Genomic DNA, 55874 nt, shown 5'->3' with positions numbered 1-55874 from the left:
CTTGGATGGCTTTGAAGTGCACGAACAGGTCATCGCCCGACTGAGGGGTGATGAAGCCGTAGCCTTTCTCATCGTTGAACCACTTAACAACACCGGATTGACGGTTGGACATTTTTCTGTCTCCTTGGACAATTTGATAACGGTCAGGAAAAACCCTGCCCGGGACTGAGCGCAAAGAGAGCAGAAAATTCAGCGATGGGCCGATCAGGATCGTGCATCAAACTAGAGATTCTCGGTGTCACGTGCAGCACAGTGGCAACACCTTACCCCACTTTCCGCAACCTGCCAATGGTCAGAAGACGCTTTAGGCAAATTCGGATCGGCGGCGGCTGCAGCCCCCACCCGGCGCGGGATGTGGGATGGAACTTTAACCTGGGCGCCGGGACCGGTAATATGCGCGTCACGATTTTCACCTCGCAACTCTTCAGGACACCCCGCCATGAGCATCAAATCGGACAAGTGGATTCGCCGCATGGCGCAGGAACACGGCATGATCGAGCCGTTCGTCGAGCGCCAGGTGCGCGGCGAGCAGGACAACCGCGTGATCTCCTTCGGCGTCTCCAGCTATGGATACGACGTACGCTGCGCCGACGAATTCAAGGTGTTCACCAACATCAACTCGGCCACCGTCGACCCGAAAAATTTCGATGCTGGCAGCTTCGTCGATATCAAGAGCGACGTGTGCATCATCCCGCCAAACTCTTTCGCCCTGGCGCGTACTGTCGAATATTTCCGCATTCCCCGTGACGTGCTGACCATTTGCCTGGGCAAGAGCACCTACGCCCGGTGCGGCATCATCGTCAACGTCACGCCGCTCGAGCCCGAGTGGGAAGGCCACGTGACGTTGGAGTTCTCCAACACCACCACGCTGCCGGCGAAGATCTACGCCAACGAAGGCGTGGCGCAGATGCTGTTCTTGCAGTCCGACGAAGAGTGCGAAGTGTCGTACAAGGACCGTGGCGGCAAATACCAGGGCCAGCGCGGCGTCACGCTGCCGCGTACCTGAGCCGACAAGCGCGGGGAATTACCCGCGCCTTTGGCACTCCAACGAAGTAACGCCGGTGTGCATGATGTACATCGGCTTTCGTCAGGAGCAGCCAATGAAACTCCATCCCGCAATCAGTGCCAAGCTGGCAGGCCTGCAGCCCAATCACGTAGGGTTGTTGCCCTGGTCACTGCTGGCGCACCCGCTGCCCATGCAAGCGGGGGGCGTGCCCCATCAACCTGACCCCGATACCCCGCAACCGCCGGAACCCGGTGAGACGCCTCCCATGGAGCCGGGTGAACCGACCTTGCCGGACGAGCCGCCTCCCGCCCCTGTCGCTTAAGCGTCGCTAAAGCGGCCAGACGCGGTCAGCGCCAGCCAGGTACAGCCGGCTGGCGCTGGCGGGGGTGATTTCCCACCCTCCGGTGAACTCACCGAATGCAGGTAGCAGGCTGACTTGCTCATCGATCACGAAGCAAGGCAGGCGCAAGCGCTGACGGGCCTTGCCGCGCAGGACGAAGACGGGGTGTACGTGGCCCGCCAGTACCGGGTGTGTGCGGTGGGGCTGCGGCTCGTGCTGCATGGCAAAGGGCTCCAGAACCCAAGGCTCGTCCACGACCTGAATATCGAGCGAGGCGGGTGGATCGCCGGCGTTGCGGTCATGATTGCCGCGTATCAGCACTATTTTCAGTTCTTTGTGCCGCTTGCGCCAATCATCCACTTTGGCCAGCGTTGCCGGTGCACGGGCCGTGCGGGCATGCAGAAAGTCGCCCAGGATGATCAGTTGCTCACAGTCCTGTGCGGCCAGCAGGCGATCGAGCCTGGCGAGTGTCGCCTCAGTCGTTCCACGTGGCACCGGTTGATGCAGGGCGCGGTAGCTGGCGGCCTTTCCGATGTGCACGTCGGCCACCAGCAAGGCGCGGCGGGCGGGCCAGTAGATGGCTTTGTCGGCAAGCAGCCAGAGCGCCTGCCCCCGGTGTTCGATGGGTTGGTAATTCATCCCGCGTCCGCCGCTTGTTCCAGTTCCGCCACCATCCGCGCAATGCGGTCTGCCAGCTTCTCGGTGCTCAATGTCTCGCGCATGCCTTCCACCAACAAGGCAAACGCCAGGGGCCCTGGCCGCTTCAACGCCCGCAGGTCCAGTTGCAACTCACTCATTTTCAGCAGTTGCCGATGCAGCCGTTCGATTTCCAGCTCTTCGCTCAATACTTCATCCCGCGCCTGGCCAAGCAGCAAATTCCCCGCGTCGTGCTTGCGAAACACCTCATAGAACAGCCCGCTGGAGGCCTGGATTTGCCGCGTGCTCTTCTGCGCGGCGGGATAGCCACCAAACACCAGGCCGGCAATCTGGGCAATTTCACGAAAGCGCCGCAGTGCCATTTCCCCGGCATTCAGGCTGGCCAGCACATCTTCCAGCAGGTCCGTGGTGCCGAGCGCTTGTGGCAAGTGCCTGGCCCAGTCCACCTGGGCAGGGCTGAGGAGTTCGAATCCGTAGTCATTGACGGCAATCGATACCGACAGTGGTTGTGCGCGGCTAACCCGCCAGGCAATCAGATTGGCCAAGCCCAGGTTGGCCATGCGCCCCGCAAAGGGATACAGGAACAGGTGCCAGCCCTGGCGGGATTTGAAGGTCTCGGCCAGCAGTGTGCCTGTGGTGGGTAAGGCTGACCACTGCGCCTGAAGCGCAAGCAGCGGGCGTACTGCCCGCATTTCCGGCCCGTCAAAGCGTTCATGGGCGGCAGCATCGAGCTGCTCGACCAGCGCCTCGGCCAGTTCGCTCGAGAGCGGCATGCGCCCGCCGTTCCAGCGCGCTACCGCAGCCTTTCGCGCCGTGCTGCGACGCACATAGGCCGTCATGTTTTCCACGCGCACCAGCTCCAGTACCCGCCCGGCAAATACCAGCGTATCGCCGGGGCGCAGGCGGGCGATGAACGCTTCTTCAACACTGCCCAGCGTTTTCCCGCCGCCGCCCTTGCTCCAGTATTTCAGTTGCAGGTTGGCATCGCTGACGATAGTGCCGATGCCCATGCGGTGGCGCCGTGCCAAGCGTTCGCTGGTAACCCGATAAACACCGTCGGCCTGGCGCTCGACGCGCTGGTAGTCCGGGTAGGCGGTCAGTGAGCTGCCGCCGTGGCAGACGAAGTCCAGCGCCCATTGCCATTGGCTGTCGCGCAACTGGCGAAAGGCCCAGGTGCTTCGCACTTCGGCGAGCAGTTGCTCAGGGCGAAAACCGCTGCCCAAGGCCATGCTGACCAGATGCTGTACCAGCACGTCCATGCACAGGCGCGGTGAAAAGCGGGCTTCGATGTGGCCGGCTATCAGCGCCTGCCGGGCCGCCGCCGCTTCCACCAGTTCCAGGCTATGGGTGGGCACCAGGGTGACCCTGGAGCGCCGCCCAGGCGCGTGTCCTGAGCGACCCGCCCGCTGCATCAGGCGGGCGATGCCCTTGGCCGAGCCGATTTGCAGCACCCGTTCCACGGGCAGAAAGTCCACGCCCAGGTCCAGGCTGGAGGTGCAGATCACCGCCTTGAGGCTGCCTTGCTTGAGGCTGCGCTCGACCCAGTCGCGGGTATCGCGGGCCAGCGAGGCGTGGTGCAGGGCGATCAGCCCGGCCCAGTCCGGGCGGGCCTCAAGCAGGGCCTGATACCAGATTTCTGCCTGGGCGCGGGTGTTGGTGAACACCAGGCTACTGGCACTGGCATCGATCTCGTGACAGACCTGGTCGAGCATCTTCAGGCCCATGTGTCCAGCCCAAGGGAAGCGCTCGATCGCTGTTGGCAGCAGGGTGTCGACTTGCAGCGCCTTGTCTTGCCGGCCTCGCACCAGCAGGCCGCCCTGGGGCAGCAAGACATCCCGTGCGTGTTGCAGATTGCCGAGCGTTGCCGACAAGCCCCAGGTCGGTAGGCCTGGGTGCCAATGCCGCAGGCGCGCCAAGGCCAGCTGCAGTTGTACCCCGCGCTTGTTGCCAAGCAGCTCGTGCCATTCATCCACTACCACCAGTTGCAGCGTGGCGAAATCCTCATGTGCCTGTGCCCGGGTCAGCAGCAGGGTCAGGCTTTCGGGGGTGGTGATCAGCACACTGGGTAGCCGCCGGGCCTGTCGGGCGCGCTCGGCACTGTGGGTGTCGCCGCTGCGCACCCCTACGCTCCAAGGCAGCTGGAGTTCATCAAGCGGCGCTTGCAACGCACGTGCGGTGTCGGCGGCCAGGGCACGCATGGGCGTCACCCACACCACCTGTATGGGGGCCAAGTGGCGGCCCTGGGGCCTGGGCTTGAACGCACGTAGTGCAGCGAGCCAGACCGCATAGGTCTTGCCGGCACCGGTACTGGCATGCAGCAAACCGGACTCGCCCCGTTCGACGGCAGCCCATACGCGCCGTTGGAAAGCGAAGGGCTTCCAGCCGCGCTTGGCAAACCAGGCATTGGCGAGGTCGGTAGCAGCAGGCATGAGGCAGATGGCCCTCCGAAGGCTGTGCTTCTACAGACCACTTGCCGGCTGCAATGGTTTTACCGGATCAATTGGCCAACAGGTAGCCGCTGCGGCATACCTGTTCGCCGGCCACATGGGCGATGACCATGCCAGCCGTGGCCATGCGCCGTACGCTACGCGCATACAGCAGGCCTGGCTGGCTGTTGCGCAGGGCGGTGACTCGGTCACTGAGTGGGTCGATGACTTCGGCAATCAGTTGGCCGGCCTCCAGGTGCTGGCCCGGTTTGGCGTGGTAAACCAGCAACCCACCCAGTGGCGTTGCCACGGGTTCCACCGCGGCCAACGGCGTGGCGTGGCGTAACAGCGCGGGCAGAGCGGCGCTGGTGCCTTCGATGACACCTGCATGGGTCAGGAAGTCGAGGATCGCCTGGCAGTCCTTGCTGGCCAGATCATGGCTGACATCCGCCTGGCCACGCAGCTCGACGGTGACCGAGCAGCAGCCCAGCGGAATCGGGAAGCGTTTGCCGAAACGTTGCTGCAATTGCCACCAGACCAGGCTGAAACATTCATCGAACGACTGCCCGCCCGAGTCCGTTGCCAGCAGGCTGGCCTGGGCGCCCAGGTAACGGGCCAAGGGTTCGATCTGGGGCCAGGCATCGGGGGTGGTGTACAGGTGCTCGACTGCTTCGAAGTCGCAGTGCAGGTCCAGCACCATATCGGCATCGCAGGCCAGGCGCTGCAGTATCAGGCGCTGGGCCTGCAGGGGTGTGCGAGCCGGGTGTGCGTCCAGGCCGCGGCGCAGGTATTCGCGGATCAGTGCAAGGTTGTGCGTCGGGTCCTGGGTGAGGTGTTCTTCGATCAGGTCGCCGATGCTGTCCGACAGGTCGACGAAGTTGCGATTGAAGTTCTCGCCGCTTTGCAGTTCAAAACGCCCCAATGGCGCATCCAGCAGCACTTGCTCCAGGCCCACCGGGTTGGCCACCGGCACCAGAATGATCTCGCGCTGCAGTCGGCCTTGCTGTTCCAGCTCGACCAGACGGCGCTTGAGGTGCCAGGCTACCAGCATGCCCGGTAGCTCGTCGGCGTGCAGTGAGGCCTGTATATAGACTTTGCCACCACTGCGAGGGCCGAAGTGGAAACTGTGCAGTTGGCGGGTGATGCCCGGTACGGGGGAGAGCAGGTCATGGGTTGAATGGTGCATGTTGGTCCTGGCTGCGTGGCGAAAACGGTCTGCGACACGGGTCGGCTCAAAAATAGAAGCATAGTTTCAGCGAATGCGCCTCATCCTGCAGCAGTCGGGCATCGCAAACTTTTTCAGGCCAGTAGCGCCTGCAAGGTGGCCAGGTCATCTGCCTCCTCCACCGGCTTGTCCAGCCGCCAGCGCAGCATGCGCGGAAAGCGCACGGCGATACCGCTTTTGTGGCGCCGGGACAGGGCGATGCCTTCGAAGCCCAGCTCGAACACCAACGTTGGGGTCACACTGCGCACCGGCCCGAACGTTTCCACCGTGGTCTTGCGGATGATGGCGTCGACCTTGCGCATTTCTTCGTCACTGAGCCCTGAATAGGCCTTGGCAAAGGGCACCAACGCCCGACCAGGGGTACCTGCCGGTGCATCCCATACGGCAAAGGTGTAGTCGCTGTACAGACTGGCCCTGCGGCCGTGGCCGCGTTGGGCATAGATCAGCACCGCATCGACGCTGAACGGGTCGATCTTCCACTTCCACCAAATGCCCATGTCCTTGGTGCGCCCCACGCCGTACAGGGCCTCGCGCTGCTTCAGCATCAGCCCTTCCACGCCCAGGCTGCGTGACTGTTCGCGCTGGCGGGCAAGGTCGGCCCAGTCCGGGCCTTGCAGCAAAGGCGACAACAGCACGGGGGCAAGTGGGTGTTCATCCACCAGGCGTTCCAGCTGGCTTCGGCGTTCGTGCTGCGGTCGGCTGCGCCAGTCATCGCCCTGCCACTCCAACAGGTCGTAGGCCTGCAACACCACCGGCGCATCGTTCAGCAGCTTTTTGCCCAGCGTTTTGCGACCGATGCGCTGTTGCAGCAAGGCGAAAGGCTGCACGGCCAGTTCCGTCTCGGTTTCACCGGGTTTCCAGACCAGGATCTCGCCATCGAGCACCACGCCATCAGGCAACGTCTGTGCCAGGCCATGCAGTTCGGGGAAACGCTCGGTAACCAGTTCTTCGCCGCGTGACCACACCCACAGCTGGCCATCGCGCTTCACCACTTGCGCCCGAATGCCGTCCCACTTCCATTCGATTTGCCAATCGCTTGGTGGCCCGAGCAGGGTATCGAATTGATCGCTGGACACTTGCAGCGGATGGGCCAGGAAGAAGGGGTAGGGCTGGCCGCCACGCTGGTTGTGTTCATCGGCGGACTCCGGGGCGATCAGCCTCTGGTAACTGGCTGCAGTGGGGCGATGGCCTATATCGGTGTAGCCGACCAGGCGCTGGGCCACGCGTTTGGCGTCCAGCCCGGCCAGTTGCGCCAGGGCGCGGGTGACCAACAGCTTTGACACGCCCACGCGAAAGCTGCCAGTGATCAGTTTCAGGCATAGCATCAGGCTGGCGCGGTCCAACCGGGCCCAGAGCGGCGGCAGGCGCTGGCGGACTTGCTCAGGCGGCAGCCCGCGCAGGGGCAGCAAGTGCTGTTCCACCCAGGTGGCCAGGCCTTCATCGTTGCCATCGGCGTGCAGCGGCAGCAGCAGCGAAATGGTCTCGGCCAGGTCGCCCACGGCCTGATAGCTTTCTTCGAAAAGCCAGTCCGGCAGGCCAGCCAGTGCCGTTGCCAGTTCGCGTAGAAGGCGGGTGGGCACCAGTTGGCGTGGGCGCCCGCCGGCCAGGAAATACACCGCCCAGGCAGCATCGTCGGCGGGCGCCATGTCAAAGTAGTCGCGCAGTGCCTCGAGCTTGGCATTGCTGGAGGTGGTCGCGTCCAGGCGCAGGAACAGCGTAGCGAAGGCTTTCATGGCGAGGGGGCGGTGTTGGGCACATCGTCTTCGTCGCCATACTCGGTGACAAAGGCGCGGGCATCCAGGCCTTGTTCGGTGAGGTAGCGCACCAGTACCTCGACCGAGCCGTGAGTGACCATCACCCGTTGGGCACCGGTCTGGCCAATGGCCCAGAGCAGGCCGGGCCAGTCGGCGTGGTCGGACAGCACAAAGCCTCGGTCCACGCCGCGCCGTCGGCGGGCGCCGCGTAGCAGCATCCAGCCGCTGGCGAAGGCATCACTGTAATCGCCAAAACGGCGCATCCAGCTACTCCCGCCGGCCGATGGGGGCGCCAGGACCAGTGCCTGGCGCAGCAGAGGATCGTTGCGCGGTATATCGCCTGCGTAGCGGGTTTCCGGCAGGCGGATACCGGCATCCCGATACACCCGGTTGAGCGGCTCCATGGCGCCATGCACGAGGATCGGGCCGATGCTGGCATCCAGCCCATGCAGAATCCGCTGGGCCTTTCCGAAGGCATAGCAGAACAGCACGCTGGCCTTGCCCTGTTCACGGTTGGCCCGCCACCAGGCATTGATGCTGGCGAAGATCTCGCTTTGACTTGGCCAGCGGTAGATCGGCAGGCCGAAGGTCGACTCGGTGATGAAGGTGTGGCACGCCACCGGTTCGAAGGGCGTACAGGTGCCATCGGGTTCTACCTTGTAGTCACCGGATGCAACCCAGACTTCACCTCGATACTCCAGGCGCACCTGTGCCGAACCCAGCACGTGCCCGGCTGGGTGCAGGCTCAACGTCACGCCTTGGTGCAGCAGGCGCTCACCGTAGGGCAGGGTCTGCAAATGGATGTCCTGGCCCAGGCGGCTGCGCAGAATGCCGGCACCGGGGCTGGCGGTCAGATAATGGCCATTGCCGGTGCGTGCGTGGTCGCCGTGGCCGTGGGTAATGACAGCCCGGTCCACGGGCCGCCAGGGGTCGATGTAGAAATCTCCGGGCGGGCAGTACAGGCCTTCGGGGCGGGCGATGACAAGGTCCATGGCACGGGCACTGGTTCTGGGGTTATCCGTTAAGAGGCATGGTGCCAGACGTTAGTTCGGATGGATTTGGGAGGGCGCTGCTGAAAACTTCATCAAGCCCCCTCATGCCCCCTGAAGAATGCCGTTACCGCCCCGGTACCAATGTAAGCCGCTGGTTGCCATACGCCCTGCCGAAATTCTGCTGTTGCAGTGGCAGGCTCATGAAGCGCCCTTTGAACCAGGCATCCAGCCCGTCGCGGTAATGCGCGCTGGCCGGGTTGCCGGACTGGCCGCTGCTGGTCAGTATCTGCAACGGTTCGGCCTGGCCGAAGTCGACGATCATCCGTGCCGAGGCTGGCAGATGCGTGTCGAAGTCGCTGCCCCAGGCGAATGGTGTGAGGGCCAGGGTAGTGAAGTCGCCGCCTGCGGCAAGCGGCGCACGGCTGATCGCATCCCCCAGGCCATGGTAGGCCGGTGCCGGCCAGCGGTACTGGTGCAGCTGGCCCCACTGCCAGGTGCGTCGGTCGGCACCCAGCTGCGCGATCCCGGCCTCCATTGCGCCCGCCAGGCTGCGGGCGAGGATGGCGGGCTTGTCTTCTTTTTGCGGCGTGTTGCGGTCATCCCAGAAGGGGCTGTCATCGCGGCCCAGCAGATGATCGGCCTGCGCCGAGAACGACAAACGTGCATTGCTGACGAATGCCTGCCACGCGGGGCCGGCCTCCGGGCCCAGGTCATCGAGGAAGGTCTGGCGAGCGACCTCCTGCAAGAACAACTCGTACAGCGCGGCATCGGCCGACACCGGGCTCAGGCGGCCATCGAAGGCCTTGAGACGGGCCAGCGTGTCGCGGGCCTTGTCGCGCTGCCCGGCGGGGAGGGCGTCGATCGCCTGCTTCAGTGGCTGGGCCATGCCGGGTGCGTTGAACATCTGCTTGAGCTTGTTGGCCAGCAGGGTCACTTGGTCGTTCTGCAGGGCCATCAGGCTGCGACTGTCGTGGCGACCGTTGCCGGCCAGTTCTGCCAGGCGTTCGGCACGTTCGGGGTAGTACCAGGTGCTGGACAGCTGCATGCCATAGCCGCGCGGCAGGCTGCGCTGGTTGGCGTGGCCGATCCAGCCTGCGGGCGGGTCCTGGTCGTACGGGTGCAGCATCGGGTCGGCATAGCCGTCCCAGTCGTAACGCCCGTCCCAGCCCGGCGAGGGCAGCAGGCCCTGGCCTTCGCGGCGATTGGGGTAGCGGCCACTGACTTGCCAGCCGATGTGCTCAGGCTCGGCGAAAACGAAGTTGACGGCAGCAGCCGTCACTTCACGTGTGCTGTCGAAGGCCCGCTCCACGTTCTTGGCCCGCGTCAGGTCGAACAGAGCATCCAGGCTGCGATCACCTTTGAATTGGGGCAGGTTCAGCGCCAGGCCCAGGCTGGCGTTTTCTGGCTGGGCCAGCAGGGTGCCGTGGCGGGTGTCGTACACCACTTCGCGCACGGGTCGCTGGCCACGTACAAAGTAGGTTTCGCTGCGGGCGCGGGCCGGCAGCCATTTACCATCGGCCAGGTAGCTCAGCTGATTGCCTTGGCGGCGCAGCTGCTCGAGGAACAGGTCCTGATTGTCGGCCATGACCGCGCTGCTGCTCCAGGCCAGCTTGCCATTGTAGCCGGCCAGCACAATTGGCAGGCCCGGCAAGGACAGGCCGGCAACCTGGTACTTGCTGGTATTGATTTGTACCGGGCTCAAGGCCCAGGCGGCGCGGCTGTCGCTGGCCAGCAGGCTCTTGCCGCTGCGGCTGCGCTGCGGGCCCAGGGCCAGGTTGGCCGACCCCGGGCTACCGAGCAGGTCGAGGTCGGCGAGCTTCTGGCTGGCAGCTGCCAGGGCTGGCAGCCCCGGCAACTGGCTGGCCAGGTTCAGGCCCTTGAGCTTGTCCACTTCCATTTCGGCCAGCGGCTCGTCCGGGGCCCCGGGCAGCAACCAGGCCAGCTTGTCGCTACCGGCTTTCTGCGCCAGGGTCAGGGCGCTGAGTTCCTCTTGCAGGTTGACCGACTGGCTGAACGCGTACAGGCAGAAGATCAGCGCCGAGTCTTCAGGCTTCCAGTATTCGGGGCGATAGCCACTACTGGCCAGGCCTGCTGGCAGCTTGTCGCGGTAGCGGAACAGGTAGGCGTTGACCCCGCGCGCGTACACTTCGAAGAAGCGCTTGAGCCGTGGCGATGCGTCGGCGTATTGCTGGGCGGCACTTTGCTTGAGGTTGGCGGCGCGCATGAGGCGGTCGATATCCAGCGCCTCGCTGCCGGCCAGTTCGGCCAGACGGCCTTGGGCGAGCAGGCGCATGGCGACCATCTGTTCGATGCGGTCGCCGGCGTGCACATAGCCCAGGCTGAACAGCGCATCATGGAAGCTGCTGCTTTCGATCAGCGGCGCGCCCATGGCATTGCGCCGTACCGAAACATTCTGTGCCAGGCCTTTGAGCGGCTGCACGCCGCTGGTCGGTGGCACGCTATCCTGGTAGCCGCCCGTCTGGCAGCCGGCCAGCCCGAGCATGCCGAGCAGGGTGGCAGCGGTTGCAAACCGCAGGCGGAAGGGAGGAAAGGCGGGGGCGGCCATGGCAAGGGCTCCTGCAAGGCGAGGCTGGTTTGGAAAGGCGCTAAGGTAGTAAGCGCGCAGGCGCCATGCAAGGTCCCAGGTCGGTTTATTTGATCGCGTCGGGTCAAACCTCGAAGTGCTCGGCCAAGGCGTCGGAAAAATGCGTGCAATTGATGCGCGTGTAGCGTTGGTAGTCACGGCTCACCGCGAATGCAGAGCCCGGCATCAGCAGGATCTTGTGCTGCTCCAGTTTACGCATGAAAGGTTGCAGGTCGGGCAGGTCCGGGTGGTAGACCCAAAGGAACATACCCCCTTGCGGCGCAATATCGAACTGCCAGCCGCGCTCAAGCAGCAAGCGTTGGGTTTGCACTTGCTGGCGGATCAGGCGCTGCTGCACGTCTTTCATGTGCCGGGCATACGTGCCATCCGACAATATGGTGTTGACGAAGCGTTCGCAAAACGCGGGGACGGCGACGCAGGTCAGCAGTTTAAGGCGTGTGAGCGGTTCGATCAGGTCTTGCGAGCAGGCAATGAACCCCACGCGCAGCGATGCCGACAGGCATTTGGAGAAGCTGCCGATGTAGATAACCCGGTCAAGGTTGTCCAGCTCGGCAAAGGTCTGGCGCACAGCAGGGCTGAAGTCCCCATAGACATCGTCCTCGACCACGAAGAACTCGTGTTCCACCGCCAGGCGCAGGACGCTGAAGGCGTTGTGCGGGCTGATGTTGCTGCCGGTCGGGTTGTGGAAGGTGCTGTTGCAGAAAAACGCCTTGACCTTGTGCCTGGCCAGGTGGCTTCTCATTTCTTCCACATCTGGCCCGTCCTGGGTCCGCCGAATGCCGACGACGTGCCCGCCAGCCAGTTGGATCAGCTTGATCAGGTTGCCGTTGCCCGGCTCGTCGACGAAAACGTGGTCGCCCGGTTTGATCAGCAACCGTGCAACCAGGTCCAGGCCTTGCGTGGCACCCAGTGTGGTCAGCAGCTGGTTGGGCCGGGCTTCGACACGGGTCAGCCGTTTCATGTGCACGCACAGCTGTTTGCGCATGGGCAGGTACCCCTGGATGTCGCCGTACTCTGCCAGCGAGCTCTGCTCCAGCCGCGCTGTGCGACGAATTGCCTTGGCCAGCAGTTCGGTGTCGCGCCACGCTGGAGGCAGCCAGCCGCTGCCCAGCTTGGTGAAGTGCTGGCCGCCCTGCAGCAGCCGGAACAGGGGGTCGCCGGCCATGCATTCGGGTTCGTGGATCACGCTGGTCTGCCTGGCGCGGTTTGCCACGAAGTAGCCTCGCCCAGGTGATGCCGTCAATACCCCTTCGCTGACCAGCTGGGCATAGGCCGACACGACGTCGTGGTAACTGAAGTCCACTGCAGCGGTCAGCTTGCGGATGGAGGGCATGCGTTGCCCGGGCAACCACTCGCCTGCATCCAGGCGTTGTTTCAAAAGGTGATGAAGGCTGCAGGGGATCATGGCAGGTCCGAAACCGTTAGAAAAAAAAGCCTAACAGTTAACGGAAATGCTTGTCGACTGTTCGTTTGCAAATGGCCAGCACATGCCAATATCCCCGTGTCGGAACTTTCGGCTGCCAACAAAGGCGGCACTTTTAGCGTCTGTGCAGACCAGACAACTGGATATCAAGCCCATGCACCCTATGGACATGCAATCAGCCGTCATTGCCAGGCTTCCTGTCCCTGACGAACTGGAGTCATTCAAAGTTGTAAAGAATCTTGTGACCTCGGCGTTATTGGAGTGTTGTTCAATCGTCGAGTTCGAAGCACTGAAAGAAACACCGGTCATTGAACGTGTGACTGAACAGGCACATGCCGATTTACAGGCATTTGCCATGAAAGATCCGGCTGCCGGCCGCGACCTGGTCTTCATTGCAAAAACCTACACCTCTTATTCTGCGGTTTTGCATTATCGGCTGGCCCATTGGATCTACAACAATAGCGCCGCGACCTACGGCGCCGGCGGTCAATGCCTGGCCGCCATGATCTCCAGGCGCGGAAAAATGCTTTCGGGGGCGGAGATCCATTTCCGCAGCCGCATTGGTGCGCGCTTCATCATCGATCACGGCATGGGCACCGTCATTGGTGAAACGTCGACCATTGGTGACGATTGCTACGTGCTTGGCGGCGTAACCCTGGGCGCCCGCGGTATCAGTGACAACCCCTCGAGCCCCAGGCACCCGACGTTGGGTAACCGGGTGCAGATCGGCGCTTTCGCCAGTGTGCTGGGCGCAATTCATGTCGGTGACGGTGCGTTTATCGGGCCGGGCTGCATTGTGACCAAAGACGTCCCAGCCGCTGCCCGGGTACAGGTTAAAACATCATTGCAGGTGGTATTGGAATCATGAACGCTCTGAACTATGAAGTTTTAAGAAATACCGAAAAACTGTATTACAAAGACCAGTACCTGGCGGGCGCGAATACGCAAGTAGCGCGGGTGCACAGTGACGGCATCGAGTTGCTGAGTACGGTGGCCTATCCAGAAGGGGGCGGCCAGGAAGCGGACTTCGGCACCATTGAATTACCGGTGGGTACCGTGCGATTCGTCTGGGTTAAAAAACTCTACGGTAGCCCTATTCGCCTGGACGGTTTCAAAGGCGGAAAACTGGGCGGCATTATTATTCACAGCCTGCACCCGGATGATTTACACCTGTTGGATGAAGTCACCGTGGGCATGCCGGCCCGCGTCACTATCGATATTGAACGGCGCGAACGGCTGACGTTGTCTCACAGTGCCAGCCACTTCCTGTATGCCGCCGCCATCGGGCTGCGTGAAGAACTGAAGCAATGGACTATCGGCTGCCATATCAAGGAGGACACGGCACGTTTCGACTTCCTGGTCGAGGACGCGTTCACGGCTGAAGACGTGCTTGAAATTGAACGACGGGCGAATGAACTGATTGGCTGCGATGCGCCGATCGAGCACTACGCGGTTCAAGGCCTGGAAGACGCGCGTTTGTGGACCTACGACGGCATCGAAATCCCGTGCGGTGGTACGCACCTCGATTCGCCTCGGCGCATCGGGCGTCTTAGCGTCAAGCGCAAACGCCTGGGTAAAGGCAAGGAACGGCTGATCTGCGTGTTCCCCGAGGCCGAAATCGACTTGTCCACTTATCACGAGCACGCACTATGAACAGCACGTTACCGCGGCGCACGTACCTGTACTTCACGGCACAGTCGATCAACCTGACGACTGCCGTGATGTCGGTGACGATGGCCGCCATTGTCGGGGCTGCGCTGGCGCCTGATGCCGCATGGTCCACGGTGCCGTACGGGTTCCAGTTTCTGTGCCTGATGTTGGCAACTTATCCGGTCTCCAAGCTGATGAGCCGCATCGGCCGTAAAAAGGCGTTCATGCTGGGCGCGATTCCCCTGGCGCTGTCTGGCGTCAGCGGCTTTCTGGCGGTGGAGCACCAGCATTTTTCAACGCTGGTCCTCAGCCACTCTGCATTGGGTGTGTACATCGCGTTCGCCAATTTCAACCGGTTCGCGGCAACCGACAATCTTTCCCAGGCCTTGAAGCCCAAGGCACTTTCGCTGGTCGTGGCGGGCGGGGTCATTGCTGCTGTCGTCGGGCCGACGCTTACCGAGTGGCTGCGTGACGTGGGTGGTTACCCCCTGTTTTCGCTGTGTTATGCCGCGTTTGTCGGCCTGGCGTTGCTTTCATTGTTGATTGCGCTGTGCCTGCCCAACGATGCCGGTAAGGCCAGCGCGGTCAACAGCGCAGCAAAGCCGGCCAGTGTCCGTGCCGAGCCGGCAGGCCCGAGCGTGGTTGTGGCAATGGCTGTCGCTGCGCTGGGCTACGGGATCATGAACCTGCTGATGATCCAGGCCTCGATGCACATGAAACACATGCACGAGGACTTCACTGACGTCCGCCTGGCGATCCAGTGGCATGTGATTGCCATGTTTGCCCCGTCGTTCTTCACCGGCGCCATCATCCAGCGGCTGGGTATCAAGACCACCATTTGCGCGGGCCTGGCCCTGTTGATCGGTTGCTCGGCGATGAATATCTGGTCGCACAGCTACGCCATGATGACCCTGGCACTGATTGCCCTCGGGCTGGGCTGGAACCTCACTTACGTAGGCGGAGGTGCCTTGCTGGCCCAGTCACTGCAGAACAGCCCGGCAGCGATGCAGATGCAGGGCAAGAACGACCTGGCCATTGCCATTTTTGCCACCCTCGGCGCATTCAGCCCCTCGTTGTTGCTGAGCTCGGTTGGCTGGGACGGTACCAACGCCATCTGCATGGTCCTCTGCCTGGGGCTGCTGGTTGCCACTGCCGGCCTGCTGCAGAACAAGGTCGGCCTGCAAACGTCAATGGAAGGTAGCCGCAAATGAGCGAGCTCATTAGTGTCAGCGATCGTATCTACACCAAGCTGGAAATGAACAACCCGGGCGGTAGCCACAAATACCGGGCGGCGCGGCGGATCGTCGAACATGCCGTGCGCAAGGGTGAGATCATTCCCGGGGTGACGACCGTCATCGAAAAAACCGGTGGCAGCTTCGGCTTTGGCTTGCTGGCGGCCTGCCACAAGTACCAGGTCGCCGTAGAGCTGGCGGTCGGGCTGAGCTTCAGCCAGACCAAGCGGGATCTGCTGGAGTGTTTCGGTGCTCGGCTGATCGGCAAGGAAATGCTGATGGCCGGTGCCTCACCCAAGGACGTGGTGATGCATCACCTGGATAACCAGGCCGCGTTGGGTAAGTCATACTTCTACACCGACCAGTTCAACAACCCGGTGGGCATCGAGGCCCATCGTTATCAGACCGCCAGTGAACTGGCCCTGCAACTGACCAACGCCGGGGCAGGGCGGCAGATCCTGTTCGTGGGCTGTGCGGGTACTGGCGCCAGTTTCACGGGTATCACCCTGGGGCTGAAAGACCATGGCTTCGACGTGTCGACGGTGCTGGTCGACCCCAATGGCTGTGATTCGAGGGCTGGCGTGTTCGCCGATCATCGTTTTGAAGGCATGGCCGTGGGCGTTTGCCCGCCGTTCATGGACTGGTCGCTGGTGGACGAGCGGGCTCAGGTGCAACATGCAGAAATGCTCGCCGCACAGCGCTGGTTCTACATGCAGAGTGGCATTTTTGTCGGTAATACAGCCGCTGCCTGCCTGGCGGTTGCCCAGCGCATGGCCCAGCACCCGCGGTATGTCGAGACCACTCTGGTGACCATCGCCTATGATGCCGGCCTCTGGTATCAGGATCTGCTGGGGGCTAACCGGCGAAAGGCCGCGTAGCCACCTGTGTCAGGCCCATGGTCCAGAGGCTGGCACGCTACCTGGGGAGCGGGCAAGCACGCGAAGCATGCGACGCGGTGTATGGCACGGGCTTCGCCCGTGTTCGCGGGCGCGCCCGCTCCCACAGTGATCGCGCAATCGCTCAGATGTTGAATCGCGTCAGTCGATCAGGCGCCGTGGCACTTCTTGTACTTCTTCTCGCTACCGCACGGGCACGGGTCGTTGCGGCCAACGTCCTTCAGGGCGTTGCGCACCGGTTCTTGGGTGCCGTGGTTGCAGTGCGGGCCGTGTACATGGCCGTGGTCGTGGTGGTGATCATGGTCATGGTTGCAGTCAGGGCCATGAACGTGGGGTTGTTGGGACATTGCAGGGTTACTCCGGTATGTGATCGCCGGGGATTATCTCACCACTGCGCGAGATGTGCAGGTCCCGATGGATGAGCAACCCGGTCGCCAGTTCGCCCTGCAGGGTGTAATGCAGCGGCTGCTTGCTTCTGAGCAGCTTGGCCAGTGGCTTCAGGTGCTGCCACAGGTTGGTTCGTGCGGTGATCTTGAAAGTGCGCCGTGCATGCCCGCCCACGCTGCGCCATACGCTGGCTTCATCCTGCACCAGTAGCAGGTCATTGAGGCGTATTGCATACGACACGTTGCGAATGAACAGGCGGCTGTCATTGGGGTTGTCGACCCGCAGGTGCAGCACGAACTCCTGTTCCAGCAACCTGGCCTTGACCGTTTCGACCTCGACCAGATGCACTTCGGGCTCGCGCCAGTCCTCACCCCAACTGGCACAGCCCGTCAGCCATGCCAGTAGCGCACCGAGCAGTAGCAGACGGGTGCGCTTGATCATGTTCAGTTCCCTACGTAGCTGGCGCAGCATTTCTTGAATTTGTGCCCGCTGGCGCAGGGGCAGGGGTCGTTGCGCCCGGCCTTCAACCCGACCGTTGGGTCGATGAAGTACCAGCGGCCGGCATGCTGGACGAACGCCGAGCGTTCGCGGTGCTGATGATCGCCGTCTTGGTCGTGCCAGCGTGCGGTGAAGGTGACGAAGCTGTGCTCGGGTTGGCCGCCCAGCACTTCTGCGCTTTCCACTTCCAGGCCCAGCCAGGTGCTCTGTGCACTCCAGTCGGCCATGGCAGCACGGTCCAGGCCGGCTTGCTGGGCCGGTAGGGTGGTGGCTACCAGGTAGTCGACAAGGCCCAGCACGTAGGCACTGTAGCGTGAGCGCATCAGGGCCTGGGCATCCGGTGCCGGGGTACCGGCATGGTAATGCCCGCAGCAGGCGTCAAGCAGGTTGCCACTGCCACAAGGGCAGACCGAGACACTCATCATCACCACCAGTACTTGCCGAAGTTTTCAGGGTTGGCCCAGAACCTGGCATTGAGCCAGTCCGGGACCTGCTTATAGTCATGTAGATCATAGGTGAACAGGCTCAAAACCTGTTGCTCACGGCAGAATTTCTCGCTGGCCGACATGGCCAGGGCAAAAAAGTCGGTGTCCTGCCAGCCGCAGGCAGCCAGGTCGGCCAGCACTGCAACCCGGCTGGCATTGAGGTTGCGAATACCGCCGAGCAGCTCCAGGCCGGTGCGCTTGGGCAAGTGTTCCAGGCAGTCCACCAGTACCGCCAGGTCAAAGCGCTTGGCGGCCAGTTCGGCCGGCAGCGGGCCAGGGGCGGCGGTGTCGATGGTCACCTGGGGGTGCGCCTGGGCGAAGGCGTCCAGCGCTGGAAAGCGCGTACCCACCAGCAGCAGCCGTTGTGGAGTGAAGCGCTCGAGCAGGGCTGCCAGGGCCTGTTGCGGGGTGCGTGTGGAGAAACCTTCGGTCATTGCCATTCCTCGTTCAAGTCATCCAAGACTAGCGGGCCGCGGCGTGCGGGCAAAGGGGCATGTGACCGTGTCGTAGCTTATTGCTGGCAGGGTTGGAATGCGCGGTCTTTACTCCCAGAGATCGGCCTTATGCCGATTCCCCCTAGGAGAAGCAATGAAATGAGCATAGTACGCACAGCGTTACCCCTGGTACTGCTCACCAGTGTGTTGACTGGTTGTGCAGGTTTGCAAAAAACCGACTGGCCGAAATGTGCCGCCGTCGGGGGTGTAGGCGGCGCCGCCCTGGGCGCCATCGAAAGCTCCAGCTGGGCTGGCTGGGGCGCGTTGCTGGGCGGTGGCCTGGCGGCGGGCTATTGCTGGGCCCATGGCGATGGCGACGAGGATGGCGACGGCGTGCCTGACAGCCGTGACAAGTGCCCTGGCACCCCGCGTGGTGTACAGGTCGATGCCAACGGATGCCCGCCTGAGCCGGTTGCGGTGGTCGAAGAAGTGGTGGTGCAGAAGGAAGAAGTCATTGTCATCCGCGATGTGCACTTCGAGTTCGATTCTGCGCGCCTGACGGCCAGTGACAAAGAGCGCCTCAATACCATTGCCACGCGCCTGAAACAGGAAGCGCCCTCTGCCCGCCTTAGCGTCAGCGGCCATACCGACAGCGTCGGTTCCGACAGCTACAACCAGAAACTGTCCGAGCGACGTGCCCATTCGGTGACCGATTACCTGGTCGAGAGCGGTGTACCGCGCAGCAGCTTCGTTTCGGTGGTCGGCGCGGGTGAAACCCAGCCGGTGGCAGACAACGCCACGGCCGAAGGGCGTGCCATGAACCGTCGTACCGAGATCAAGATCCAGCGGTAAGACGGCGGGCGCCCGTGCCTCGAGCAGTGGCACGGGCGCGTCTTCATGCCGGCCAGCCGTTTGTGGCCAATGACACAGGAGCATTCAGCATGAGTGTGACGTCGAAGGCGGCACTGCCGCTGTTGGTGGCTGCCAGCCTGCTCGCGGGCTGCGCTACGCACAGCGATGGCAGCGCGCCCCTCAATCAAAGGACCTGGCCCATCTGTAGCCTGCTGGGCGGCTTGGTCGGTGGTGGCCTTGGGGCCATCGAGAGTTCTTCCTGGGCTGCCGGTGGCGGCGCCTTGGGTGCCATCGCCGGCGGGCTGATTTGTTACGCCCAGGACGGTGACGAAGATGGTGACGGCATTTTCGACCGGCGCGATCACTGCCCCGAGACCCCTGCCAACACGGCGGTCGACCACATGGGTTGCCCACTGAAGCAGTACCCGGCCGCGCCACCTGCCAGTGCACCCGAACCCTCGCCAGAGGTGATCACCCTCGATGACAACGGCGCGGTGATGTTCGCCTTCGACTCCGCCGAACTGACGCTGGCGGCCCAGCAACGCCTGCAAGGCCTGGTGGCGAAACTCAATTCACCGACGGTGACCAAGGTCCGTGTGATCGGGCACACCGACGGTGTGGGCTCCGACAGCTACAACCAGGCACTTTCCGAACGCCGCGCCAGCAGCGTTGCCGAGTACCTGATCGGCCAGGGCCTGGAGATGGGCAAGGTCACCAGCCAGGGCCGTGGGGAAAGCGAGCCGGTTACCGACAACGAAACCGAGGAGGGCCGCGCGCGCAACCGACGGGTGGAGCTGCACCTCAACTGAGTGGTGCTGGCGCCTGTCTTGGCCTTGCCGTTAATGTTGTTCGCACGGTTTGCTCGATCAGGCCACCTCGACATGACAACTCTCTATAGGGGCGTGGTATGAAGTTCATCCTGGGCCTGGGCAAGGTCCTGACGGTCGCTTTCTGGGGGGTGGTGCTGTTCAATCAGCTGATGCCACAACCCTTGCCCTTCAATCTGCTGATCAATGCCGCAGGCATCGTCTTGTTTGGCCTGCACCTGCTTGAAGTGCTGTTTTTCAATCGCAGCCTGCGCGGGCGCAGTCACCGCTGGTTTGACCGTTTGCAAATCCTGTTGACGGGTATCTTCCATGTCATGTCCATTCCCCGTCCGCGGGAGGCGCCGCGGGTGAACTGATCTTGCAGCGCCTCTGATGCTCACTGCGATCCCTTGCCAGGAGCGGGCTTGCCCACGAGCACCGGCAACGCCGGCGCCATGCACCGTGGCACCGGCTTCGCTGCAGGTTTCACGCAGCGCCTGTCAGATGACCAGTCGCGAACTGGCCACCGCCACCACTGCCAGCCCCAGCAGCAGATTGACACCCACCATCCGCCGAATGCGCCCCAGTACCGCCGCACCCGCCGGCCAGTCCTCGGCCTGCACCGCTGCCTTCAATTCCGGCAGCAGCAACGCCTGAATGCGCATGAACAAGGCAAACATGGCGATCCCGCCACCGATCATCACGTGCACGTACCGGGGCGCTGTCTCGAAACCGCTGAAGCGCATGTGCAACATGCCGATACCACTTATCGCCAAAATCGCCACCGCCAGCCAGACCCAGCCGAAGAAGCGTCGGAAAACTTCCACCCACAAGCGCAGGCGGGCAGGCCCTTCAAGGGCTGCAACCGTTGCCGGGCGCAGCACCAGCCAGGCGAAGAACATGCCGCCGACCCATACGAGTGCGGCCAGAACATGCAGGGTGTAGGGCAGGGCAAAGGCGAGCATTCGGATCTCCATGCGGCAGAAAGGGCAATAGCGGGGTATGATAGCCGCCCCATGCGAAACACTGAAAATATATCCAGCCCTCCGGGCGCCTGCAGACCATGATCAGCAACGAACTCAAAGCCACTATCCAGGGCGCCTATTCGCGTTTTCTCGAAGCCAAGAGCCTCAAGCCGCGCTATGGGCAGCGCCTGATGATCGCCGAAGTGGCCAAAGTGCTTGGCGACATTGCCTGCGACGATGAAGGCCGCCGCGCTGGCGAGCCTGCCGTGGTGGCCGTGGAGGCGGGCACCGGTACCGGCAAGACGGTAGCCTACAGCCTGGCGGCCATCCCGGCTGCCAAGGCCGCCGGCAAACGCCTGGTGATCGCCACGGCCACCGTGGCCCTGCAGGAACAGATCGTCTTCAAGGACCTGCCCGACCTGATGCGCAGCAGCGGCCTCAACTTCAGTTTCGCCCTGGCCAAGGGCCGTGGCCGCTATCTGTGCCTGTCCAAGCTCGACATCCTGTTGCAGGAAGGCCACGCCCAGTCAGCCACGGCTCAGTTGTTCGAGGAAGAAGGCTTCCGCATCGAAGTCGACGAGCGCAGCCAGAAGCTGTTCAACAGCATGATCGAGAAGCTTGCCGGCAACCGCTGGGACGGTGACCGTGACAGCTGGCCAGAGGCCCTGGAAGACCAGGACTGGGCACGGCTGACCACCGACCACAGCCAGTGCACCGGCCGCCACTGCCCCAACTTCCAGCAGTGCGTGTTTTACAAGGCCCGCGAAGGCATGGGCAAGGTCGATGTGATCGTCACCAACCACGACATGGTCCTGGCCGACCTGGCCCTGGGTGGCGGAGCGGTGTTACCCGACCCGCGCGATACCATGTACGTGTTCGACGAAGGCCATCATCTGCCAGACAAGGCCATCGGCCATTTCGCCCATTATTCGCGGCTGCGTTCCACCGCCGACTGGCTGGAACAGACCGCCAAGAACCTGACCAAATTGCTGGCCCAGCATCCGCTGCCCGGCGACCTGGGCAAGTACATCGAGCAGGTGCCGGAGCTGGCGCGAGAAGTACGCACCCAGCAGCAGTTCATGTTCACCCTTTGTGAACAGGTGGCTGACTTCCGTCCCAGCGAGGACACCGAAGGCCGTGAGCGCCCGCGTTACCGTTTCGAGGGTGGGGTGGTGCCGGAGCAGATTCGTGAAGTGGGCATCGAACTGAAAAAGGGCTTTGCCCGCCTCAACGATCTGTTCACCCGCCTGGCTGACCTGCTCAAGGAAGGCATGGACGGCGAGGTCAATATCGGCATCGCCAGCCACCAGGCCGAAGAGTGGTATCCGCTGTTCGGCAGCCTGGTCACCCGTGCCCAGGGTAACTGGGAGCTGTGGACGGCCTTCACCGCCGAAGACCCGGAAGACAGCCCGCCCATGGCGCGCTGGCTGACGTTGGCCGAAAGTGGCGCGCTGTTCGACATCGAAGTCAACGCCAGCCCCATCCTCGCCGCCGATATGCTGCGGCGCAGCCTGTGGAGCGTGGCCCACGGCGCGCTGGTGACCTCGGCGACATTGACCGCGCTGGGCAAGTTCGACCGTTTCCGCATGCGTTCGGGGTTGCCGCGCGACGCAGTCACCTGCGTGGTGCCCAGCCCGTTCGTGCATGGCGATGCCGGCCTGTTGCGGGTCCCCGACCTGCAGGCCGACCCACGCGATGCAGCAGCGCACACCGCGGCGATCATCCGCGAGCTGCCGAACATCGTCGAGGATGCCCGTGGCGCGCTGGTGTTGTTCTCGTCACGCAAGCAGATGCAGGATGTGTTTGATGGTCTGGACCGTGACTGGCGCAAGCTGGTGCTCATCCAGGGTAACCTTTCAAAGCAGGAAACCCTGAACAAGCACAAGGCGCGGGTCGACGATGGCCAGCACAGCGTGCTGTTTGGCCTGGCCAGCTTTGCCGAAGGTGTCGACCTGCCGGGTGCGTATTGCGAGCACGTGGTCATCGCCAAGATTCCCTTTGCTGTGCCCGACGACCCGGTCGAAGCTGCGCTGGCCGAGTGGATCGAGGCACGTGGCGGCAACCCGTTCATGGAAATTGCCGTGCCTGACGCCTCGTTGAAGCTGATCCAGGCCTGCGGCCGCCTTCTGCGTACCGAGCAGGATCGCGGCGTTATCACCTTGCTTGACCGGCGCTTGGTCACGCAGCGCTACGGCAAGGCTATTCTCAATGCGCTGCCGCCGTTCCGGCGGGAAATTTCCTGACCGCCGGAGCACTTGCGCCGGCGCATTGTCCATCACCCGTCTTGGGCCCATCAGGGTCCTGAAGGAGAGCCCCAGCCTTATGATCCGCCGCACCCTGCCCGCCGTATTCGCCTTGTTGTGCAGTTCGCCCTTGCTGGCCGGGCAGCAGACGCTGTTCAGCTTCGTGCGCCCGGCTTCGGTGGTCAATGTGGCGACGGTGGATGCCGGCATGCCGCAGTACAACGCGGAACAAACGGCCGAGGGCGAGGTGTTGCGGCGTGTGGTGTTCAACCCGGCCCAGCAGCCGACCCTGCGCCTGAGCCCGCAGAGCGGGGTGTGGGACTGGTCCGCCGGGCAGTTCCTGACCTTGCGCCTGCAAAGTGCCATGGATTGGGCATTGACCGTGGATGTCACCGTGCAAGGCAGCGATGGCCGCACCTTGACCAGCCGTATCGACCTGCCCGCGGGTCCCGCACAAACCGTGCTGGTGCCCCTGACGGCCAGTTCGCCGTTGGACCAGGGCATGCGCGCCGGCCCACCGATGCCCTGGAACCATGGTGGTCAGCGCCTTCTTTTGACCAGCAGTGCCGGTGCAATCGACCTCAAACAGGTGACCTCGGTCAGCTTGAGCATCCCCAGCCCCAAGGTGGCGCAGAGCCTGCTGATCGAGCGTGTCGGTATCCAGGATGACAACCAGGCGTACAGGGCGGCTTACCACGAGCTGATTGATGCTTATGGCCAGTCGACTCGCGGTAACTGGCCCGAGAAGGTATCCAGTGACGAGCAGCTCAAGGCGGCCGATACCCGTGAACAGCAACAGCTCAAGGGCTGGTTGGCAGAGCGTGGCAAGCAGCGATTGGACGCTTACGGTGGCCTGGTGGGCGGGCCGGCCTTTGCAGCCAAGGGCTTCTTTCGCACTGAAAAGCGTGATGGCCGCTGGTACCTGGTAACGCCGGATGGGCACCCGTTCTATTCTCTGGGGGTGAACGCCGTGGCGGCAGACGGCGGGCGTACGTATGTCGCCGGGCGCGAAGGCATGTTCAAGGCCTTGCCCGCTGAGGGCGATGCATTGGCGGCGTTCTATGGCGAAAGCAACAACGACGATGGCAATGCCTCGTCGCAAGGGCGCAATTTCAAGCAGGGGCGCTGGTTCGACTTCTACGCCGCCAACCTGCAGCGTACTTATGGCAAACCCTGCCCGCCCGCAGTGGAGGGCCAGCCAGCCGATTGCGCGCCGCCGTTGCTGGATGCCGACCGCTGGCAGGCGCATGCGCTTGATCGCCTTCAGGCCTGGGGGTTCAACACCGTTGGCAACTGGAGCGAGCCGGCGCTTGGTCAAGCCAGACGCATGCCGTATACCTTGCCGCTGTCGATCGTAGGCGACTACGCCAGCATCAGCACTGGCATGGACTGGTGGGGCCGCATGCCCGACCCGTTCGACCCGCGTTTTGCCATGGCCACCGAGCGTGCCGTGGCCATCGCCGCGCGTGATCACCGTGACGACCCTTGGCTCATCGGTTACTTCGCAGATAACGAACTGGCCTGGGCAGCCCCTGGAAGCGACCCCAAGAGCCGCTATGGCCTGGCCTACGGCACCTTGCGCCTGACCACCGACGTGCCAGCCAAACGCGCATTCCTCAAGCAGTTGCGCGACAAGTATCGCAACCAGGAAGGGTTGTCCAAGGCCTGGGGCATCGAACTGACCGCCTGGGAACTCATGGAAGATCCTGGCTTCGAGGCGCCGTTGCCTGACCCGGAGCACCCGGAAATCGAACGGGACTACCAGCACTTCCAGCGGGTATTTGCCGAGACCTACTTCAAGACCATTTCCGATTCGTTGAAGTGGCATGCGCCCAATCACATGCTCCTGGGTGGCCGCTATGCGGTCAGCACACCGGAGGCGGTCAAGGCCTGCGCCGAGTTCTGCGATGTTCTGAGCTTCAACTTCTATACCCTCAAGCCACAGGACGGCTACGACTTTGTCCGCCTGGCGGAGCTGGACAAGCCGGTGCTGGTCTCCGAGTTCCAGTTCGGCTCGCGTGATCGCGGGCCGTTCTGGCCGGGGCCATTGGAGCTGGCGCGGGAAGAGGATCGCGGCCCGGCCTATGCAAACTTCCTCAAGGCAGCCATGGCGCAGCCGATGATCGTTGGCGCGCACTGGTTCCAGTACCTCGACCAACCGGCCAGCGGTCGCCTGCTCGATGGTGAGAACGGCCACCTTGGGCTGGTGGCGATTACCGATAGGCCCTATCCAGGGTTTGTCGATGCCGTGCGCAAAAGCAATCTGCAAACCATGAACCAACTGCGTGCCGAGCTGGAAAAACCGGCCCCCTGAGATCAGGCTGATGCCGTCAACTCAAGTGAGAGCGGCCTTGTGTCGCGACCACTTGGCCCAAGCCTGTTTGCAAAACACCCAACTACTGAAACAATGCACACCTTTTTGGATATGGTCGTACGGAGAGCAGCGGGTGCAGATCCAGGGTCACTATGAGCTGAAGTTCGAAGCTGTGCGTGAAGCTTTTGCCGCGCTGTTCGATGATCCCCAGGAGCGTGGCGCCGCGCTGTGCATCCAGGTGGGTGGCGAAACCGTCGTTGACCTGTGGGCTGGCAGTGCCGACAAGGACGGCCAGCAGGCCTGGCACAGCGATACCATCGCCAACCTGTTCTCCTGCACCAAGACTTTCGCGGCTGTTACCGCCCTGCAGCTGGTCGGCGAGGGCAAGCTGGCCCTCGATGCTCCGGTTGCCAACTACTGGCCCGAGTTTGCCCAGGCGGGTAAGCAGTCGATCACCTTGCGTCAGCTACTCAGCCACCGTGCCGGCTTACCGGCCATACGCAAGCTGTTGCCGGCTGAAGCCTTGTATGACTGGCAGTTCATGGTCGATGCCCTGGCAGCCGAGACACCGTGGTGGACGCCAGGCACAGAACACGGCTATGCCGCCATCACCTATGGCTGGCTGATCGGCGAGCTGATTCGCCGTGCCGACGGCCGTGGCCCTGGCGACTCGATCGTGGCCCGCACCGCCCGCCCATTGGGGCTGGATTTCCATGTTGGCCTGGCCGACGAAGAGTTCCACCGCGTGGCGCATATCGCCCGTGGCAAGGGCAATGCTGGAGACAGTGCAGCGCAACGCTTGCTGCAGGTGACCATGCGCGAGCCTGAGGCACTGTCGACCCGTGCCTTTACCAATCCGCCCGCGATACTGACCAGCACCAACAAACCGGAATGGCGGCGCATGCAGCAGCCAGCGGCCAATGGCCATGGCAACGCACGCAGCCTGGCGGGGTTCTATGCCGGGCTGCTGGACGGCAGCCTGCTTGAATCCGAACTGCTCGATGAGCTGACCCGCGAGCATAGCCTTGGCCAGGACCGTACCTTGCTCACCCAGACCCGTTTCGGCCTGGGCTGCATGCTCGACCAGCCCGATGTGGCCAATGCCACCTTTGGTCTCGGCGCCCGCGCCTTTGGCCACCCCGGTGCCGGTGGTTCGGTCGGTTTTGCCGACCCGGAGTACGATGTGGCCTTCGGTTTTGTGGTCAATACCCTCGGCCCTTACGTGCTGATGGACCCACGCGCCCAGAAACTGGTACGCGTCCTTGCCAGTTGCCTTTGATCGGGTAATGCGGGTATTGCCACACCCCTTTGACTATCCTCAATGCCAACGCCTGAAGTTCGTAGGCAAAATATCTTTCTATTTCATGGTGTATCGCTGATGTCTTCACATAAAACCTTAGCACTCGCCCTGTGCCTGACCGCCGTTACCGGCTGCGCCAGTCACTCCCCGGACGGCTCCAAGGAAGGTGGCTCCAGCTGGTGGCCTTTCGGTTCGGACAAGGTTGCCGAGCAGGAAGTGAAGTCAGCCGTCACTGAAAACGTGGCCAAAGCCGATGCCAAATCCGAAAGCTCCAGCCGCTGGTGGTGGCCGTTTGGCGGTGACGACAAGCAAGCCAAGGGGCCGGTGGTGCCAAAGATCGATCAGAAGGCCACTCAGGCCTGGCTGGACGAATACGAGCCCAAGCTGCGCGAAGCGATCAAGGACAGCAAGCTGGAGCTGGAGCGTCGTGACAATGTGCTGGCGGTAACCCTGCCGGTGGACAGCTCGTACAATCCCGATCGCCCGAACATGTTGCTGCCCATGTCCCTGGGCCCGATCACCCGCGTCGCCAAGACAGTCGAAGGCGACCCCAAGACTGCCGTACTGGTACTGGGCCATGCCGACAGCAGCGGTGCCGCCGTTGCCAACCAGAAGCTCAGCCTGGAGCGCGCCGCTTCGGTATCGGCCATCTTCCGCCTCAGCGGCCTGCAGCGTGACCGCCTGACCCTCAAGGGTATGGGTTCGGTGATGCCGCGCGCTGCCAACGACAGCGCCGAGGGGCGCGCCCTGAACCGCCGCGTGGAAATGTTGCTGACCCCGCAAAACACCATGGTCGCGCTGCTGGCCAAATACCAGCAGGCCGCCCCGGCACCCGCCCCGGCCTCGATGGTGGCGGTGCAGGATGCTAAGGCACCCGCCGCCAAGGCCGCTGGCAGCAAACCGGCCGTCAAGGCTGCGGTGAAGAAACCTGTAGCCAAGGCCAAAACGCCTGCGAAGACTGCAGCCAAGAAAAAAGCTGCGCCGGCCAAGCCTGCCGCCAAGAAAGCTGCCGTTGACAAGAAAGTAGCTGCCAACAGCCCTGCGAAGACCAACTGATCGTCAAGGAACCGCAGTAATGACCCAATCCCTGGCCGATATGCGCCGCGACTACACCCGTGATGGCCTGGCCGAAGCCCAGGCACCAGGGGAGCCGTTCGCCCTGTTCCACCAGTGGTTCGCCGATGCGGTGAAAACCGAGCAGGTACCGGTAGAAGCCAACGCCATGACCTTGGCCACGGTGGACGGCGAAGGTCGCCCGCATTGCCGTGTTTTGCTGTTGAAGGGGCTCGACGAGCAGGGTTTCACCTTCTTCACCAACTATGACAGCGCCAAGGGCCAGCAACTGCAAGCCAACCCCTTTGCGGCAATGACCTTCTTCTGGCCGGCCCTGGAGCGTCAGGTGCGCATTGAGGGCCGGGTGCAGAAGGTCACGGCGCAGGAGTCGGATGCCTACTACCAGGTACGCCCGCTGGGCAGTCGCCTAGGGGCTTGGGCTTCGCCACAGAGCCGCGTGATTGCCGGGCGTGAAGAGCTGGAGGGCCTGGTTAAGGCCACCGAAGCGCGTTTCTCCGACACCCAGCCGCACTGCCCTGAGCATTGGGGGGGATACCGTTTGTTGCCCGAGCGCATCGAGTTCTGGCAGGGGCGGGCAAGCCGCCTGCATGATCGTTTGAACTATCGGCTGGTGGATGGGCAGTGGCTGCGAGAGCGGCTGGCGCCCTGAGCAACTGGGGCCGCCAAGCGGCCCCAGCCATTGATCAAGCTACCCCGGATAACCTGCCGCCTCGCGCTCCAACCACCCCGCCAGTTGCTTACGCCCCACCTTCTCCTGGCGCGCCTGCGCCAACCTTTCCAGCATGAACGCGCGTTTTTCAGGATCGGCCCCTGCCAGCGACAACGCCAGGTCGCGGTCCATCCAGCGGCGCATGCGCACATACAACCACCAGTGGAAATACAGTCCCGCAACGGTGGTGACCACGACGATGAAGTAATCCATGGCTATTCTTGGTCTCACTTGAAAGGCCTTCGACACAGCCCGGCAGGCTGTACCCCGGCTGAATGAAAACAATTTTATTACGTTTGTACCGTGACAGCCGTCAATGTGCAGCGTCTAATGAGCACCTGACTTATGGAGACTTTACCCATGCGTAAATCCGCTTTGCTGGTGGCGACCTTTACCACCATGTCGCTGCTGCTGGGGGGCTGTGCCTCGAGCCTGACCGGTGACAGCTACTCTCGTGACGAAGCCCGCCGCGTGCAAACCGTGCGTATGGGTACCATCGAATCCCTGCGCCCGGTCAAGATCGAGGGCACCAAGACCCCGATTGGCGGCGGTGCCGGTGCCATCGTGGGTGGTGTAGCCGGCAGCGCCGTGGGCGGTGGCCGTGGCAGCATCGTGGCTGCCGTGATCGGTGCCGTGGCCGGTGGCTTGGCGGGTTCCGCAGCAGAAGAAGGCCTGACCCGTACCCAAGGTGTCGAAATTACCGTTCGTGAAGATGATGGCAGCATGCGCGCCTATGTACAGGCCGTGCAGGAGAACGAAGTCTTCCGCGTTGGCGAGCGCGTGCGCATCATGACAGTTGACGGTACCAGCCGCGTTTCGCACTGACCGTAGCGCAGTAAAACAAAACCCCGACATGGCTGCTGCCCGTCGGGGTTTTTTCATGCTTCAGCCAAGTCAGGCAACGCGGGTTTTGCGGCTGGCCATTGCGGTGACGGCGTAGCCGATCACCGCGGCAAAGAACGAACCAGTAAGAATACCCATGCGGTCCATGCCGGCATACTCACTGCTACCCGGGGCGAAGGCGAGCGAGCCTACGAACAGGCTCATGGTGAAGCCAATGCCGCAGAGTATCGCCACCCCCAGAATTTGCCCCCAACCCGCACCCGCAGGCAGCGCGGCCAGGCGCAGCTTGACCGCCACCCAGGTCAGGCCGAAAACCCCCACGATCTTGCCCAGCAACAGGCCGACCGTGATGCCCATCGGCACGGGGTGGATGAAGCTGTCTACGGTCATGCCTGCCAGCGAAACGCCGGCATTGGCGAAGGCGAAAATGGGCAGGATGGCATAGGCCACCCAAGGGTGCAGGGCGTGTTCCAGCGCCAAAAGAGGTGACGATTCAGCATTGCGTGTACGCAGGGGGATGCACAGGGCCAGGGCGACACCGGCCAGAGTGGCGTGCACGCCACTTTTGAGCACGCAGACCCACAGGATCAGGCCAACGATCATGTAGGGCCCGAGCTTGACGACGCCAAGCCGGTTCATCGCCACCAGCACCACCAGACAGGCCGCAGCCAGCAGCAGCGACACACTCGACAGGGTGCCGGAGTAGAACAGGGCGATGACAATGATCGCACCCAGGTCGTCGATGATCGCCAGGGTCATCAGGAACAACTTCAGTGACACCGGTACGCGCTTGCCGAGCAGGGCCAGGACGCCGAGGGCGAAGGCGATGTCGGTGGCGGTAGGGATCGCCCAGCCTGCCACAGCTGCAGGGTTGTCACGGTTGATGAACCAGTAGATCAGCGCTGGCACCACCATGCCGCCCACGGCTGCGGTGGCAGGCAGAATCACTTGTGAGGGCTTGGACAGGTGACCGTCGACCACCTCGCGTTTGACCTCCAGGCCGATGAGCAGGAAGAACAGGGCCATCAGGCCGTCGTTGATCCACAGTAGCAATGGCTTGGCGATGTTCAGCGCGCCGACCTGGACGGCGACGGGTACGTCGAGCAAGCCGCCGTACAGGTAGGACAGTGGCGAGTTGTTGATGATCAGGGCCAGAACGGCGGCGGCGATCAGCAGCAGGCCGCTGGCAGCTTCGAGCTGGAAGAAACGGGTAAACAGGCTACGCACGGGCTGTAGGCCCTCCATGAGCAGTTTACGAAGGGTGCGGGCGTACACCCTAGCCTGTAGAGATATGCTTTCAAACAAAAGACATATTCGTTTTTGTTATATGTTGTTGCTGACAGGCCTGGGGCAAGCCTAGATGGATTTGGGGAAGGATGGGGGGAAGTCTGGAGTAGGTGCTGGAATAGCTGGAGTAGGTGCTGGAATAGACTGATGCCGGACCGGGCCCTTTCGCGGGTAAACCCGCTCCTACAGGGGGCCATTGTTCCGTGTAGGAGCGGGTTTACCCGCGAAGAGGCCCTGTCAGTCGCTAAAGAGTCAGAGGCCGAGCATATCCCGCGCCACCGCCTCTGCGATGCGAATGCCATCCACACCAGCTGACAGGATCCCGCCCGCGTACCCGGCCCCTTCACCCGCCGGGAACAGCCCTTTGAGGTTCAGGCTCTGGTAGTCCTCACCCCGGGTAATCCGCAGTGGCGACGAGGTACGCGTCTCGATCCCGGTCAACACCGCATCATGCAAGTTATAGCCCTTGATCTGCCGGTCGAACGCCGGCAGTGCCTCACGGATCGCCTCGATGGCGAAGTCCGGCAGGCTCGGCGCCAGGTCACCCAAGGTCACGCCCGGCTTGTAGGACGGCTCGACACTGCCCAGTGCGGTCGAGGGCCGGCCGGCGACAAAATCACCCACCAGCTGCGCCGGGGCCTGGTAGTTGCTGCCGCCCATTACATAGGCGTGCGCCTCCAGGCGCTCCTGCAGTTCGATACCGGCCAACGGGCCACCCGGGTAGTCGCGCTCGGGGTCGATGCCGACGACGATGCCGGAGTTGGCGTTGCGCTCGTTACGCGAATACTGGCTCATGCCGTTGGTGACGACTCGCCCAGGCTCGCTGGTGGCCGCGACCACGGTGCCACCCGGACACATGCAGAAGCTGTATACCGAGCGGCCATTCTTGGCGTGGTAAACCAGCTTGTAGTCGGCGGCACCCAGTTTCGGGTGGCCGGCGTACTTGCCCAGACGTGCCTTGTCTATCAGCGTTTGCGGGTGCTCGATACGGAAGCCCACCGAGAACGGCTTGGCTTCCATGTAGACACCTTTGGCGTGCAGCATGCGGAAGGTGTCGCGGGCGCTGTGGCCCAGAGCCAATACCACATGGCGAGAGTGCAACTGCTCGCCGCTTTCGAGCACTACACCGGTCAGTTGGCCATCTTCGATCAACAGGTCGGTGACCTTCTCCTGGAAGCGCACGTCGGCCCCCAGGGCGATCATGTCCTGGCGCATCTGTTCGACCATGCCGGTGAGGCGGAAGGTGCCGATGTGCGGCTTGTTGATGTACAGGATTTCGTCTGGCGCACCGGCCTTGACGAATTCTTCCAGCACTTTGCGGCCGTGGTGTTGCGGGTCCTTGATCTGGCTGTACAGCTTGCCGTCCGAGAAGGTACCGGCGCCGCCTTCACCGAACTGCACGTTGGACTCAGGGTTGAGCACGCTCTTGCGCCACAGGCCCCAGGTGTCCTTGGTGCGCTGGCGCACTTCCTTGCCGCGTTCGAGGATGATCGGCTTGAAGCCCATTTGTGCCAGCAACAGGCCGGCAAAGATGCCGCACGGGCCGAAACCGACCACGATCGGGCGCTCCTGCAGGCCTGCCGGGGCCTGGCCGACAAACTTGTAGGTGACGTCTGGGGCTGGGCCGATGTTGCGATCATCGGCGAACTTGCTGAGCAGCTCGGCTTCGTTGCTGGCTTCCAGGTCGATGGTGTAGATGAACAGCAGTTCGCTGTTCTTCTTGCGCGCATCGTAGCTGCGCTTGAACAGGTTGAAGCTGAGCAGTTGCTCGTCGCGGATGCCCAGGCGCTGGACGATGGCTTCGCGCAACGCTTCGTCGGGATGGTCCAGGGGCAGCTTCAGTTCGGTGATTCGTAGCATGGCAGGGTCCAGTATCCCGGCCATGGGCGGCCGGCGGCTTTACACAAACCGCCAAGTATAAGCTGTTAGACGCCCTGACTGGCAGGATAAAAGCGCCCGGCGATCAGTTGTCGCGCGCACCACCGTAGTAACCGCAGCCGCGCAGGGTCTGGCCGTCGATGCGCAGTTCGGCGCGCAGGTGGTGGATGGCGCCGGTGGCGCTGTCGACGCAGCGTTGCGGGGCGACCCACAGTTCCACGTGCTGGCCGTTGGCTTCGCTGGTCAGGGTCAGGCCGCCGCCGGGCACTTCTTCTTCGAGAAATGGCAGTGGCAGCGGGTCTTTGCCGATGCGGTTGAGCACCATGCCCTTGCCGCTGGCCTTGATGTCCCAGTCCGGTTCATGGCCATTGGCGCGCAGGGTCAGCTGCTTGAAGTTGGGGTCGTCGCAAGCGCGGGTGGAGGGTTCCAGGCGGTACAGGCGGCTGACTTCCAGCTGGCCGTCGTTGTCGGCCTGCTTGACGCCCGTGAGGCGACCGCGCACGTCGGCGAACAACTTGGCATTGGCGTCCTTGGCCAGGTTGGCGGACTCCTGCAGGATGCCGGTGCCGGCGACGTCGTTGATCACGAAGCGGCGTGCTTCGCTGCAGGGCTTGAACAACAGGCGGCCGCCGTTGGCGCTCAGTTCGCCCTGCATGCGTGTGGTGCCGATGTTCGGGTCACGGGGCTGCTCGGCCAGTAGCTGGCAGCCAGCGAACAGCGGCAGCAGGGCACTGAGCAGCAGGGTAGGGGTGAGGCGCATGGGGCGGGCTCCGGGGAATCTTTGCCAAAGAGCTGGCCACGATACACGTCCTGCGGGCAGAAAAAAGGGCCCGAAGGCCCTTTTTCATTCAACCCCCCAGGTAGGCATCGCGCACCTTCGGGTCGGTCAGCAGTGCCTCACCGGTGCCCTGCATCACCACCCGACCGTTCTCCAGCACATACGCCCGGTCAGCGATCTTCAGCGCCTGGTTGGCGTTCTGCTCCACCAGGAACACCGTCACGCCATCGCGGCGCAGCTGTTCGATGATGTCGAAGATCTGCTGGATGATGATCGGCGCCAGGCCCAGCGAAGGCTCGTCGAGCAGCAGCAGCTTGGGCTTGCTCATCAGCGCCCGGCCGATGGCCAGCATCTGCTGCTCGCCACCGGACATGGTGCCGCCGCGCTGGATGTAACGCTCTTTCAGGCGCGGGAACAGTTGCAGGACCTTGTCCAGTTGCTCCTGATAGTCGCCCTTGTCGGTGAAGAAACCGCCCATGGCCAGGTTTTCCTCGACCGTCAGGCGAGCGAACACGCGACGGCCTTCCGGCACTACCGCGATGCTTTTGCGCATGATGTGCGAGGAGGGCTGGCCGACCAGCTCTTCACCCAGGTACTTGATGCTGCCGCTGTGCGCCTGCGGCGAGCCGCACAGGGTCATCAGCAAGGTCGACTTGCCGGCACCGTTGGCGCCGATCAGGGTGACGATCTCGCCCTGGTTGATCTCCACGTTGACGCTGTGCAGCGCCTGGATCTTGCCGTAGAAAGTGGAAACGTTTTCGAACTTCAGCATTTACGCTTCCCCCAGGTAGGCTTTGATCACGTCAGGGTTGTCGCGGATCTCCTCCGGCGTGCCATGTGCCAGGGGGGTACCCTGGTTGATCACCACGATATGGTCGGAAATGCTCATCACCAGCTTCATGTCGTGCTCGATCAGCAGCACGGTGACGTTGTGCGACTCACGCAGGTAGGCGATCAGAGCCTTGAGGTCTTCGGTTTCCTTCGGGTTCAGGCCGGCTGCCGGTTCATCGAGCATGATGATGCGTGGCTGGGTCATCATGCAGCGGGCGATTTCGAGGCGGCGTTGCTGCCCGTAGGCGAGGGTGCCGGCCGTACGGTTGGCGAACTCGGTCAGGTTGACCTTCTCCAGCCAGTACTGCGCGCGTTCCATGGCCTCCTTCTCGCTGCGGCGGAAGCTCGGGGTCTTGAACAGGCCGGCGAAGAAGTTGGTGTTGAGGTGGCGGTGCTGGGCGATCAGCAGGTTTTCCAGTGCGGTCATTTCCTTGAACAGCCGCACGTTCTGGAAGGTCCGCACCACGCCCTTGCGGGCGATCTGGTGGCCGGCCAGGCCCTGAATCGGCTGGCCATCGAGCAGGATGGTACCGCCGCTGGGCTTGTAGAAGCCGGTCAGGCAGTTGAACACGGTGGTCTTGCCGGCGCCGTTCGGGCCGATCAACGCCACCACCTGTTTTTCCTTGACGGTCAGGGCCACGCCGTTGACCGCCAACAAGCCGCCGAAGCGCATGCTCAGGCCGCTGACTTGCAGAATTTCGCGGCTCATCGACGCAGCTCCATGTGTGGACGTTGCATAGGCAGCAGGCCTTGCGGACGCCAGATCATCATCAACACCATCAGCGCACCGAACATCAGCATGCGGTATTCGCTGAACTCACGCATCAGCTCAGGCAGCAGGATCATCACGATGGCCGCGAGAATCACGCCCAGTTGTGAACCCATGCCACCCAGCACGACGATGGCGAGGATGATCGCCGACTCGATGAAGGTGAACGACTCCGGCGTCACCAGGCCTTGGCGCGCGGCGAAGAAGCTGCCGGCGAAACCGGCGAAGCAGGCACCCAGGGTGAATGCCGAGAGCTTGATCACGGTCGGGTTCAGGCCCAGTGCACGGCAGGCGATCTCGTCTTCACGCAGGGCTTCCCAGGCGCGGCCGATCGGCATGCGCAGCAGGCGGTTGATCACGAACAACGCCAGCAGGGCCAGCAGCAGGGCCACCAGGTACAGGAAGATCACCTTGTTGATCGAGTTGTATTGCAGCCCGAAGAACTCGTGGAAGGTCTGCATGCCCTCGGCCGCACGGCGTTCGAAGGTCAGGCCGAAGAACTCCGGCTTGGGGATGTTGCTGATGCCGTTGGGGCCGCCGGTCCAATCGGTGAGGTTACGCAGGAACAGGCGGATGATCTCACCGAAACCGAGGGTCACGATCGCCAGGTAGTCACCACGCAGGCGCAACACCGGGAAGCCGAGCAGGAAGCCGAAGGTGGCAGCCATCAGGCCGGCAATCGGCAGGCACACCCAGAAGCTCCAGCCCAGGTAATGCGAGAGCATGGCGTAGCTGTAGGCACCGACGGCATAGAAGCCTACGTAGCCGAGGTCGAGCAGGCCCGCCAGGCCGACCACGATGTTCAGGCCCAGGCCCAGCAACACGTAGATCAGGATCAGCGTGGCGATGTCGACCGCACCGCGAGAGCCGAAGAACGGCCATACCAGTGCTATCACGATCAACCCGATGATGACGTAGCGCTGGGTCTTGGGCAGGGTGAGGTAGTTGCTGACTGCCGGGGGGATCAGCTTGCGATCCGATCGGCGGCCCATCACCGAACTCCACTGCTTGTCGAACAGCACGCGCAGGAACATCAGCACCGAACACACGGCGATGATGCTGATGGTGAACGAGCCCTGACTGTGCACGACCAGGCTGATCCCGTCGATGCTCAGTTTCAGGCCCAGTACCGGGAAGGCCACGGCCCACACCAGCAAGGCGCTGAAGAACGCCTGTTTGAGATTTCTGTTCATACTTTTTCAACCTCCGGGCGGCCCAGGATGCCGGTCGGCCGGAATAGCAGGACAAGAACCAACAAGCCGAATGCCACCACGTCCTTGTACTGGTCGCCGAAGATATCGGCACCGAACGCTTCGGCCACGCCCAGCACCAGCCCGCCGAGCATGGCGCCCGGGATGCTGCCGATGCCACCCAGTACCGCCGCGGTGAAAGCCTTCAGGCCCACCAGGAAACCGGCGTTGGGGTTGATCACCCCGTACTGCATGCTCAGCAGCACGGCCGCCACGGCAGCCAGGGCGGCACCGATGACGAAGGTGAGGGCGATGATGTTGTTGGTGTTGATGCCCAGCAGGTTGGCCATCTTGATGTCCTCGGCACAGGCGCGGCAGGCGCGGCCCAGGCGGGAACGAGAGATGAACAGGGTGAGCAGGGTCATGGCCACAAGGGTGACAACGAACACCAGGATTTGCATGTAGCTGATCAGTACTTCTTCAGCACCGCCTGGCCCGAAGGAGAAGCTCCCGGGGATCAGGTTGGGGATGGACTTGTCCTTGGAGTCTTGCGAAAGCAAGACCGTGTTCTGCAGGAAAATCGACATGCCGATGGCGGAAATCAGCGGGATCAGACGGTTGCTGTTGCGCAGGGGGCGGTAGGCAACCCGTTCGATGCTGTAGCCATAGGCACTGGTGACGAAGATCGTCGCGACGAAGGCGACGGTCATCAGGATCGGCAGCGAATGGATACCCATCATGGCCAGGCCCGCCAGGGCGATGAAGGCCACGTAGGAACCGATCATGTACACCTCGCCGTGGGCGAAGTTGATCATGCCAATGATGCCGTACACCATCGTGTAGCCGATGGCGATCAAGGCATAGGTGCTGCCGATGGTCAATCCATTAACCAGTTGTTGGAAGAAATGGTAGATCTCAGGCATTACAGCGCTCCTAAAAACCTGATTTGCATTTCACTGGCAGGGGTACGGCCAGGAAACCGCGGGTGACGGTTTTAAGATTTTCAGGTGAGCCTGCCCCCGGATCGCGGGGATCGGGCCCATGAACCTCATAAAACGAAGCCCACTGCTCGCACAGTGGGCTCGTAGGTCAGCTATTAGTCACGCAGTTACTGAGGGGAGACTTCGGTCTTCGGCTTGCCGAAGTGCCATTCGTAGACCACGAACTTGAAGTCTTTCAGGTCGCCTTTGTCGTCGAACGACAGGTCGCCGGTCGGGGTCTTGAAGGTGCCTTTGTGGATGGCCTCGGCCACCTTGTCGGTATCATCGGAACCGGCTTTCTTGATGCCTTGAGCGATCAGCTCGACAGCCGAGTAGGCAGGGAATACGAACGGGCCACTTGGGTCCTTGCCGTCAGCCTTGATGGCGTCGACGATCTTCTTGTTCGCCGGGTCTGCGTCGAACGACTTCGGCAGGGTGACCAGCAGGCCTTCGGAGGCGTTCTGGGCGATCTGCGAAATGGAGTCGTTACCCACGCCTTCCGGACCCATGAACTTGGCTTTCAGGCCTTTTTCCTGAGCCTGGCGCAGGATCAGGCCCAGCTCTGGGTGGTAGCCGCCGTAGTAGACGAAGTCGACATTGTTCTGCTTGAGCTTCTGGATGATCGAGGAGAAGTCCTTGTCACCCGCGTTCAGGCCTTCGAACACGGCAACCTTGGTGCCCTTGCTTTCCAGGGTCTGCTTGACGGCGGTGGCGATGCCTTCACCGTACTGCTGCTTGTCGTGCAGGACGGCAACGACCTTCGGCTTGACGTGGTCGGCGATGTAGTTGCCGGCGGCCGGGCCCTGTGCGCTGTCCAGGCCGATGGTGCGGAAGATCAGTTTGTAGCCACGGGCGGTGATTTCCGGCGAAGTGGCGGCCGGGGTGATCATGATCACGCCTTCGTCTTCGTAGATGTCGGACGCAGGCTGGGTGGAGCTGGAGCACAGGTGGCCGACCACGAACTTGACGCCGTCGTTGACCACTTTGTTGGCGACTGCCACGGCCTGTTTAGGGTCGCAGGCGTCGTCGTATTCCTTGGCTTCGAGCATCTTGCCATCCACGCCGCCCGCGGCGTTGATATCCTTGATGGCTTGCTTGGCGCCGATGAACTGCATGTCGCCGTACTGGGTCACAGGACCCGTCTTGGGACCGGCGATGCCGATCTTGATGGTATCGGCGGCAAGCGAATGGCTGGCTACCCCGGCCAGTACCATTGCGGCGAACAGCTTGGAAATCTTGATCATAGTGCTCCACTCATTCTGTTGTAATTCTTATAGTCCTGGCGGCCAGGGCTACAGACCGGGCGGGATTTGCGGCGTGGCCATGCCAACGCGCTAGCCCACCTTCCCCCGGAACATGTCCCGGAACTGTACCGGTACAGTGTAGAGCGCTGTTCGAGCGCTTGAAAAGCGGTCGAAAAGTGCGTCTTTCCTGCGTTGTCGCTTGATCGACAGAAAGATACAGAAAGGCGCCATCAAACTGCCTGCATCTGCGACCCCGTCCCACAACTTCGGGGCCAATCGACCAAATTACATATTTGAAACCGGGTTTTTCTGCAAAAATGCCGGCCTTTTTTATTGACCGATTTTTTGCGGATACCACCCATGACTGATCAAACAAGCACCCTCTATGCCAAATTGCTTGGCGAGACGGCAATCATCGAGTGGAAAGCGCTGGAGCGTTTTTGGGCCAAGGGTGACCTGATTTGGGTCGACCCCAGCCTTGACCTGATCGCCGTTGCTGAGGCGATGGCCGAGAATCGCAGCGAGATCTTCGCCAAGTGGCGTAGTGATGGCACTGTTGGGCCGGTATCGGCCGAGCAGGCATTGGACCTGCAAAGCCGCGACCCAGAGATCTGGGCGGTGGTGGTTTCGCCGTTCATCGTGATACAGGTGAAGGGCCAGGAAGAAGCGTGATCTTTTTTGGTGCGCAAAAATACGCATCAGCTCCGTTTTGGTGCTTGAAAGCGATCAAGGCGGGTAGAGGGAAGTAACAATTCGGCGTGGCGGTAACAGTTTACGGGATGCGTAATGTGGCCGCCGTTCTGGCAGGCACTAACGGAATCGTAGCCCGCCTGGGAAATGTTCGAATCAGTCAGGAGTTTATCGATGAGCACTGCACTACCTTCGCTTGGATTCGCCGGCATCGGCCTGATGGGCCTGCCCATGTGCCGCCGCCTGCTGGCAGCGGGTTATCCGCTGACGGTATGGAACCGCAGCCCGGACAAATGCGCCGCACTGGTCGCTGCTGGAGCGCGCCTGGCCAGCAGCCCGGCCGAATTGTGCCGTGACAGCGACATGGTACTACTGTGCCTGGCCGACACGGCGGTGGTGCGTGAGGTGGTGTTTGGCGAGCAAGGCATTGCCCAGGGCGGGCGAAGCGGCCAGTTGCTGATCGATTTCTCTAGCTTGGAACCCACCGCCACCCGTGAAATGGCTGCCGAACTGGCAGCACTGTGCGGCATGGCCTGGCTGGATGCACCTGTCTCTGGCGGTACGCCCGGTGCCGAAGCGGGCACGCTGGCGATCATGGTGGGCGGTGAAGCGGCCGATCTGCAGCGTGCACGCCCGGTGCTGCAGGTGCTTGGTCAGCGCGTGACGCATATGGGCGCGGTGGGCACGGGGCAGGTGACCAAGGCTTGCAACCAGATGATTGTAGCGTGCAATGCCCTGGTAATTGCAGAAGTGGTGGCATTGGCCGAACAGTCGGGCGTGGACGCGACGCTGATCGCTGAAGCGCTGGCGGGTGGCTTTGCCGATTCCAAGCCATTGCAGATTCTTGCGCCGCAAATGGCCGAGAGCCGCTTCGAGCCAATCAAGTGGCACGTCCGCACGCTGCTCAAGGACCTCGATGGCGCGGTCAAGTTTTCCCGCGAGCAAGGCTCGGCGACGCCACTCAGTGGCCTTGCCGCGCAACTGATGCGCTTGCACGGTAGCCAGGGTTACCTGCAAAAAGATCCGGCGACCCTGGTTGAGCTGTACCGCAACAAGGTGTGATCCGGCCGCTCTGGCGCTGCAACCGCTCCAGCAGTGGGCGCAACTCGGCCAGCGGTACGGGGTGCCCCAACAGGTACCCCTGCAGGTAGTCGCAGCCATGGCTTTCGAGGAACGCCCGCTGTTCGGCGGTTTCCACGCCCTCGCTGACTACCCGCAGGTGCAGGGTATGCGCCATGGCGATGATCGCCTGGACAATTTCGCGGTCTTTCTGGCTGCCCGGTACATCCTGCAGAAAGGTGCGGTCGATCTTCAGCACATCCAATGGCAGGCGCTTGAGGTAGGCCAGTGAGGAGTAGCCGGTACCAAAATCATCGATCGAAAGTGTCACCCCCAAGGCCCGGACGCGTTTGAGCAGGCTGACCGTGCGCTGGATATCGCCCACCAGGGCGTTCTCGGTCACTTCCAGCTCCAGGTGGCGCGGCGCAAGGCCGGCGTGGAACAGTGCCTTTTCAACTTCGTTGGGCAGTTCGTCGTGGCTAAGGGTGACTGCCGAGCAATTGACCGTGACCTGGACCTCGTCGTAGCCGTGGCGCTGTAAGTGGGCCAGGTCGGCACAGGCGTGGCGCAGCACCCACAGGTCCAGGTCGATGATCAGGCCGTTGGCTTCGGCAATGCCGACAAAACGGTCGGGCCCGAGCAGGCCATGTTGAGGATGCTGCCAGCGTACCAGCGCTTCCAGTTTGGCCACTTGCCCGCTGCGCTGGTCGAAAATCGGCTGGTAGTGCACACACAGCCCGCGTTCTTCAAGCAGCGCCAGGCGCAGCTCTTCTTCCAGTTGCAAGGCGATCGACGCGCGAGCCTTCAGGCTGTCATTGAAGAAATTCAGGCTGTTGCGTCCGTTGTCCTTGGATTGGTAGAGGGCCAGGTCGGCATGCTTGAGCAACTCTTCGGCTGTGCCGCCATCGTCTGGGAAGATACTTATACCAATGCTGGTGGTCATGACCATGCGCCGTCCGCCCAGGTCGATGGGGTCTTTCATCCGTTGCATGATGCGCTGGGCCAGGTGGCGGGCTTCGTCGCGGCTGTTCAGGCTGGTGACCACGCAGAACTCGTCGCCACCAAAACGCGCAACCAGGTCGTGGCTGCGGGTAGCGGCCTTGATGTGGTGGGCGATTACCTTGAGCAGCTCGTCACCGGCGTCGTGGCCGAGGCTGTCGTTGATGCGCTTGAAATGGTCGATGTCGAGGAACATCACGGCTAGGCGGTTTTCGCTGGCCTGAGTTTCGACCAGGCGCTCGGCGAATACCTGGTTGAATCCGCGGCGGTTGAGCAGGTTGGTCAGGGCATCATAGTGCGCCGCCTGCTGCAGCGAAGCGCGGGCCTGGTCCAGTTGGCTGAGCAGTACGCTGACCCGGCGCAGGTCGTGCTCCTTGCTTTGCAGCTTCTTGTCGGCCAGTGCGGCGCTGATGCTGGCGCCACTGATCAGCAGGGTGATGAAGCCGATGCCCAGTCCCAGCTGCAGGCTGTTGTCGCCAGACGGCAGGCGCAGTGCGGTATCGGCAGGGATGACCAAGGTCATGGCCGACATCGCGGTGAAATGAGTGGCGACGATGCCGCCCGCCATCAGCAGGCTGGCGCCGTACTTCATGGCTTGGTACAGGGTGCCGCTGCCATTGCGCAAGTAGCGGGCCAGGTACAGCGAGGTCAGGGCGGTGAGCAGTGCAATGGCGGCAGAGGCAAGTAGCAAGCCGGTTTGGTAGTACTGGCGGGCACCCGTTTCCATCGCGGCCATGCCGACAAAATGCATGAGGATGATGCCCAGGCCGATCAGCCCTGCGCTCGGCACGCAGTGGTGCGCGCGCATCTTGCTGCGTTCGAGGCTGTGCATGGCCAGCCAGGCCACGCCCAGTGCGATGAGCAGCGAAAGAATGGTCAGGGATACGTCGTAGTGCACTTCTACCGGGGCCCGAAAGGCCAGCATGCTGATGAAGTGCATGGCCCATATGCCGCCTGCCAGGCAGCAGGCTCCTAGCATGTTCCATTGCCGGTGGGCGGTGGGGTCGTCGCTGTGGGACTGGCGCTCGGCCATGTCGAGGGTGGCGAAACAGGCCGCGCAAGCAACGAAGTAGGCGAGCAGAACCAAGAGCGGTTCATGACGGCAGTCGATGACGATGCGCCCGGTTGCGGGAAGATCGGCGAACAGTTGCAGCCCCAGCCATTCCATGGAATGCCTCTTGATCGAGTTTTCACTCGTCTGCGCTACAACCCTGTGCAGACTGTCCAGAGGCAGTATAGGAAGGAGTACTTAAGCCTTCCTGACTAATGGCACAATGATTTCTACGATTTGGTTATAACTTCAATCGCAGTGAGGAATAAATTTGGGGCCCTGATACCTTCCTGTGGGAGCGGGCGAGGCCGCGAAGCATCCACTGCGATGGATGCCACCGGCTTCGCCGGTGTTCGCGGGCGTGCCCGCTCCCACAAGGGCGCGGGGCCTGCGTTAGCCAGCCACCAGCACGCGAATGGCTTCCAGGCGCAGGGCGGCCTTCTCCAGCATTGCCAGGCCATCTTCGCGCCGCTTGCGCAGGGCGTCGATTTCGCTGTCACGCACACTTGGGTTGACCGCTTGCAATGCCACCAGGCGCGCCAGCTCTTCGTCGGCCTCGGCTGTGAGGCGGCGCTGGGCTTCGGCCACGCGCTCGTTGTGGGCCGGCAGGATCTTCTCCTCGCCGCCACTGATACGCTTGGCCAGCACATCGCGCTGGGCCTGGACGAACTTGTTGGCGCTGGCGCGCGGTACGCTCTCGAGCTGGTCGTTGAGGGTTTCGAAGGCAACGCGTGACGCCAGGTCGTTGCCATTGGCGTCGAGCAGGCAGCGCAGTGCCGCCGGCGGCAGGTAGCGGCCCAGTTGCAGGCTGCGGGGTGCCACCACCTCGCTGACGAACAGCAGTTCAAGCAGTACGGTGCCTGGTTTGAGCGCTTTGTTCTTGATCAACGCCACGGCGGTGTTGCCCATCGAGCCTGACAGCACCAGATCCATGCCACCCTGCACCATCGGGTGCTCCCAGGTGAGGAACTGCATGTCCTCGCGTGACAGCGCCTGGCCACGGTCATAGGTGATGGTCACGCCTTCATCGTCGCCCAGCGGGAAGCTGGCATCGAGCATCTTCTCGCTCGGCTTGAGGATCAGTGCGTTCTCGGAATGGTCTTCGCTGTCGATGCCGAAGGCGTCGAACAGGGTTTCCATGTAGATCGGCAGGGCGAACTGGTCGTCTTGTTCGAGAATGGCCTCGACCAGCGCCTGACCTTCGCCGGCGCCGCCGGAATTGAGCTCCAGCAGGCGGTCACGGCCAGTGTGCAGTTCGGCTTCCAGGCGCTCGCGCTCGCTGCGGGCGTCGGCCACCAGGGTATCCCAGGCCTTGTGATCGCCGCCTTCTAACAGCGGCAGCAGGCGTGGGCCGAACTGGTGCTGCAGGGCATTGCCGGTGGGGCAGGTGTTGAGGAAGGCGTTGAGCCCTTCGTGGTACCACTGGAACAGGCGCTCTTGCGGGCTGTCTTGCAGGTACGGGATGTGCAACTGGATAGTGTGCTTCTGACCAATCCGGTCAAGGCGGCCGATGCGCTGTTCGAGCAGGTCGGGGTGCGCCGGCAGGTCGAACATCACCAGGTGATGAGCGAACTGGAAGTTGCGGCCTTCGCTGCCGATTTCCGAGCAGATCAGGACCTGGGCGCCAAACTCTTCATCGGCAAAGTAGGCAGCGGCGCGGTCGCGCTCGAGGATGCTCATGCCTTCATGGAACACCGAGGCCGGGATGCCGGAGCGCACGCGCAGGGCGTCCTCCAGGTCCATGGCGGTTTCGGCGTGGGCGCAGATCACCAGCACTTTGGTGCGCTTGAGCATCTTCAGGGTGTCGATCAGCCAGTCGACGCGTGGGTCGAAACGCCACCAGCGCTCGTCATCGGCCACTTCACCTTGGGCCTGGAAGGCAACTTCCGGGTACAGCTCGGCATGCTCGCCGGCTGGCAGGTTGCGGTATTGCTCGGGCGTGGCCAGCGGGTAGGGGTGCAACTGGCGCTCGGGGAAGCCCTGAATCGCCGCACGGGTGTTACGGAACAGCACGCGTCCGGTGCCGTGGCGATCCAGCAGTTCGCGAATCAGCCTGGCGCTGGCCTGGGTGTCGCCGTCGCTGACCGCAGCCAGCAGGGCTTCGCCTTCGGCACCCAGGAAGCCCAGGATGGTGGCGTGGGCCTTGGGCGACAGGCGGCCCTCGTCGAGCAGTTCCTGCACCGCTTCGGCTACCGGGCGGTAGTGCTCGCTTTCGGCGCGGAAAGCGGCCAGGTCGTGAAAACGGTTGGGGTCGAGCAGGCGCAGGCGGGCGAAGTGGCTGTCCTGGCCAAGCTGCTCGGGGGTGGCGGTGAGCAGCAGTACGCCCGGAATCACTTGGGCCAGTTGCTCGACCAGGCCGTATTCGGCGCTGACCTGGTCTTCGTGCCAGACCAGGTGGTGGGCTTCGTCGACGACCATCAGGTCCCAGCCAGCGGCAAACAGTGCGTCCTGGGCCTTTTCGTCGTCGACCAGCCACTCCAGGGCAACCAACGCCAGTTGGGCATCCTCGAACGGGTTGCTGGCGTCGCTTTCGATGAAGCGCTCGGCGTCGAACAGCGCCACTTGCAGATTGAAGCGCCGGCGCATTTCCACCAGCCACTGGTGCTGGAGGTTTTCCGGCACCAGGATCAGTACGCGGCTGGCGCGCCCCGACAGCAGCTGGCGGTGAATGACCAGGCCGGCTTCGATGGTTTTGCCCAGGCCCACTTCGTCGGCCAGCAGAACGCGCGGGGCGCTGCGGTCGGCGACTTCGCGGGCAATGTGCAGTTGGTGGGCGATGGGCTGTGCGCGGCAGCCGCCCAACCCCCACAGTGCCGATTGCATCTGCTTGCTGGTGTGCTGCAGGGTGTTGTAGCGCAGGCTGAACCACGACAGTGGGTCTATCTGCCCGGCGAACAGGCGGTCGCTGGCCAGGCGGAACTGAATGAAGTTCGACAACTGGGTTTCGGGCAGGGTGCGAGGCTGGTTCTGCCCGTCCAGGCCGTGGTAGACCATCAGCCCGTCGATGTCCTCGACTTCGCGTACGGTCAGCTTCCAGCCTTCGAAGTGGGTGATCTGGTCACCTGGCGAGAAGCGCACGCGGGTCAGCGGCGCATTGCGCAGGGAATACTGGCGGGTGTCGCCAGTGGCCGGGTAGAGCACGGTCAACAGGCGGCCATCCTGCGCCAGGATGGTACCCAGGCCGAGCTCTGCTTCGCTGTCGCTGATCCAGCGTTGCCCCGGTTGATACTGCTGCGCCATACTGCCTGAACTCCCGCGATGAAAAAGCCGATTATGTTAACGGATCGGCCGGTCAGACCAAAGTGCCGATAGCACCGAAAGGTATCGAAAGGCACAGTCTAGTCGTTTCATCGCCCTGCACAGCGCCGCCGACGAGGGCTCCGGATCAACATGTCTGCCAAGCACCGCTGGATCAGCGCTTCGATGGCCGTGGGCAGCCTGGTGCTGCTGAGCGCCTGCGAGCAGAAAAACTTTGAGACATTGCCCCCCATTCCGATGGAGCAGCTTGAGGTACTGGGCGTACAGACGCCGATAAAGAGCGTGCACTTTCGTGACAGTGACGGCGAAGGGCTGCTGGTCCTGAGCCGCAGCGATGGCCAGGCCAGCGACCTGGAAAGCGAACAGGAAGTGGACAAGGTGGTGCTCAAGGCCACCTTGTACGGGCGCACGGCCGAGAACGACACCTTCAAGGCGCGTTGGCAGGTCGAGCAGGAAACGACCTGCCCGGGGCTGGACCTGGACGTGGACTTCTATAATGACGTCAGTGATGTGAGCGACCTGAACAAGAATGGTGTGGCCGAGATAACGGTGGCCAGCCATGCGTTCTGCGGCGGCGGTATCGACCCGCATGACATCGCCATCGAGATGCGTGAAGGGCAGGCCAGTTACACCATTACCGGCCAGTCGCTGATCACCCCGGCGGGCGAGGAACCGATCGGTGGTGAGCGCGAGGACAGCGCTTCGCTGAAAGCCGCGCCGCAGGTGTTACGCGATCATATGGATGCGGTTTGGCAACAGGTGTACAAGCGGCCCTGGAGCGAGGCCAGTCCGCCAGTCGACGACGAGCCGGGTGACGAAGCCGAGTAAATGTTGTCCATGACATCAAGGTAAAGCTGCGCCTGCCGATACAGGGGGCATAGGAGAACGTCCATGCTGCCGCCGATCATTCCGCTCAGTGCCGCCCCGGTCACCTCGCAACAGGACCCGGTCAAGCCAACCCCCGATATCAAGCCGGTGGTGCCGACGCAGCCTGCGTCCGGCGAAAGTGCCATTGACCTCAAGCGCCAGCGCGACCCGCAGGAGCAGGTATTGTTGCTGCGCGATGAACAGCGCCGCCAGCAGCAACACCGCAATAAGGGCGAGCAGGAACGCTACGATGCCGTCCCGGGTGACGAGGTCAATGCCGACAATACCGTGCCGGTAGCGCCATTGATGGGCGAGCATGTACGCCAAGGACTGCTGGTGGACATCGAAGTCTGATACGGGGCTGGTCAGCGCCTGCGCCTGGCTTCATCATGCATTTCTCTGTTGATCGTCGAGCCCACCCATGAGCCAAGACAACCTCATCGATTTCGATGCCGAACGTGCCAAGCGCGTCCACGACCTCAAGGAAAAGCGGCTGAACGAAATGCGCAATGCTTTCGAGCAGGCCCTGCCTTTGAGTACCAGCAAGAAAAAGAAGCCCAAGGGCAAACCTAAGAAGCGTTGAAACTTGACGCAGGTCAACCCTGCGCCCCGCTCGCGTGCCCGGCCTCGGGCACCATTGACACTGATCAATTTTCCCCGCCGCCACATTGGTTAACGTGTACCCATCGGACAACGGCAAACGAATGGGGAGGCCAGCATGTTCTTCGACAACGTGGTTATCGCCGGTGTGGTAACGGTCGGGCTGATGGTCGCCTTCTTTGCCGGTCTGGGCATTTTCATCTGGAAGGACTCGAACAAGCGCAAGCCGCGCTGACCTTCCGGGTACACGAGCACGCAAGGCATTTAGGGCGACTTCGGTCGCCCATTTTTTTGCCTGCATTTTTTATTGCCTGAGCTGTCCCTCTCAGTGCAGGCCCATCGCATATACATGATTAGCTAGCTAATTAATCGTTTCCGCTTTATTCTGCTCATCATTGTCTATCTTTTCAGCAAGACTTTTCCCCGCAAGGTCCGCCTCGTGCCCATCACCTTTCAGGCCCTGTTCGCGCCCAGCAGCCTCGCCCTCAAGTTTGCCATCAAGACCCTGCTCGGTGGCGGCCTGGCGTTGTGGCTGGCGATGCGCTGGGGGCTGGAGCAACCCTCCTGGGCATTGATGACTGCTTTCATCGTCGCCCAGCCGCTATCGGGCATGGTGGTGCAGAAAGGCTTGGCGCGGTTGGCCGGCACGTTGGTCGGCACAGTCATGTCAGTGCTGTTCATCGGCCTGTTCGCCCAGACCCCCGGGCTGTTCCTGCTTGCCTTGGCGCTGTGGCTGGCCCTGTGTACTGCCGCGTCCACCCAGTTGCGCAGCGCCTGGGCCTATGCTTTCGTGCTGGCCGGCTACACCGCAGCGATCATTGCCTTGCCGGCCATTGACCACCCCCTGCAGGTATTCGACCAGGCCGTGGCGCGCTGTACCGAGATCTGCCTGGGTATTTTCTGTGCAACAGCCAGCAGTGCCTTGCTCTGGCCCATGCGGGTCGAGCAGCAACTGGGCGGGCAGGCGCGGCAGGCCTGGCAGAACGGCCTGCAGGCCGCCAGCGCCATGCTGGGCGGAGAGGACGAGGCGCGCAAAGGCCTGCTGGAAAGCCTGGGACGCATCGTTGCCATCGACAGCCAACGTGAACATGCCTGGTTCGAGGGCAATCGCGGGCGCCAACGTGCCCGTGCCATTCGTGGCCTTAGCCAGAAACTGCTGGTGTTGTTGCGTATTTCCCGTTCGGTGCGCCGCCAGTGGCGGCAACTGGATGAGTGTGAGGTCGAGCACTTGACGCCTTGGTTGCAGGAAGTGCGTACGCTGCTCGACCAACCCGACCAGCCCAGCCTGTTGTTGTTGCGTCAGCGTATCTGGGATGCCGCACACGACGAGCAGATCAGTTCGGCGGAGCACTTCTGCCTGGCGCGCATGGCCCTGCTATTGGACTATGCCATGGCCGCCAGCCAGGCACTTGAGGATGTGGAGGCGGGCAGGGCGCCCAAGGACGTGTCCCAGGGGCTGGCCGTGCACCGAGACTGGTCGCTGGCCTTGCTGTTCGGCTCGCGCAGTGCGCTGGCCTTCCTGGTAATGAGTGGTTTCTGGCTGGCCACGGCCTGGCCTTCGGCACCAGGTGGCCTGGTGCTGACCTGCGTGGTCTGCAGCCTGTTCGCCAGTCGCGAGAACGGCGCACAGATCGGCCTGAGTTTCCTGCGCGGGATATTCCTGGCGATACCGGCGGCGTTTCTGGTCGGGCAGATCATGCTGCCGCAATGGAGCAGTTTCGCCATGCTCTGCCTGGGCATGGGCGTGCCACTGTTTCTTGGTGCACTGGGCATGGCCCATCCGCGTACCGGGGCTACGGCCACTTCCTATTGCCTGCACTTCATTGTGCTGGTGTCGCCGCTCAACGCCATGCAGTTCGGCGTGGCGACCATGTTGAACAGTGCCTTGGCCATGCTGGTGGGGGTGTCGGCAGCGGTCATGGCCTTCCGCTTACTGGTGTTCCGCCACCCGGCCTGGCTGGGCCGGCGCTTGCGTGCTGCAACGCAGAACGACTTGGTGCGCCTGACCCGGCGCGACCTGCGCGGGGCTGACAGCTGGTTTGGCGGGCGCATGGCCGACCGGCTGATGCAACTGGCGCGGCATGCCAGTGAATTACCGGAAGGCGAACGCAAACGCTGGGATGACGGCCTGCACGGGCTGGATATCGGCGACGAACTGGTGCACCTGCGCATGTGCCTGGCGGTCGCCCAGGCCCCTTTGGGGCGGGCCGAGCGCGAGTACCTGCAACAAGTGGAAGCAGTGCTGGCCAAAGGGCCGGCTGCCGGGCGTGGGCAGCGGCTGGATGCTGCCAGTGAGCAGTTCATTGCAGCCTTGCGTCGGCTGCCAGCCAGCGACCCGCTTCGCCTGGCCGAAGGGGCGGTACTGCAATTGCAGAAAAGCTGGGGCAAATGGTGCCGCTGGCAGGAGGACACCCATGGGTTTGCGTGAGTGGGAAGTGGGCGGCGTGCTGCTCAGCCCGTTTCTGCTTTATGTGTTGTTGGCGCTGCTGCTCACCGGCCTGCTGCGCCTGGTGGTGCATGCCACACCGTTGGGGCGCTGGATCTGGCATGAAGCGCTGTTCGACGCAGCGCTGTTCGTCTGTGTGTTGTTCCTGGTGGTACGTCTGCTGGGAACTTTATAAAGGAGTGTTTCGATGCGTGCGGCCGTACGTATTCTGGTGACCCTGTGTGTGGTGGCCCTGGCGGTGTTGGCCGGCTACCAGCTGTGGCAGTACTACATGCTCACCCCATGGACACGCGATGCCCGTGTGCGCGCCGATGTGGTGGTGATTGCGCCTGACGTGTCTGGCTGGGTTCGCGAACTCAAGGTTCATGACAACCAGCAGGTCAAGGCTGGCGACTTGTTGATGAGCATTGACCGCGAGCGCTTCCAGGCCGCGCTCGATCAGGCCAGTGCGGTGACCGAGACCCGCGCCCAGCAACTGCGCTTGCGCGAGCGTGAAGCAGCCCGGCGTACTGCCTTGGGGCCAGAGGCAATCAGTGCCGAGTTGCGTGAAAACGCCCAGATCAATGCCGCCATCGCGCGTGGTGAGTTGCATGAGGCCGAGGCGCAGTTGCAGGTGGCCAGGATCAACCTGGCGCGCAGTGAGGTGCGGGCACCGCGCAGCGGGCATATCACCAATCTGCGTCTGGCCGAAGGCAATTATGTGAACACCGGGGAATCGGTGATGGCGCTGGTGGATGATTCGACGTTCTACATCCAGGCCTATTTCGAGGAAACCAAGCTGCCGCGCATTCGCGTTGGGGACACCGTGAAGGTGTGGCTGATGGGCACGGGTGAACCGATGCAGGGGCACGTGGAGAGCATCAGCCGCGGCATCACCGACCGCAACAGCAACCCGGACAGCCAGTTGCTGCCGGAGGTAGAGCCGACCTTCAACTGGGTACGACTGGCCCAGCGCATACCTGTGAGGATTCGCCTGGATCAGGTGCCGGAAGGGCTGACCTTGAGTGCGGGTATGACGGCGAGTGTGCAAGTGCATGAGGTCCGCGACCCGCAGTGATGGTGCTGCCTCAATAGACAGAGATGTAACGGTCGAAGCGGTACAGCCGGGTCGTGTGGTGAAGGCAGTATAGCTTGAGGTCGTCGACGACGTCGGGCAGGCACGAAAAAACTTGGCGAACGGCCCGCCAGTTGCGTTAGGCTGCCGCTGTGAGTTGCCCGACAGAGGCAACCCTTCTTCCGCCAGGCGTGCGTATCTTCCGATTTCATTGCGAGGTTACGTCATGGCCATCACTTCCCAGGATATCTGCAACGCCGCCGATCAGCTAAAGGGCTTTGTCGGTTTTCACGGCAAGCGCGGTGTTCATATCGTGCGTTTCTCCGAGGACGCGTTCGGCATGGACGTGGCCGACGCCAGTATCACCCCCTGCAGCGAGTTTGTCTGGCGGCCCGAGCAAGGGCTGCGCATGGTGTTGTGCCGCGAACGGCTGTCGCTGTTGCTGGATCAGCATGTGGATGACCGCTTGAACATTGGTGAACCGCTGCGCGCCTACCTGCGCCGCTGTGATCTGCCCGAAATCGTGGCGCAGCGCAGCCTGCAGCAGCACACTCAGTCTGTTTAGGAGCAAGGCCGCGTCTACAAGGGCTGTGCAGTGCTTTGGGAGGTTTGGTGCAACAACGCCGCCAATCCGGCGCTGTCCAGGGGCATGCTCAGGTAATAGCCTTGCACTTCATGGCAGCGATCGTTTTCCAGCGCCTTGAGTTGATGTTCGCTTTCCACGCCTTCGGCTGTCACTGTCAGCCCCATCGCCTCACCCAGGTTGATGATGGCCTGGACCACAGCGCGGTCGCTGCCGCCGTTGTTGTTCAGGCCGCTGATGAAGCGTTTGTCGATCTTGATGCTGTCGAACGGGTAAGTACGCAGGTAGCCCAACGACGAATAGCCGGTGCCGAAATCATCCATGTTCAGGCGCACCCCTAGCTCCTTGAGCGACAGCATGGTGCCTAGCGCGCCCTCGATGTCGTTGAGCATCACGTTCTCGGTAATCTCCAGTTCCAACCGCTGGGCGGGGAAGGCCGTGTCGAGCAAAATTTCGCGCACGTCGGCTACCACATCGCTGCGCAAGAACTGCGCAGGCGACAGGTTGACCGAAACCAGCACGTCGGCTGGCCAGTCATGGGCAGTGCGGCAAGCTTCGCGAAGCACCCAGCGGCCCAGCGCAACAATGATGTCGCTCTGCTCGGCCAACGGAATGAAGGTGTCCGGCCCCAGTAACCCTTCCTGTGGATGCCGCCAGCGCACCAAGGCCTCGACCGCGACGATACGCAGGTCGTCGAGGCGGTAGCGTGGCTGGTAATGCAACTCGAACTCCTCATTGCGCAGGGCCCGGCGCAGGTCGTTCTCCAGCTGGCGGCGGTACTGGATCTGCTGGTTCATTTCGGCAACGAAGTAGCGCCATGTGTTCTTTCCATCGGCCTTGGCCTGGTACAGGGCGATGTCGGCGCAGCGGATCAGCTCACCTGCATCGAAGCCCTGGTTACGCGTCTGGGCAACGCCAATGCTGGCACCGATGTGCAGCGGCTGGCTTTCGAAGACGATGGGTTGCTGCAGCAGGCCGATCAGGCGCGCACAGAAGCGGTCGATCTCGCTGCTGTTGTCCATGCCGCTGAGTACCAGGATGAACTCGTCGCCGCCCAGACGCGCGACCAGGTCGCCATCGCGGGTGGTGTCGCGCAGGCGCGTTGCCACTTCTTGCAGCACGGCATCTCCGGCGGCATGACCGAGCGAGTCGTTGATCGGCTTGAAGTTGTCCAGGTCCAGCAGCAACAAGGTCAGCGGCGGCGAGTCACTGCCGCGCAACAAGGCTTGCTCCAAGTGCCGGGCGAGCTTATTGCGGTTGGCCAGCCCGGTCAGTGGGTCGTGCAGCGAAAGATGCTGGATGCGCGCGTGGGCGTCGACTTCGTCGGTGATATCGCTGGCGGTACCCCGAAAACCGATGGCCTTGCCATCGCGCCAGATAGCGCGGGCGGATATCCGGCAGTAGCGGTTCTGGCCATTCTGGTCGCGGTAAGTGCAGCGCAGGTTGGCCAATTGCTGCGGGTCGGCGGTAGCCAGGGCGTCGAGCCAAGGTGACAACGGCGTGGTGTCGCAGGCCAGCAACTGGTTGAGCGGGTGGCCCAGCCAGCCGTCTACCGGGTAGCCGGTGACGTTGGCGAAGCGTTGCGACAGGTAGGTCAGGCGTTGATGCCGGTCGGTTTCCCAGATCCAGTCGGATGCCGATTCGGCCACCGCGCGGAAACGCTGCTCGCTGGCCTCCAGGGCCTGGTTGCTTTGTTGCAGATGCACGAGCGTGAGGCCGATTGCCCGGGAGCTGCGCAAGGCATGGCGGAACAGGTACAGCATCACCAAGCCAAGTATCAGTAGTGCGCACAACAGTGCTGGCAACACTGCCCGCAGCATCTGACGCCCCGGCAGTGGGCTGTTCCAGGTCAGATGGTAGCCGGTGTCGCCCAGGTCGATGCGCAGGTGGCTGTGATCCTGCATATCCTCCTTTTCCACGTGCATGCCCGTCAGGCCGGCGCCGTTGCCCAACTGCGCCAGTTTGCTTTCGGTGAGCTGGTCAATGAACAGCATCACCGGCGCCTGGCTCACCTCGCTGTCGGTAACCTCCCGGTCCGGGCGCACGGCTGCTGCACTGAGTGCGGCCGGCCAGCCATTGAACAGCACGAAATGGGTGATTTGCTCGCGTGAAACTGCCGCCGCGCGGGCTTGTTCGATGATCGGCTGCAGCGGTGTGTCTATGTAGGTGTTGGCACCTGCCTGGCTGGGCTGGCCTTTGAACAAGGCATAGGTGGTGCGGTCGTTTTCCACTACGAACACCCCTTCGTAGCCGCTGGCGCTGTACAGCGACTCACCTATGTTTTTTTCCTCGTAGGCCCATTGCCAGTCGGCTTGGCCCGACAAGTGCTCGAAGGCTGCATCCCATACGGCATAGCTGGACAGAAACTGGCGCGAGGCGAGCAGCCGTTGTTCCAGCGCCTGGTTCGCATGGAAGGCGCTACGCTGGCGCTCCTGTTGGTCGAGTGTGCTGGCGATATTGAACAGAGCGCCGAGAATGACCAGGCAAGCCAGGCCGAACACTGCGCTGAAACCGGCAATGAGGTGGCGCACCTGAAAGCGCGGTGTGGGGCTAGCGGGTAGAAGCTTGGCGGTCCTGGCCATGCGCGAGCGGCTCCTTCAGGCAACCTCCCGCCAGGCAGACAGGAAGGAGGTTCAATCAGGATAGGCCAGCCTGAGCGCGGCAGCTTCACCGCGGGCAAAATTGACCTGATCGCGGCCAGCGTGCTTGGCGATGTACAGCGCCTTGTCCGCCTGTTCGAGCCAGTGCTCGGGGGACTCGAGGTTGGCCTCGAAGGGTGACAGGCCGATACTCAGGCTGATGCGCAGGTGCGGTAACTGTGTGTTGCGGTAGCTGGAAACCCGCTCGCGCAGACGCTCCATGACTTGGCAGGCCTGGGCTTCGCTGATTTCGGGCAGGATCACGCAGAATTCGTCGCCGCCGTAACGCCCGGCCTGGTCGCCCTCGCGCAAACTGCGCCGCAGCTCAGCGCTGAGCTGGCGCAGTACACAGTCGCCGACCACATGGCCAAAGGTGTCGTTGATGGTCTTGAAGTGATCGATGTCGATCAGGGCAATCACCGCGTGCCCCTGTCGCTGCCTGCACGCCTGGAACTTGAGCTGCAGCAGGTCCTTCCAGGCGCCGTGGTTGAACAGCCCGGTCAGGCTGTCGGTGAGGCTCAGGGCGCTCAGCCGGCGCTTGTGGTCGCCCAGCTTGATCGCAAGCTGGTAGCACACCCAGCCCAAGGCCAGTGGGTACAGCGCCAGCATTGGCAGGCACGCATAGACCTGCAGGGGCGTGGCGATCAATTGCAAGCCAGGGCCAAGCAGCAGGATGGCGGCGAGCATGCCAGCCAGTTGCGCCAGCGCTCCGCGAAAGACCATGCGCTTGCCGCCGGCGGCGACGTTGTTCATCGTCATCATCGACAGCACGGTCACGCTGGGTAGCGGGTTGAAGTGCATGGCGGCAGTCCAGAACCCGCCCATCAGCGAGTCCAGCAGAAGGTTGCGCTGTTCCGCCTGGTAAGGCGTTGTCGAGCGGGCAGCCCACTGGTAGGCCACGTGCGGCCACAGCAAACCATTGAACAGTACTAGCAGCCATGTCCAGGAGGGGGGCGACAGCGGCGCAATCGCCGCCATGACAGTGAACAGGCCGATTCCCAGGCCAATGACCCGCGGCAGGTAGATGCGCTTGACGAATGAAAGCCCTTTGCCGATGCGATTGTCCATAATGCTGATCTTCTTCTGCCGGTGTACCGTTCATCGCATAATTCGGATGAATATTGTTGAACAGTGTTACTTCGGCGAGAAATGACCTTACAAGCCAATTCACGGTTGATTCGATCACTGTGGTGGGCCGTCGATAACCAGGCTCAGATGCGACTGAGCGCGCCGCGGACGGGAGCGGGGCAATCTGGAGTCACCGCATGGCGGGCAGAACGGATGTGTAGCCCTGGCCCATGAGTAAGCAGGGCCAGGGGCATGAGCTCACCGTAGCGGCACGCTGAGTATCATTTTGGCTCATGTCTGCTGCGCGCGGACTGGGGCTGGTCGTCGTTCAGAAGCCGCGAGGGTGGTTTGCCACTGTCACTGCGCACTTGCGCATGGCTGATCAAGGCGAAGATGAAACTGCCACCGATGATGTTGCCCGCCAGCGTCGGCAGTGCAAATTCCAGCCAGAAACGGCTCCAGGTTTCGTCGCCAGCCCACACCAGGTAGGACACTTCGACTGACCCCACCACTATATGAGTGAAATCGCCAAGGGCCATCAGGTAGGTGATCATCAGAATGATCCAGATCTTGGCGTGCTCCATTGAAGGGATCATCCAGACCATGGTGGCAATCATCCAGCCTGAGACTATGCCCTTGGCGAACATTTGGCTGATGTCGTTCTTCATTACCTTGCGACCGACCTCCAGGAATGCCACATCGGTCTTGCTGTCGAAGATCGGCAGTTCCAGCATCACCCAGGCTACCAGCAGGGTGCCTGCCAGGTTGCCAAGCAACACCACGCCCCAGAGGCGTAGCAGTCGTCCGAAGTTGGCCAGCGTAGGGGCGGTCATGACGGGCAGCACGGCGGTGAGCGTATTTTCGGTGAACAGTTGCTGGCGTGCCAGGATCACGGCGAGAAAGCCCGCACTGTAGCCGATGCTGGCGACCACCTGGGCACCATCGCCTTCCGGCAGGCGGGCGTAGAATAGCCCCATGGCCATCAACGACAGCCCCATGGACAGGCCGGCGGCAAGTGCCGACCACCACAACGCGGCAAGTGTACGTTCCAGTTCCTGGTCGCCCTGGTAGCGAATGATTTCGTGCAGCACAGCCGCCCGCGGCGGTTGGCTGTGGCTGACCTCCTGCTCTTCATCGGCAGAGAGGCCGGGGGTTTTCTCGCTTTGCCCATCGCTCATGGCCGCTACGCTCCGTGGTGTGTTTCTTTACAGATCCACGGCGCTTTCATTAGTTGCCGGTTAGCGGCAAAACGTTGATGGAAAAGTTTTTCAGAACAAGGTGTTGACTCTGATTTCAAAGCGCGTATTATTCGCCTCCTCGCAGCGATGAACGCTTCGGGGCAAGCGGTAAGTTGTTGAAGTTGTTAGCTTTCGAAAGAAAGCAGTGGTAAAAAATAAACGCTTGACAGGTTCTGAGGAAAGCGTAGAATGCGCGCCTCGGTTGAGACGAAAGGTTCTTAACCAAACGCTCTTTAACAAATTGAATCA

The 55874-nt window shown here is 62.5% G+C and carries 52 protein-coding genes (1 of these 52 running past the window's edge); 25 read left to right on the top strand and 27 right to left on the bottom strand.

The window, feature by feature from the left end:
- Positions 1-112: the 5' portion of a cold-shock protein gene (locus AC3WLP_RS22500; RefSeq protein WP_003254922.1), read on the bottom strand. Its footprint begins 98 nt before the window's first position; only the first 112 of its 210 coding nucleotides appear in the window; its start codon is at positions 110-112; its stop codon lies off the left edge, out of view.
- Between the two features lie 327 nt (positions 113-439).
- Between AC3WLP_RS22500 and dcd the strand changes: the two genes are divergently transcribed.
- Together dcd and AC3WLP_RS22490 are read left to right on the top strand one after the other, a co-directional pair.
- Positions 440-1006 (top strand): dCTP deaminase, encoded by a 567-nt coding sequence (dcd, locus tag AC3WLP_RS22495; RefSeq protein WP_003254920.1) that lies wholly within the window; start codon positions 440-442, stop codon positions 1004-1006.
- Positions 1007-1100: 94 nt separating this feature from the next.
- On the top strand, positions 1101-1328 hold the full coding sequence (locus AC3WLP_RS22490; protein ID WP_003254918.1) for a hypothetical protein: 228 nt from the start codon (positions 1101-1103) through the stop codon (positions 1326-1328).
- 6 nt (positions 1329-1334) lie between these two features.
- Here the strand turns inward: AC3WLP_RS22490 and pdeM are convergent, their stop codons facing one another.
- From pdeM to AC3WLP_RS22455, 7 genes are all read right to left on the bottom strand, one after another.
- Entirely contained in the window at positions 1335-1985 is a 651-nt protein-coding gene (gene pdeM, locus AC3WLP_RS22485) for a ligase-associated DNA damage response endonuclease PdeM (protein ID WP_088512944.1), read from the bottom strand.
- Positions 1982-4432: a ligase-associated DNA damage response DEXH box helicase gene (locus AC3WLP_RS22480; protein WP_088512943.1), complete on the bottom strand. Its 2451-nt coding sequence runs from the start codon at positions 4430-4432 to the stop codon at positions 1982-1984. Before AC3WLP_RS22480 ends, pdeM begins: the two co-directional genes overlap by 4 nt.
- Before the next feature lie 67 nt (positions 4433-4499).
- Positions 4500-5615 carry a succinylglutamate desuccinylase/aspartoacylase family protein gene (locus AC3WLP_RS22475; RefSeq protein WP_003254913.1) on the bottom strand — a complete coding sequence of 372 codons (1116 nt, stop codon included), beginning with the start codon at positions 5613-5615 and terminating at the stop codon, positions 4500-4502.
- A 113-nt stretch (positions 5616-5728) separates the two neighbouring features.
- Complete coding sequence (locus AC3WLP_RS22470; RefSeq protein WP_004576220.1) at positions 5729-7387, bottom strand: ATP-dependent DNA ligase; 1659 nt, start codon at positions 7385-7387, stop codon at positions 5729-5731.
- On the bottom strand, positions 7384-8400 hold the full coding sequence (locus AC3WLP_RS22465) for a ligase-associated DNA damage response exonuclease (RefSeq protein ID WP_014755527.1): 1017 nt from the start codon (positions 8398-8400) through the stop codon (positions 7384-7386). The genes AC3WLP_RS22470 and AC3WLP_RS22465 overlap by 4 nt, the downstream gene beginning before the upstream one ends.
- A 124-nt stretch (positions 8401-8524) precedes the next feature.
- Positions 8525-10966, bottom strand: a complete 2442-nt coding sequence (locus tag AC3WLP_RS22460) for a penicillin acylase family protein (protein ID WP_012051410.1) — start codon at positions 10964-10966, stop codon at positions 8525-8527.
- Between the two features lie 103 nt (positions 10967-11069).
- Entirely contained in the window at positions 11070-12410 is a 1341-nt protein-coding gene (locus tag AC3WLP_RS22455; RefSeq protein WP_012051411.1) for an aminotransferase-like domain-containing protein, read from the bottom strand.
- Between the two features lie 172 nt (positions 12411-12582).
- Here AC3WLP_RS22455 and AC3WLP_RS22450 point away from each other — a divergent pair, with 172 nt between their 5' ends.
- Genes AC3WLP_RS22450 through AC3WLP_RS22435 form a run of 4 tightly spaced genes read left to right on the top strand, consistent with a single transcriptional unit; the run spans position 12583 to position 16188 of the window.
- Positions 12583-13296, top strand: a complete 714-nt coding sequence (locus AC3WLP_RS22450) for a serine O-acetyltransferase (RefSeq protein WP_003254905.1) — start codon at positions 12583-12585, stop codon at positions 13294-13296.
- A complete protein-coding gene (locus AC3WLP_RS22445) occupies positions 13293-14081 on the top strand; it encodes an alanyl-tRNA editing protein (RefSeq protein WP_004576216.1) in 789 nt (262 codons plus the stop codon). The genes AC3WLP_RS22450 and AC3WLP_RS22445 overlap by 4 nt, the downstream gene beginning before the upstream one ends.
- On the top strand, positions 14078-15289 hold the full coding sequence (locus AC3WLP_RS22440) for an MFS transporter (protein ID WP_088512942.1): 1212 nt from the start codon (positions 14078-14080) through the stop codon (positions 15287-15289). Before AC3WLP_RS22445 ends, AC3WLP_RS22440 begins: the two co-directional genes overlap by 4 nt.
- Complete coding sequence (locus tag AC3WLP_RS22435; protein ID WP_012051414.1) at positions 15286-16188, top strand: pyridoxal-phosphate dependent enzyme; 903 nt, start codon at positions 15286-15288, stop codon at positions 16186-16188. The genes AC3WLP_RS22440 and AC3WLP_RS22435 overlap by 4 nt, the downstream gene beginning before the upstream one ends.
- Positions 16189-16355: 167 nt before the next feature.
- Here AC3WLP_RS22435 and AC3WLP_RS22430 read toward each other — a convergent pair whose 3' ends face one another.
- From AC3WLP_RS22430 to AC3WLP_RS22415, 4 genes are read right to left on the bottom strand one after another with little or no spacing between them, the layout of a single operon-like run.
- Complete coding sequence (locus AC3WLP_RS22430) at positions 16356-16553, bottom strand: SEC-C metal-binding domain-containing protein (protein ID WP_012051415.1); 198 nt, start codon at positions 16551-16553, stop codon at positions 16356-16358.
- A 7-nt stretch (positions 16554-16560) separates the two neighbouring features.
- A complete protein-coding gene (locus AC3WLP_RS22425) occupies positions 16561-17034 on the bottom strand; it encodes an LEA/WHy family protein (protein ID WP_017148137.1) in 474 nt (157 codons plus the stop codon).
- A 2-nt stretch (positions 17035-17036) separates the two neighbouring features.
- Positions 17037-17513 (bottom strand): YchJ family protein, encoded by a 477-nt coding sequence (locus tag AC3WLP_RS22420; protein ID WP_003254897.1) that lies wholly within the window; start codon positions 17511-17513, stop codon positions 17037-17039.
- A 2-nt stretch (positions 17514-17515) separates the two neighbouring features.
- Positions 17516-18010 carry a DUF6231 family protein gene (locus tag AC3WLP_RS22415; protein WP_017148138.1) on the bottom strand — a complete coding sequence of 165 codons (495 nt, stop codon included), beginning with the start codon at positions 18008-18010 and terminating at the stop codon, positions 17516-17518.
- 159 nt (positions 18011-18169) lie between these two features.
- Between AC3WLP_RS22415 and AC3WLP_RS22410 the strand changes: the two genes are divergently transcribed.
- The 3 genes from AC3WLP_RS22410 (at position 18170) to AC3WLP_RS22400 (ending at position 20045) form a co-directional block, all read left to right on the top strand.
- Positions 18170-18862 carry a PA1041 family peptidoglycan-binding anchor lipoprotein gene (locus AC3WLP_RS22410; RefSeq protein ID WP_010952284.1) on the top strand — a complete coding sequence of 231 codons (693 nt, stop codon included), beginning with the start codon at positions 18170-18172 and terminating at the stop codon, positions 18860-18862.
- Positions 18863-18951: 89 nt separating this feature from the next.
- Positions 18952-19671 (top strand): PA1041 family peptidoglycan-binding anchor lipoprotein, encoded by a 720-nt coding sequence (locus AC3WLP_RS22405; RefSeq protein ID WP_012051417.1) that lies wholly within the window; start codon positions 18952-18954, stop codon positions 19669-19671.
- Positions 19672-19769: 98 nt separating this feature from the next.
- Positions 19770-20045: a DUF1145 domain-containing protein gene (locus tag AC3WLP_RS22400; protein ID WP_003254892.1), complete on the top strand. Its 276-nt coding sequence runs from the start codon at positions 19770-19772 to the stop codon at positions 20043-20045.
- A 123-nt stretch (positions 20046-20168) separates the two neighbouring features.
- Here the strand turns inward: AC3WLP_RS22400 and AC3WLP_RS22395 are convergent, their stop codons facing one another.
- Positions 20169-20633 carry a CopD family protein gene (locus AC3WLP_RS22395; RefSeq protein WP_012051418.1) on the bottom strand — a complete coding sequence of 155 codons (465 nt, stop codon included), beginning with the start codon at positions 20631-20633 and terminating at the stop codon, positions 20169-20171.
- A 98-nt stretch (positions 20634-20731) separates the two neighbouring features.
- On the opposite strand from AC3WLP_RS22395, the gene dinG reads away from it, so the two are divergent.
- From dinG to pdxH, 5 genes are all read left to right on the top strand, one after another.
- On the top strand, positions 20732-22876 hold the full coding sequence (gene dinG, locus AC3WLP_RS22390; protein WP_003254889.1) for an ATP-dependent DNA helicase DinG: 2145 nt from the start codon (positions 20732-20734) through the stop codon (positions 22874-22876).
- Between the two features lie 79 nt (positions 22877-22955).
- Positions 22956-25190: a beta-galactosidase gene (locus AC3WLP_RS22385; RefSeq protein WP_088512941.1), complete on the top strand. Its 2235-nt coding sequence runs from the start codon at positions 22956-22958 to the stop codon at positions 25188-25190.
- A 133-nt stretch (positions 25191-25323) separates the two neighbouring features.
- Entirely contained in the window at positions 25324-26469 is a 1146-nt protein-coding gene (locus AC3WLP_RS22380; RefSeq protein WP_004576208.1) for an EstA family serine hydrolase, read from the top strand.
- Between the two features lie 99 nt (positions 26470-26568).
- Positions 26569-27546, top strand: a complete 978-nt coding sequence (locus AC3WLP_RS22375) for an OmpA family protein (protein WP_012051421.1) — start codon at positions 26569-26571, stop codon at positions 27544-27546.
- Positions 27547-27565: 19 nt separating this feature from the next.
- Positions 27566-28213, top strand: coding sequence for a pyridoxamine 5'-phosphate oxidase (gene pdxH, locus AC3WLP_RS22370; RefSeq protein ID WP_003254885.1), 648 nt, complete (start codon positions 27566-27568; stop codon positions 28211-28213).
- 39 nt (positions 28214-28252) lie between these two features.
- Here the strand turns inward: pdxH and AC3WLP_RS22365 are convergent, their stop codons facing one another.
- The gene (locus tag AC3WLP_RS22365; protein WP_014860076.1) at positions 28253-28486 is read right to left on the bottom strand and encodes a hypothetical protein; all 234 of its coding nucleotides are present in this window, start codon (positions 28484-28486) and stop codon (positions 28253-28255) included.
- Positions 28487-28633: 147 nt separating this feature from the next.
- On the opposite strand from AC3WLP_RS22365, the gene AC3WLP_RS22360 reads away from it, so the two are divergent.
- Entirely contained in the window at positions 28634-29098 is a 465-nt protein-coding gene (locus tag AC3WLP_RS22360) for an outer membrane lipoprotein (protein WP_003254883.1), read from the top strand.
- Positions 29099-29167: 69 nt separating this feature from the next.
- Here the strand turns inward: AC3WLP_RS22360 and nhaA are convergent, their stop codons facing one another.
- The 8 genes from nhaA to AC3WLP_RS22320 form a co-directional block, all read right to left on the bottom strand.
- The gene (gene nhaA / locus AC3WLP_RS22355; RefSeq protein ID WP_178085916.1) at positions 29168-30361 is read right to left on the bottom strand and encodes a Na+/H+ antiporter NhaA; all 1194 of its coding nucleotides are present in this window, start codon (positions 30359-30361) and stop codon (positions 29168-29170) included.
- Between the two features lie 294 nt (positions 30362-30655).
- Positions 30656-32263, bottom strand: coding sequence for an NAD(P)/FAD-dependent oxidoreductase (locus AC3WLP_RS22350; RefSeq protein ID WP_003254881.1), 1608 nt, complete (start codon positions 32261-32263; stop codon positions 30656-30658).
- A 103-nt stretch (positions 32264-32366) separates the two neighbouring features.
- Positions 32367-33041 (bottom strand): COG3650 family protein, encoded by a 675-nt coding sequence (locus AC3WLP_RS22345; RefSeq protein ID WP_012051424.1) that lies wholly within the window; start codon positions 33039-33041, stop codon positions 32367-32369.
- 88 nt (positions 33042-33129) lie between these two features.
- Entirely contained in the window at positions 33130-33831 is a 702-nt protein-coding gene (locus AC3WLP_RS22340) for an ABC transporter ATP-binding protein (RefSeq protein WP_003254879.1), read from the bottom strand.
- Positions 33832-34599 (bottom strand): high-affinity branched-chain amino acid ABC transporter ATP-binding protein LivG, encoded by a 768-nt coding sequence (gene livG / locus AC3WLP_RS22335; RefSeq protein ID WP_003254878.1) that lies wholly within the window; start codon positions 34597-34599, stop codon positions 33832-33834.
- A complete protein-coding gene (locus AC3WLP_RS22330) occupies positions 34596-35852 on the bottom strand; it encodes a high-affinity branched-chain amino acid ABC transporter permease LivM (protein WP_012051425.1) in 1257 nt (418 codons plus the stop codon). Before AC3WLP_RS22330 ends, livG begins: the two co-directional genes overlap by 4 nt.
- Entirely contained in the window at positions 35849-36772 is a 924-nt protein-coding gene (gene livH, locus AC3WLP_RS22325) for a high-affinity branched-chain amino acid ABC transporter permease LivH (RefSeq protein ID WP_008097482.1), read from the bottom strand. The genes AC3WLP_RS22330 and livH overlap by 4 nt, the downstream gene beginning before the upstream one ends.
- Before the next feature lie 185 nt (positions 36773-36957).
- A complete protein-coding gene (locus tag AC3WLP_RS22320; protein WP_088512939.1) occupies positions 36958-38073 on the bottom strand; it encodes a branched-chain amino acid ABC transporter substrate-binding protein in 1116 nt (371 codons plus the stop codon).
- Between the two features lie 360 nt (positions 38074-38433).
- Here AC3WLP_RS22320 and AC3WLP_RS22315 point away from each other — a divergent pair, with 360 nt between their 5' ends.
- Both AC3WLP_RS22315 and AC3WLP_RS22310 read left to right on the top strand, forming a co-directional pair.
- A complete protein-coding gene (locus tag AC3WLP_RS22315) occupies positions 38434-38745 on the top strand; it encodes a DUF2288 domain-containing protein (protein WP_012051427.1) in 312 nt (103 codons plus the stop codon).
- 192 nt (positions 38746-38937) lie between these two features.
- Complete coding sequence (locus AC3WLP_RS22310) at positions 38938-39825, top strand: NAD(P)-dependent oxidoreductase (protein WP_012051428.1); 888 nt, start codon at positions 38938-38940, stop codon at positions 39823-39825.
- Here AC3WLP_RS22310 and AC3WLP_RS22305 read toward each other — a convergent pair.
- Both AC3WLP_RS22305 and rapA read right to left on the bottom strand, forming a co-directional pair.
- Positions 39725-41989: a putative bifunctional diguanylate cyclase/phosphodiesterase gene (locus AC3WLP_RS22305; RefSeq protein ID WP_088512938.1), complete on the bottom strand. Its 2265-nt coding sequence runs from the start codon at positions 41987-41989 to the stop codon at positions 39725-39727. The two genes, AC3WLP_RS22310 and AC3WLP_RS22305, sit on opposite strands and share 101 nt — an antisense overlap.
- Before the next feature lie 276 nt (positions 41990-42265).
- Positions 42266-45112, bottom strand: a complete 2847-nt coding sequence (rapA, locus tag AC3WLP_RS22300) for an RNA polymerase-associated protein RapA (protein WP_003254868.1) — start codon at positions 45110-45112, stop codon at positions 42266-42268.
- A 150-nt stretch (positions 45113-45262) separates the two neighbouring features.
- Between rapA and AC3WLP_RS22295 the strand changes: the two genes are divergently transcribed.
- From AC3WLP_RS22295 to AC3WLP_RS22260, 8 genes are all read left to right on the top strand, one after another.
- Positions 45263-45958, top strand: a complete 696-nt coding sequence (locus AC3WLP_RS22295) for a M949_RS01915 family surface polysaccharide biosynthesis protein (protein ID WP_004576201.1) — start codon at positions 45263-45265, stop codon at positions 45956-45958.
- Positions 45959-46021: 63 nt separating this feature from the next.
- Positions 46022-46351 carry a hypothetical protein gene (locus tag AC3WLP_RS22290; protein ID WP_014755547.1) on the top strand — a complete coding sequence of 110 codons (330 nt, stop codon included), beginning with the start codon at positions 46022-46024 and terminating at the stop codon, positions 46349-46351.
- A gap of 67 nt (positions 46352-46418) precedes the next feature.
- Positions 46419-46580, top strand: coding sequence for a hypothetical protein (locus AC3WLP_RS22285; protein WP_003254864.1), 162 nt, complete (start codon positions 46419-46421; stop codon positions 46578-46580).
- 135 nt (positions 46581-46715) lie between these two features.
- On the top strand, positions 46716-46832 hold the full coding sequence (gene ccoM, locus AC3WLP_RS22280; RefSeq protein ID WP_003254862.1) for a cytochrome c oxidase subunit CcoM: 117 nt from the start codon (positions 46716-46718) through the stop codon (positions 46830-46832).
- 204 nt (positions 46833-47036) lie between these two features.
- Positions 47037-49025 carry an FUSC family protein gene (locus AC3WLP_RS22275; protein ID WP_088512937.1) on the top strand — a complete coding sequence of 663 codons (1989 nt, stop codon included), beginning with the start codon at positions 47037-47039 and terminating at the stop codon, positions 49023-49025.
- Positions 49012-49218 (top strand): DUF1656 domain-containing protein, encoded by a 207-nt coding sequence (locus tag AC3WLP_RS22270; RefSeq protein WP_012051433.1) that lies wholly within the window; start codon positions 49012-49014, stop codon positions 49216-49218. The genes AC3WLP_RS22275 and AC3WLP_RS22270 overlap by 14 nt, the downstream gene beginning before the upstream one ends.
- Positions 49219-49230: 12 nt before the next feature.
- Positions 49231-50100: an efflux RND transporter periplasmic adaptor subunit gene (locus AC3WLP_RS22265; RefSeq protein WP_012051434.1), complete on the top strand. Its 870-nt coding sequence runs from the start codon at positions 49231-49233 to the stop codon at positions 50098-50100.
- A gap of 223 nt (positions 50101-50323) precedes the next feature.
- Entirely contained in the window at positions 50324-50662 is a 339-nt protein-coding gene (locus AC3WLP_RS22260; RefSeq protein WP_012051435.1) for a DUF2025 family protein, read from the top strand.
- Positions 50663-50676: 14 nt separating this feature from the next.
- Here AC3WLP_RS22260 and AC3WLP_RS22255 read toward each other — a convergent pair whose 3' ends face one another.
- The 3 genes from AC3WLP_RS22255 to AC3WLP_RS22245 form a co-directional block, all read right to left on the bottom strand.
- On the bottom strand, positions 50677-53262 hold the full coding sequence (locus tag AC3WLP_RS22255) for a bifunctional diguanylate cyclase/phosphodiesterase (protein ID WP_012051436.1): 2586 nt from the start codon (positions 53260-53262) through the stop codon (positions 50677-50679).
- A 51-nt stretch (positions 53263-53313) separates the two neighbouring features.
- Complete coding sequence (locus AC3WLP_RS22250) at positions 53314-54387, bottom strand: diguanylate cyclase (protein ID WP_088512936.1); 1074 nt, start codon at positions 54385-54387, stop codon at positions 53314-53316.
- Positions 54388-54668: 281 nt separating this feature from the next.
- Positions 54669-55565, bottom strand: a complete 897-nt coding sequence (locus AC3WLP_RS22245) for a formate/nitrite transporter family protein (protein ID WP_088512935.1) — start codon at positions 55563-55565, stop codon at positions 54669-54671.
- Between the last annotated feature and the right edge of the window lie 309 nt (positions 55566-55874).

The sequence above is a fragment of the Pseudomonas sp. FW305-E2 genome, from assembly GCF_058782925.1.
Note: the sequence above shows the minus strand (reverse complement) of the source record. Positions and strands in the feature narration are given on the sequence as shown.

Bases quoted from the DNA above. Each gene is read 5' to 3' on its own strand.
- dcd (WP_003254920.1), top strand. From the start codon at position 440: ATGAGCATCAAATCGGACAAGTGGATTCGCCGCATGGCGCAGGAACAC.
- AC3WLP_RS22490 (WP_003254918.1), top strand. From the start codon at position 1,101: ATGAAACTCCATCCCGCAATCAGTGCCAAGCTGGCAGGCCTGCAGCCC.
- pdeM (WP_088512944.1), bottom strand. From the start codon at position 1,985: ATGAATTACCAACCCATCGAACACCGGGGGCAGGCGCTCTGGCTGCTT.
- AC3WLP_RS22480 (WP_088512943.1), bottom strand. From the start codon at position 4,432: ATGCCTGCTGCTACCGACCTCGCCAATGCCTGGTTTGCCAAGCGCGGC.
- AC3WLP_RS22475 (WP_003254913.1), bottom strand. From the start codon at position 5,615: ATGCACCATTCAACCCATGACCTGCTCTCCCCCGTACCGGGCATCACC.
- AC3WLP_RS22470 (WP_004576220.1), bottom strand. From the start codon at position 7,387: ATGAAAGCCTTCGCTACGCTGTTCCTGCGCCTGGACGCGACCACCTCC.
- AC3WLP_RS22465 (WP_014755527.1), bottom strand. From the start codon at position 8,400: ATGGACCTTGTCATCGCCCGCCCCGAAGGCCTGTACTGCCCGCCCGGA.
- AC3WLP_RS22460 (WP_012051410.1), bottom strand. From the start codon at position 10,966: ATGGCCGCCCCCGCCTTTCCTCCCTTCCGCCTGCGGTTTGCAACCGCT.
- AC3WLP_RS22455 (WP_012051411.1), bottom strand. From the start codon at position 12,410: ATGATCCCCTGCAGCCTTCATCACCTTTTGAAACAACGCCTGGATGCA.
- AC3WLP_RS22450 (WP_003254905.1), top strand. From the start codon at position 12,583: ATGCACCCTATGGACATGCAATCAGCCGTCATTGCCAGGCTTCCTGTC.
- AC3WLP_RS22445 (WP_004576216.1), top strand. From the start codon at position 13,293: ATGAACGCTCTGAACTATGAAGTTTTAAGAAATACCGAAAAACTGTAT.
- AC3WLP_RS22440 (WP_088512942.1), top strand. From the start codon at position 14,078: ATGAACAGCACGTTACCGCGGCGCACGTACCTGTACTTCACGGCACAG.
- AC3WLP_RS22435 (WP_012051414.1), top strand. From the start codon at position 15,286: ATGAGCGAGCTCATTAGTGTCAGCGATCGTATCTACACCAAGCTGGAA.
- AC3WLP_RS22430 (WP_012051415.1), bottom strand. From the start codon at position 16,553: ATGTCCCAACAACCCCACGTTCATGGCCCTGACTGCAACCATGACCAT.
- AC3WLP_RS22425 (WP_017148137.1), bottom strand. From the start codon at position 17,034: ATGATCAAGCGCACCCGTCTGCTACTGCTCGGTGCGCTACTGGCATGG.
- AC3WLP_RS22420 (WP_003254897.1), bottom strand. From the start codon at position 17,513: ATGAGTGTCTCGGTCTGCCCTTGTGGCAGTGGCAACCTGCTTGACGCC.
- AC3WLP_RS22415 (WP_017148138.1), bottom strand. From the start codon at position 18,010: ATGACCGAAGGTTTCTCCACACGCACCCCGCAACAGGCCCTGGCAGCC.
- AC3WLP_RS22410 (WP_010952284.1), top strand. From the start codon at position 18,170: ATGAGCATAGTACGCACAGCGTTACCCCTGGTACTGCTCACCAGTGTG.
- AC3WLP_RS22405 (WP_012051417.1), top strand. From the start codon at position 18,952: ATGAGTGTGACGTCGAAGGCGGCACTGCCGCTGTTGGTGGCTGCCAGC.
- AC3WLP_RS22400 (WP_003254892.1), top strand. From the start codon at position 19,770: ATGAAGTTCATCCTGGGCCTGGGCAAGGTCCTGACGGTCGCTTTCTGG.
- AC3WLP_RS22395 (WP_012051418.1), bottom strand. From the start codon at position 20,633: ATGCTCGCCTTTGCCCTGCCCTACACCCTGCATGTTCTGGCCGCACTC.
- dinG (WP_003254889.1), top strand. From the start codon at position 20,732: ATGATCAGCAACGAACTCAAAGCCACTATCCAGGGCGCCTATTCGCGT.
- AC3WLP_RS22385 (WP_088512941.1), top strand. From the start codon at position 22,956: ATGATCCGCCGCACCCTGCCCGCCGTATTCGCCTTGTTGTGCAGTTCG.
- AC3WLP_RS22375 (WP_012051421.1), top strand. From the start codon at position 26,569: ATGTCTTCACATAAAACCTTAGCACTCGCCCTGTGCCTGACCGCCGTT.
- pdxH (WP_003254885.1), top strand. From the start codon at position 27,566: ATGACCCAATCCCTGGCCGATATGCGCCGCGACTACACCCGTGATGGC.
- AC3WLP_RS22365 (WP_014860076.1), bottom strand. From the start codon at position 28,486: ATGGATTACTTCATCGTCGTGGTCACCACCGTTGCGGGACTGTATTTC.
- AC3WLP_RS22360 (WP_003254883.1), top strand. From the start codon at position 28,634: ATGCGTAAATCCGCTTTGCTGGTGGCGACCTTTACCACCATGTCGCTG.
- nhaA (WP_178085916.1), bottom strand. From the start codon at position 30,361: ATGGAGGGCCTACAGCCCGTGCGTAGCCTGTTTACCCGTTTCTTCCAG.
- AC3WLP_RS22350 (WP_003254881.1), bottom strand. From the start codon at position 32,263: ATGCTACGAATCACCGAACTGAAGCTGCCCCTGGACCATCCCGACGAA.
- AC3WLP_RS22345 (WP_012051424.1), bottom strand. From the start codon at position 33,041: ATGCGCCTCACCCCTACCCTGCTGCTCAGTGCCCTGCTGCCGCTGTTC.
- AC3WLP_RS22340 (WP_003254879.1), bottom strand. From the start codon at position 33,831: ATGCTGAAGTTCGAAAACGTTTCCACTTTCTACGGCAAGATCCAGGCG.
- livG (WP_003254878.1), bottom strand. From the start codon at position 34,599: ATGAGCCGCGAAATTCTGCAAGTCAGCGGCCTGAGCATGCGCTTCGGC.
- AC3WLP_RS22330 (WP_012051425.1), bottom strand. From the start codon at position 35,852: ATGAACAGAAATCTCAAACAGGCGTTCTTCAGCGCCTTGCTGGTGTGG.
- livH (WP_008097482.1), bottom strand. From the start codon at position 36,772: ATGCCTGAGATCTACCATTTCTTCCAACAACTGGTTAATGGATTGACC.
- AC3WLP_RS22320 (WP_088512939.1), bottom strand. From the start codon at position 38,073: ATGATCAAGATTTCCAAGCTGTTCGCCGCAATGGTACTGGCCGGGGTA.
- AC3WLP_RS22315 (WP_012051427.1), top strand. From the start codon at position 38,434: ATGACTGATCAAACAAGCACCCTCTATGCCAAATTGCTTGGCGAGACG.
- AC3WLP_RS22310 (WP_012051428.1), top strand. From the start codon at position 38,938: ATGAGCACTGCACTACCTTCGCTTGGATTCGCCGGCATCGGCCTGATG.
- AC3WLP_RS22305 (WP_088512938.1), bottom strand. From the start codon at position 41,989: ATGGAATGGCTGGGGCTGCAACTGTTCGCCGATCTTCCCGCAACCGGG.
- rapA (WP_003254868.1), bottom strand. From the start codon at position 45,112: ATGGCGCAGCAGTATCAACCGGGGCAACGCTGGATCAGCGACAGCGAA.
- AC3WLP_RS22295 (WP_004576201.1), top strand. From the start codon at position 45,263: ATGTCTGCCAAGCACCGCTGGATCAGCGCTTCGATGGCCGTGGGCAGC.
- AC3WLP_RS22290 (WP_014755547.1), top strand. From the start codon at position 46,022: ATGCTGCCGCCGATCATTCCGCTCAGTGCCGCCCCGGTCACCTCGCAA.
- AC3WLP_RS22285 (WP_003254864.1), top strand. From the start codon at position 46,419: ATGAGCCAAGACAACCTCATCGATTTCGATGCCGAACGTGCCAAGCGC.
- ccoM (WP_003254862.1), top strand. From the start codon at position 46,716: ATGTTCTTCGACAACGTGGTTATCGCCGGTGTGGTAACGGTCGGGCTG.
- AC3WLP_RS22270 (WP_012051433.1), top strand. From the start codon at position 49,012: ATGGGTTTGCGTGAGTGGGAAGTGGGCGGCGTGCTGCTCAGCCCGTTT.
- AC3WLP_RS22265 (WP_012051434.1), top strand. From the start codon at position 49,231: ATGCGTGCGGCCGTACGTATTCTGGTGACCCTGTGTGTGGTGGCCCTG.
- AC3WLP_RS22260 (WP_012051435.1), top strand. From the start codon at position 50,324: ATGGCCATCACTTCCCAGGATATCTGCAACGCCGCCGATCAGCTAAAG.
- AC3WLP_RS22255 (WP_012051436.1), bottom strand. From the start codon at position 53,262: ATGGCCAGGACCGCCAAGCTTCTACCCGCTAGCCCCACACCGCGCTTT.
- AC3WLP_RS22250 (WP_088512936.1), bottom strand. From the start codon at position 54,387: ATGGACAATCGCATCGGCAAAGGGCTTTCATTCGTCAAGCGCATCTAC.
- AC3WLP_RS22245 (WP_088512935.1), bottom strand. From the start codon at position 55,565: ATGAGCGATGGGCAAAGCGAGAAAACCCCCGGCCTCTCTGCCGATGAA.